Consider the following 57,671-nt stretch of genomic DNA (forward strand, 5'->3'; position numbering starts at 1 on the left):
GCGCCAAAAGTGTCGGATTCACGACACCACCTGCGCGACGCGCGGCGCGACGCGCCAAGAGTGTCGGATTCACGACACCACCTGCGCGACGCGCGGCGCGACGCGCGGCCGGGGTGGGTGGGCGTTCGAGGCTCGGGACGCCGCTCAGTCGAACGTGAGCGCTCGCACGCCGTCCTCCAGCGAGACCGTGGCACGCCAGCCGAGCTCGTCGGCGATTCGTTCACTCGAGGCGGTGACGTGCCGGACGTCACCGAGCCGGAACTGCCCGGTCACCACCGGCTCAGGCCCACCGCGGGCCCCCGACAGGGCCTGCGCCAGGTCTCCTACGGTGTGCACGACCCCGGATCCGACGTTGAAGGCCCGGTGCCCGCTGGTGTCGGCCTCCGTGGCCACGGCGAACGCCGCCCCGATGTCGGTCACATGCACGAAGTCGCGCCGTTGGCCGCCGTCCTCGAACACCCGGGGCGCCTCGCCACGGTCGAGCGCCGACGCGAAGATCGCCGCGACGCCCGCATAAGGCGTGTTCTTCGGCATGTTCGGCCCGTAGACGTTGTGCAGCCGCAGCGACACGGCCGACGCACCGGTCTCACGAGACCACACCGATGCCAGCTGCTCCTGGGCGACCTTGGTGACGGCGTAGGTGTTGCGCGGGTCGAGCAGGGCGTGCTCGCTGACGAGCCCGGCGGTGAGCGGCTCGGCACACACGGGGCAGGGGGGGTCGAAACGGCCCTGCTCGAGCCAGTCGCGGGTGCGCGGGGCCGGAGGCACGACCCCGTGGTCATCACAGGTGTAGTGCCCCTCGCCGTAGACGACCATCGAGCTCGCCTGCACGAAGCGGGTGATGCCTGCGCGGGCCGCGGCCCGCAGCACCGTCGCCGTGCCGAGGTCGTTGCTCGAGACGTAGTCGTCGATGTCGTCGATGTCGAGCCCCAGGCCGACCTTGGCGGCCAGGTGTACGACCACGTCGACATCTCCGCACAGTCGTGTGACCACGCCGAGGTCACGGGCATCGCCCACCGCCAAATTGACAGCTCGGTCTGGGGCAGGGCTCCGGGCGGCGATCTCGTGCAACCGGGCGCGGGCCGCCTCACCGCCGTCGGTGTGCACGTCAGGGCGCAGCGAGTCGAGCACGGTCGTGGTGTGACCCCGCGCGACGAGCTCGCTGACCACGTTCGTACCGATGAACCCGGCGCCCCCGGTGACCAGCACCCTCAGGCTCTTCGTCACCGGATGCCGCATCCGACGGTGAGCTTAGCCAGTGGCCACATGGTGCAGAACCTACCCGCAGGCACCGGTTCAGTTGAGGTTCATCGGGCGGTCGGGTGGCGGCGCCACCGCCCCCAGGGCTTCGGCGAGCGCGCGTTCACGGCGCACCAGTCGCAGGGCCAGTCGTAGCCGCGCCTCGGTGTCGTCGCTGGCGAGCAGCTGCTGGCGCTCACCCAGGTCGAGGTTGACGACGTTCGGTAGCCAGTACGACAGCTCGCGGTTGTCATCGGGGGGTGCTTCGTCGTCGTCTGCCGAGGTGGCGCGGCGGAAGGCGGCGATCTCGCGGCGGAGTCTGGCCGACAGCTCGTCGAGCACAGCCCGGTCGCCGTCGACCTCTTCGATCCAGCTGACCTCACCGGTGAAGTAGTCGGTGCCGGCGTTCTCGATTCCCTCGAGCTTGAAGCGCTCGGTGCCCTCACAGACGATGAGGAAGCGTTCGTCACCCAGCGAGGCCGCCTGGGTCAGCAGCGCGGCGCAGCCGACGGGATGCAGGGCGCGCACACCGTCGTCGCCCACCTCGAACCCTTCGCGGATGGCCAGCACCCCGAACATGGGGAGCCGCTCGGCCTGCCCGTCCACGATGTCGCGAAGCATCGAGACGTAGCGCGGCTCGAAGATCTGCAGGGGAAGCCGAGCGCCCGGCAGCAGTACGGTGCCGAGCGGAAAAAGCGGCAGGGAGGCCATGGCTCCAGCGTAGGTCGGATCGCGTCAGTGCGTCGGCGCCTTGGGCTCGACCACGACGACAACCAGGATTACGCCGGGACCACGCCACGATCACGACCGAACCCACCCAGCGTCCAAGGGACAGTTCGTGTCGTACGCCACGCAGGGACCATGCAGCGACACCGTCCTGCTGGGGCGCCGCCATGCCGGGACGCCAAGGTCGTGAGACGCCGAGACCCCCGGGTCGGCGGTGGCCGGCCCGGGGGTCTCGCCTGCTTCGGTCAGGCAGTGCCGATCAGCGGCTCATGGCGTCGAAGAACGCCAGACCGTTGGGCGACCCGACACCGGTCACGTCGTCGTAGCCCTTGCCGACGTGGATCGACGCGGTCTGGTTGATCGTGCGCAACGAGGTGAGCAGACCGTCCTTCTTGTTGACCCCGTTCGCGTAGTCGACGCGAACCACGGCGTCAGTGACCGTGCGGGAGTGGTTGACGTCACGGAAGGCGTCGGTGCCGGCCAGCCGGTAGATGCGCGGGTTCAGGAACCCGAGCGACGAGCCTCGGGTCTGGTTGGCCACGGCCACGACGCCCGCGAAGAGCGGGCTGGAGAGCGACGTGCCACCGATGCGGTACTCGGAGTAGCGCGCCGAGCCGTTCGGGAAGGTCTGCGTCTGGCCGACGAGGAAGCCGGTCTGCGGGTCACCGACCATGCCCACGTCGGGAACGGCCCGGTGTGCACCCTGCCCGAAGTAGTTCGCGATACGGGCCGGAACGACGCCCTTCTGGTACTTGGGCTGTCCGAAGAGCTGGCTCGTGCCGCCGCCGCCGCCGTAGACGTACGCCGGCGGGTTCGGAGCCCACACACCGTTGGTCAGCAACGACTTGCCGGTGCCCCAGCCCTGCTCCCAGCTGTAGCCGTTCTCAGACGTGACGGCGAGCGAGGTGCCACCGACTGCGGTGACGAACGGGTCGGAGGCCTCGTAGTCGACCTGGCGAGAACCGGTCGCCAGCACGTCGTCACCGGAGTCTCCCGACGAGAAGAGCAGCGAGACCCCCTGCGCCGCGGCCTGCAGGGCCGACTGGTGCTCAGCCTGCACGTCGGCCACCGACGAGGGCTCGCCGACGCTGCCGTAGGAGTTCGAGATGACCTGGGCGAGGTCGTTGTCGAGCACCGTGTTCACGGCGGCGACGAGGTCGGCGTCTTGGCACGACTGCGCGCCGACGTAGAGGATGTTCGCGGCCGGGGCCGTGGCGTGCACCGCTTCGACGTCGAGCGTCTCCTCGCCGTACCAACCATCCGCCCCGCACTCAACCGTGTCCGTGTAGGTGGCCGGGGTCGACTGGCTGAACTGGTAGCTGCGCAGCGGGTGACGGGCGTCGTTCCTGGCCGCATACGTCGAGGCATCGGCGAAGATGGTCGGGGAGGCATACGCATCGACGATGGCCACTGTGGCACCGCGGCCGTCATGTCCCTGCGCAAGGGCGGAGTCGATGCCGTAGGCGCCGCGCACCTGGGCCGGCTTGTAGCCGCAGACGGCGTACGGCTGCGGGTTCTTGACCAGCTGCGGCAAGGACGAGGCAATCTTCTGGCCGTAGAAAGTGGAACAGGGAGCCGCGTTGCGGAAGACGGCAGTTGGTGGCGGAAGGGTGTCGTTCGGTTTGGTGCTGCCCTGCCGCGCCGACAGCGAGAACGACTGAGCCGTGGCCGAGGCCGCCAGCTCGTCTCCCGCACCGATGTGGGTGGGTTTCGACAGCGCTGTGCTGTCGAGACCCGAGACCCCGGCGACCAGCCCGGCGATGGCGGTCGGCAGCGAAACGGCGGCGCTGGGCGCGGTCGCGGTTCCGGTCTTCGTGCTGAAGGTCGACAGCTGGGCTCCGAAGGCCGCGTTCGCCTGGGCGGCCGTGCCGTCGAAGCTGATGAAGCGGTGGTTCTTCGGAGTACCGGTAACCGTGAAGCCCTGCGACCTGAGCCATGTCGACACGGTGGCGGCGTCGGCGTCCGTCGGGGCAAAGCGTGAACGCCACTGCGCCGCAGTGAGGTACTTGCCGTAGCGGGCGCTGGTCGGGTCTGAGACGGTGGTCGCGAAGCTCTCGGCTCCAGCGGCGTCGCGCAGGTTGAGCACCACTGACATGTGCAGGCGGGTCGCACCGCTCTGAGCGCCGGTGCGCTTGGCGTGCGCGGTCCAGGTGGGGGCCTGGTTGACGACCCTGCGGCCCCCTGATGTCGCACTGGTCGCACCCGCCGTGGTGGCGGTTGCGATGCCGACTGACGTCACAGCAAGTCCGAGGCAGGCGATCGAGCCGATCGCCGCCTTTCCGAAAACACGCTTCACATGCATCTCCTTGATTGATCAGCAACGGCCTGACAGCCGCAATCGGGGAGTAGATATTTGCCCCGGCGCCGTGAATCTACGCCGATTCTGTGCGTTATCAATGGGGTGGCAGAAAGTATTATTGGCAGGTTTCATTGTTGCTTTTATCAGGCATTTTTCAGGTTGGTGGAAGTGCACCATTCCGCAACCGGTTGAGGGCGTGGCCTGATCGACGAAGCGGACAGCCCAAGGAGGTAGCCGCCCGCCGCGAGCGCGACCTACTCCTGTTCTGCGGGGCACCAGAAGGTGGTGCGGCCGCCCACCGTGGCACGGTGCACCTCGGCGCCGCAGCGGGGGCAGTGCCCGGCCCGGGTGCGATGCGCGATGAAGACTCCGGTGTGCACGCCGCCGTTGGTGATCGCCTCCCTGGTGGCTCGGCGCAGCGCCCTGCGGAGTCGGGCCAGCTCGTCGTCGTCGAGCTCGTCAGCCGGTCGCTGAGGCGAGATCCGGGCCTGCCAGAGGGTCTCGTCGGCGAGGAGGTTTCCCACCCCGGCGACGACCGACTGGTCGAGCAACCGGGCCTTGACGGCCGAGGAGCCGCGACCGAGTCGGTCGCGAAACTGGGCCAGGGTGATCTGCTGGGCATCCGGGCCGAGCGCTGACCGGTCGGGGTCGAGACGAACCCGACCCAGACGCCGCTTGTCGAACAGTCGCAGCTCGCCACCGTCGGCGAAAACCAAAGTGAACCGGTTCCAGGCCGGGTTGCGCGGGTGCAACACCCCTTTGGGGTCGGCGGTGCCCAGGTAGTCCCCGCCCTGGGTCTGCGTTGCGGGGCCGCCGCCGGGGCCATCGGGGCCGGTGATCACGAGGCGACCGCTCATGCCCAGGTGGATCGCCAGCTCTGGCCCCGCCGTTCGGGACCGGCCGATACCGGAGGTCTCGCACCACATGAACTTGCCCTGCCGCTGGGCCGAGACCAGGCTGCGACCAACGAGCGCCTCACGGATCTCACCCGGCGCGTGCGGGCGGCACTCGTAGGTGTCACTGTCATCGACGTCGGCGATCTTGCGCCCCAGTGCTGCTCGTTCGATCGCCGCACGGGCGCTCTCGACTTCGGGCAGCTCGGGCACCCGATCAGTCTCGCATTTCGCGGCCGTCGGCGCCGAGGTGGCAGCTCGACCCGCTCTTCCAGCGCCCCCGACGAGTGCCCCGTACCGCTAGCTTCGGTGCCGGACGCGTTCATTCTCGAAGAGCCGACGGACGTCGGCCGGGTCGTTCTCTCGGGTGAGAAAGCTGGTCCAGGTCATGAACCAGGCCCACTGCGGCTGCCGCTGCAGGGTCTCGGGAGTCGGCAGCACCCCCACCTCGCCCAAGGCGATCGGCCGACCGTCGGCGAGCGCCTCCAGTTCGTCGTGGTGCGACTGCCGGTAGTCGTTCGCGTAGACGTCGGCGGCCAGCACGTCGACGACGTCGTGACCGGGGTAGAAGCCGGCGTAGGCAGCGGCATCCTCGCGGGGTGCGTTGGCGTTCCACACCCAGACCAGGTTGTCGAGGTGGTGCACGATCGTGAGGCGCTCGTAGAGCTGCCGGTAGAGCGCGCTGTATCCCGCATCGCCCTGGCGCCCGCCCCACCAGAACCAGCCGCCGTTCATCTCGTGGTACGGGCGCCAGAGCACCGGTACGGCCGCGTCACGGAGTTGGGTGAGGAAGCCGGCGATCGTGTCGACCTGCGCAGCCCAGCGCGTGTGGATGTCGCTGCCCTCTGTGAGCAGCCCGTCCCACTCGGCCTGTGGCAGCGGGCCGGCGCAGATGCTGCCGTCGAAGGTGACCGGCTCGTTCTCGGTGGGCCGCACGGCGTGCCACATGAGCGTCACGATCGAACCCGCCCGGTGCTGGTCGATCGCCTCGTCGATGACGGCCTGCCGAAAGTTCACGCCGTCCATGTCGCCGTCGGCGGCGAAGCCGAAGTCCTGCCCCCACACGGCCGGATAGTGCCCGGTCAGCTCGGCCGCCTGGTCGCTGTACTGCGACAGCTCGCGCGGGGTGTTGTGCTGTCCCGACAGCACGTGGGTGCCGGCCGTTGCCTGGATGAGGGCCAGCAGCTCGCGTGCCTCTGTCGTGGCGGCCGGGTTGGCAGGGTCACGAAGGGTGGCCACGGTTGTCTCCCAAAGATCCTCGTCGGATGCCGACCTGCGGCTCACTGTCTTCAGCCCAACCTAGGTGCACCGTGCGGCCCAACCAAGAGTCGCAGAGGTAGATCAGTGCTCTCGACCACGGCCCACTCAACCTGACCATGACCACCTCCGCGAAAACACAACGACATGAGACAAGTTCGGCCAGACTGAGTTGGACTGCACCGGATGCCTATCAGCGAACGTCATCAACGAGAGGTCGGTCCTTCATGGGCAGAATCAAGCGCACTGTGCTCGGCGTGACGGCGGCGGGTGCCCTGGTGCTGGCCGGGCTGGGCGGCCCTGCTTCGGCCGCCACCGCGGTGCGTGACATCGCGCCGCCGCAGCTGCGGATCAAAGACGTCGGCGATCCGCTGGGCTACGGGCAGGCGATCTTGACCCTGTCGGTACGGTGCTTCGGCGGCGCCCTCGTCGAGAAGCTCCCCGTGACCATCACTCAAGGTCAGCTGGCCGGAGCAGATGACGTCGCTCCCGGCAACATCGTCTGTGACGGCGTTCGACGCGACGTTCTCGTCGCGCCGGGCAGCGACGATGGGGAGCCTTTCAGCGTCGGGCCGGCAGTGGTCACGGCCCGGCTGACGGTGCTTGATCCGCACACGATGAAGCCGCTTCCTGAGGTGGTGTCGAAGCAGAGCGTCTATCTGCGCCCTTACGTCGTCGTCAAGATTGCGACCGGCCCGGTTCGGCTCAACAGCGACGGCAGCGCCATCGTCACAGCCTCCATCAAGTGTCTGGCTCCCTATCGAGTCTCGAGCTTCTTCGTGACGGCCTCTCAGAACGGCGGGCGGATCACCGGCAACGGCAACGGCGACCCCGAGAACCCGCCCTGCGACTCAACCTTCCACTCGTACACGTTCACCGTGCACCCCTCCAAACCGTTCGTGGCCGGCGGAATCCGGGTCTCAGCGCTGGGTTACGTCTTCGATGCCGAGACTGGCGATCCGGTGGACTGGGGTACGGCCGACAGCAATCGGCAAGCCGTTCCGTGGGGTCAGTGACACTGGCGCGCTCTCACACCAAATCGTCTCGTCGTACGACGAGCCAGGCCCGTCCCAGGTAGCCGGCCAGGTTCCGCTCACATGTATCCGCTGTCGCAGGGCCTTTGACCATGCGCCGATCGACCTTCGGCCGGTGGCCGCGGTCGGCGTCGGCGTCGGGCGAGTGCACGTACAAGTCCAACGGCAATGTGGTCGTGGTGCCTGTCGTCACGTGCCCGGGGCCGTGGGTGAGCCAGTACATCGGCGTTGTCGGTGTCACACAACCGCGATCGCAGCATCGGCGCCACCTCGGTGAAGGAGCTGCCCTGCAACGGCACCCTCAGTGCGCACCTGTTCACCGTCGTGCCCGACCAGCCAGGTTGACGCCATTCAGCCGACCGACGTGCGAAAGCGGACTCCTCGATCCGCCAAGGCAAAACTCCCGGCCAGAATACTGAGACCGGGAGTTTCGCCTTGTGTAACCGTGGTGCGCGAGGGGGGATTTGAACCCCCACGCCCTTTCGGACACTGGCACCTGAAGCCAGCGCGTCTGCCATTCCGCCACTCGCGCAGTGACAAGCAGACAGTGTGCTGCATGACCCTCTACAACGCCAAACCGGGCGGGTCGACAGGCTCGACACGGGGCCGAGGATCAGGGCACAGCGGTGGCGTCGGCCCCGGCGACGAGGGTGGCTTCCGCCCCGGGTTCGTGTCGACCGCGTCGTTTGCCCTTCCGCTCGCCCAGCGACAGCGACGCGAGCAGTCCGAGCACGAGGAAGCCGGATGCCGTGAACGCCGCGGCCCGGGTCGCGTCGGAGAACGCCTGCTCGGCGATCGGTGCCACCGCTGCCGTGGCCGGGTTCTTGGCCAGGCCGGGGATCGCGCCGCCGGCGCTCTCGACGACGGCGTCGACGATCTGGGTCTGCGCTGTCGATGGGAGGCCCGAGTCGGCGAGCTTGTTCTGCAGCTGGGAGCCGGTGATCGTGAAGAGCACGGTGCCGAGGATGGCGATGCCGAGGGCCGAGCCGACCTGGCGGGCCGTGCTCTGCAGCCCCGACCCCTCTCCGCTGCGCTCGACCGGCACGTCGACGAGCACGACACCGGTCAGCTGGGCCGTCGCGAGACCGACGCCGAGGCCGTAGACGAACAGGAACGGCACGATGGCCAGCCACGACGTCGAGGGGCTGATGACGAGCCCGAGACCGGCCACGCCGATGATCTCGGCACCGATGCCGACCCGCACGATGGCAGGCGGTTCCATGCGGTTCGCGAGCACCGAGGCCGAGAGCCCGCTCGCGGCGAACGACCCGATGGCGAGCGCCAACAGCACCAGGCCGGTCTGGAAGGCGGTGTAACCGAGCACGTTCTGGAGCCAGAGCGGCAGCGACAGCACGATGCCGAACTCGCCGAGGCTCACGATCATGGCGGCGAAGTTGCCGTTACGGAACGAGGTGATGCTGAAGAGGTCGAACTTGAACAGCGTCGGCTTTCCGGCCCGGGTGCGGCGCAGGGTGCGCCAGACGAAGACCGCCCCGGCCACGAGGGTGACCGCGAAGGCGACGGGGACCGGTGAGATCGACAGGGACCAGTCGATGCCGCCGAGGTCGAAGGGTTTGCGCAGCGACCACCAGCCGTAGGTGCGCCCCTCGATGAGCCCGAACGCCAGCGTGGCGAAGGTGACGGCCGAGAGGGCGGCGCCGAGCAGGTCGATGCGTTCGCGCCGTTTCGAGCTCGACTCGTCGACGAAGAGCAGCACGCCGGCGACGATGAGCAGGCCGAGGGGCAGGTTGATGCCGAAGGCGTAGCGCCAGGAGAAGGAGGTCGTGAGCCAGCCCCCGAGCAGAGGCCCGACGGCGACCATGCCCCCGATCGTGGAGCCCCAGATGGCGAAGGCGACGCCCCGGTCACGACCGGTGAAGCCGGCGTTGATGAGCGAAAGCGTCGTCGGCAGGATCATCGCTCCCCCGAAACCCTGCACGATGCGCGCGCCGATGAGGGCGCCTCCGGAGTCGGAGATGGCGGCGAGCCCGGAGGCGAGCACGAACACGACGACGCCGATGAGCAGCATCCGACGTCGCCCGATGCGGTCGGCCACGCTGCCCCAGATCAGCAGGGTCGCGGCGAAGACGAGCGTGTAGCTCTCCTGCACCCACTGCACCTGCGAGCTGGTGAGGTCGAGGTCATCGACGATGTTCGGGATCGCGACGTTGACGATCGTCGAGTCGACGATGATCAAGGCCACCGCGATGCTGATCGCGACGAGGCCGAACCACCGACGGCGGTCACCCCCACGTGCGGTCGCCGTGCTGTGCTGCGTCATGGGAGCCTCCCAAAGTGTTTCGATGGTCTAAACATATGACAGCAGTATGATCGACACATGGCAAGTCGTCGCACGCCCGGCCCCCGCGGTCAGCACGAACCCGAGACGGTCGCGCTGCGCGCGCTCGGGTCTGCGAGCACCGACGCGGCGGGCGCTCTCGCCCGCCGGATGGTCATGCACCCGACCGACCTCGCCGCCATGAGCCACATCGCGTATGCCGCCGAGCCACTGGGGCCACGCGAGCTGAGTGCCCGCCTCGGCATCACCCCGGGTGCCATGACCGACGTCGTCGACCGACTCGAGTCGGCCGGGCACCTGCTGCGACGCCGCGACACCGCCGACCGGCGCCGCGTGCAGCTCGTGCCGACCGAGGCGGCCAACGCAGAGGTACGCACCCAGCTGGCCGAGCTGCTCGACGCGCTCGACGCGATTACCGCCGACTTCACCGCCGACGAGCGTGCCGCCATCCGGCGTTACCTCGACCGCGCCCGCGAGTCCTACCAGGGCTTCGCCGACAGCACGTGACCTCGCCCGTCACCGTCACACTCAGGAAGGCAGCAGCCGGGATGCCGCCACGCTGACGATGCGGGCCAGCTCGGTGTCGCTCAGCTGGGTCGTGCCATCGAGCAGGAGCCAGGCTGCGGCATCCTGGCTCGTCAGCAGCACGACGTCGGCCGGGCCTTGGCGAAACTGGGAGGTGACCGTGCCCACCAGGGCACGACGGCCGCCCACACTCAGAGGGATCGCGCTGTCGCACTGCCGCACAACACGTTCGAGGTAGGCCAGCACCCGCCCCGGGTCGCCCCGCTTCAGGTTCAGCACGCCGTAGCCGATCGACTGCAGGTCGTTGACCCCGTCGGCGGCCGCACTCTGAGAGGGCGGCGGTTTGCTGACCAGCGACCAGGTCACGACGCCCTCCACCCGGCGGGTGGCCCGCGAAGCCGTGAAGAAGCGCTCGTCACCAGGCCGGCTCCACGGGCTCGGCTCGTCACATCCCGCAGCCGGCAGCGCCCCCGGGCAGGCGGCGGCATCGGCCCCCGGCACCGTCTCGACCGGCCCCTCGGTTGCGGCTCCGACCGCTTCGGCGGGCTTCACCGAGTCGGGCGGCAGCCCGCCCCGGTCGGTCGTGATCGTGCGCTGCACGACACAACGCAGGGTGTCGAGCGGAGTCAGCACGGGCGCGGGCCTTGACGTCGGTGCAGTCGCCGCGCTCGGCCTGGTGCTCGCCGGCGCCGGCCCACCCGCTGACGAGGTGCACGCCGCCGCCCCGGCGACCGTCAGGCCGGCCGCCACCATCAGCCGCACCATTGACCGCACTGTCAGCCGCCCTATCAACAGGGCCGCGTGTGGCAAGGAGCGGGCGCGAGCGCGGGGCGGGACCGACACGAAGTGCCCTCTCGACGGTGGGTTCGGTCAGGTGCGAGGGGCTCGGCTCACAGTCCGTCGACCACGGAAGCAGCCAGTTCGAGACAGGCCTCGTGGGTTCGCTTGCCGATCTTCGTCGGGTCGAGGCGCAGCCCCGGCGCCAGTCGCGGGTCGTAGGGAATGTCGACCACGGTGCGAACCCACTTCTCGAAGTGTTCGCGGGTGTGCACCCCGGCCCCGAGGTCGGTGCCGCGCAGCGAGGTGTGCGAGATGACGCACACCGCGTTCTGCACGAGGTCCTGGCGCCCCATCGCGACGAGGGCGTCGAGGTTCTTCGCGGCCACGACGGAGGTGTCGTCTTTAAGGGAGGTCGCGAACACGAGCAGGTCGGCGCGGGCGGCAGCGGCCAGCCAGTTCGGCGAGAGCCGGTTGTTGCCGGTGTCGACGACGATCATCCGGTAGAAGCGCGACAGCTGGGTGTGCAGACTCTCGAACTCGTCTTCGCCGATGATGCGCATCGCCTCGTCGTCGTCGGCCGACGCCAGCACGTCGAAGCCGATGCCACGCTGCTCACGCACCCAGTGCGCCAGCTCTGAGGTGCCGGCGCCCGGGTCGTCGGCGATCTGCGGGAGGGCCCCGAGCAGGTCGACAACCGTGCGGTGGTGCGGCTGCGACGGCGCGCGCATGCCCAAGGTGCCCTCGGTCTCGTTGTTGTCCCACGCAAGCACCGAACCGGACCGGTGACGACCGAGGTAGGTGGCCAGCATGAGCGTGACGAGGGTCTTGCCGCCGCCGCCCTTGGTGTTGATGACCATGACCGTCTTGCGGCCGTGCAGGGGGCGACCGATGCGCTCGAGCCGGTCGCGCTCGGTGAGCTCCTTGCTGCCTGGGCCGAGACCGAGGGCCTTGCGGATGCCGGTGGTCGCCTTCAGCTTCTGGCGCTCACCCCTTGACCTGGCCGTCATGAGGTCGTCGGCCGACGGGCGGTCGACCGGGCGGGCGGGCGCGGTGGGCTCGCTCTGCTCTGGCGTTCCTGTCGGCCCCGGCGCCCCGCCCGGCCCGGTCGGGCGGGGCCCGTTCCCGTTCTGGCCCCGCGACCGCCTCGCCGCGCGCGACGAGCTGTCGCCGCCGGCCGGGGTCCAGCCGCTCCACACCTCGTCGGCGTCGCCCGACGTGCCGACCTGGAGCGCCTCGCCTGCGCCGACCGCGCCGCCAGCCGGGGCCACCTCGGCAGCCTTCTCAGCCTCAGCGCCGCGAGGGGTCTGCCACGTCGTGTCGTCCCACGTCGACGACCACGGGTCGGCGGCGACCTGGTCAGCGTGCTCGTCGACCGGCTCGTCACCCGGCTCGTCGACCAGATCGTCATCAACGTCGGTTGGCACGGGCCCGAGAACCCCCCTCGGCAGCGGCAGCACGAAGCCGCCGGGCACGGTGGTGTTGGAGGGGTAGCCGGGGATGCCGGCCGGGCTCGGCGTGCGGGGCGTGCTGTCGTGCTCGTGCCCGGTGCCACCGGTGTCGTCGTTGCTCATGGAGCGCTCCTTGCCGAACTGCGTGCGGGCCCGGGTCTGGCCCTCGCGATCGTCCCATGTCGTCACTCAGGCGCAAACCCGAGGACACAGACCTGTGCCGAAGCGCGGTCACCGGGCGCACACCGGGCGCACACCGTCCACCCACAGGGGCAGACACAACACCGTCATCTCCGCCCGTCGGATGGGATCTGGGAGCCTCGACCTGGTTACGATGAAGCGCCCGAGCAGCACGAACACCGGGTGAACACCGACCACCAGGAGCCGACGAGCAGCGGGAGGAGCCAGGCGTGGGCATCATCAACCGGGTCGAGAATGGTCTGGCCAAGGCGGTTCACGGCGCGTTCGCGAAGGCGTTCAAGTCGGAGGTGCAGCCGGTCGAGATCGCCTCGGCGATCAGGCGTGCGATGGACGACCGGGCGGCTCTGCTCGGTCACGGTCGGGCGATGGTGCCGAACCTCTACACCATCGAGCTGAGTGAGACCGACTACGACCGGCTCGGCGACTACGAAGACGAGCTCTCGGGCGACCTGGTGGCCGCGGCCCAGGAACATGCCGACTCGCAGGGCTACCAGCCCGGCGGCCCCCTCGAGGTCAACCTGGTCGAGGGAGAGGGTCTCGAGACCGGTGTGTTCCGGGTGCGCCCCGCCACGGCGAAGCGTCCGGAGGGCGACTCGCCCCGTTCCCAACCCACCGGCCAGCCCGCCAACCAGCCCGCGAGCCGAGCAGCCAGACCACCCGCCGGCCCGCAGACGACCGACCGTCCCCGGCCACGCCGAGACGTTCCGCAGCCCACCGCGCAGGAGCGTGCGGTTCCTCGGGCTGCACCGCGCACCAACCCGTCGGCCCGGCCATGGCTCGACATCGCCGGCGACCGGTACCCCCTGGTGGGCAGCCTCACCACCCTGGGCCGCGACAACTCGGCCGACATCGTGGTGGACGACCCAGGCGTCTCCCGTCGGCACAGCGAGGTCAGGGTCACCACCGACGGGCCCCACCTGGTCAGCTCGATCCGCGACCTGAACTCGACCAACGGCACCTTCGTCAACGGCGACCGCATCACCAGCCAGCGCCTCCACGACGGCGACCGGGTCACGATCGGACGCACCTCGGCGATCTTCCGCGCCGGTCGCCGGTGAGCCCCACGAGGGCCCACGAGAGGGCCGGTCAGCGGGCAGGTCGAACGGCTGGCCACTCAGACGGTCGAAGAGCCGATGAGCGGTCGGGCCGGGCCGGGCCGGCGATGCTGGTGCTGCATGAGTGAGCTGACCCTGACTCTGCTGCGGCTGGGCCTTCTCGTGCTGCTGTGGATCTTCATCTTCAGTGTCGTGGGCGTGCTGCGCGCCGACATCTACGGCACCACGATCTCTCGCCGCAGCCAGCGCAAGGCGCTCAAACGTCAGGAGAAGCAGCAGAGTCGCGCGGCGCGGGTGACGGTTCCGGCCGCGAGGTCTGCAGCGGCTGAGGCCGCCACCGACCTGCCCGCGTCGGCCGCACCGGGCAGCAGCGGCGCCGCCTCCGGCATGACGAGCCCGATCGAGAACAACCCTCCGCGCCGTCGCGGTCGCCACGCCCCCACCACCCTGACGGTCACCGAAGGCCCGCTGACCGGCACGTCACTGCCGTTGCGCGGCAACGGCATCCTCATCGGTCGCAACCCGGAGTGCGCGCTCGTGCTCGACGACGACTACGCCTCGGGCCGACACTGCCGGCTCTTCCCGGGCAGCGACGGCTGGCTCGTGGAAGACCTCAGCTCGACCAACGGCACCTTCATCGGCCGTGACCGCCTGACCTCGCCCCGCCCCGTCGAGATCGGAACGACCCTGCGGATCGGCAAGACCGTTCTCGAGCTGCGGGGCTGACCGGTGGCCATCGCCCTGCGCTACGCCGCGCGCTCCAACCTCGGGCTGGGCCCCAAGTCTCGCAACGAGGACTCCGGCTACGCCGGCCCCAACCTGCTCGTGCTCGCCGACGGGATGGGCGGCCACGCGGCGGGCGACGTCGCGAGCTCGATGATCGTCGGCGAGCTCGCCCCGCTCGACGACGAGGACGTCGGGGCCGACCAGGCGATCCCGCTGCTCGAGAGCGGCCTGCGCACCGCCAACGCGCACCTCACGGCCGCCATGCGCGAGAACCCGAAGCTGGCCGGCATGGGCAGCACGACCATCGCCGTGCTGCGCACGGGCACGAAGCTGGCCATGGCCCACATCGGCGACTCGCGAGCCTTCCTGCTGCGCGGCGACACCTTCACCCAGATCACCAAGGACCACTCGTTCGTTCAGCAGCTCGTCGACGAGGGCCGGATCACCCGGGAAGAGGCCGGCAGCCACCCCCAACGCTCGGTGGTGACCCGGGTCATGACCGGCCAGCCCGACGATGAGCCGGACACCTCACTGCGCGAGGCCAAGATCGGCGACCGCTTGCTGTTGTGCTCCGACGGGCTCTCCGACTTTGTCGGCGCCCAGGTCATCGAGGAGATCCTGCGCGAGGCGGCCGGCCCCGACGAGGCCGCCGACCGCTGCATCGAGGTGGCCCTCAAGGCCAGCACCCGCGACAACGTCACGGTCATCGTCGCCGACGTCGTCGACGCTGACGGCAACGACCTGCCCTCGACGGTTCCCGAGGTCGTCGGCGCGGCCGCCAAGCGCCTGCGGGGTCGAACCCGAGCCATCCCCACCAGCCCCGCCGAGAAGGCCGCTGCGCTCACTCGCGAGACCCGTCGCAAGCCCCCCGGTGGGGGGCGTGACGATCTCGGCGACGCTGTCGACACCGACGACGAGCATGATCGTCATGATGCCGACGGCGCCGGGGTCGAGCTCGCCGAGGAGACGCGCCGTGGCGCCGCGGCCCGCATCGCCCGCCGCACCATCGGCGGTCTCGTGGTGCTCGCCGTGCTGGGCGTCGGGGCCTACGCCGCCTGGACCTGGTCTCAGCGGCAGTTCTTCGTCGGTGTCGACAGCGGCCGGGTGGCGATCTTTCGCGGTGTCTCGCAGAGCCTCGGCCCGATCTCGCTGTCCCACGTCGAGACCCCCACGAGCGTGCTCGTCACCGACCTTCCCAGCGACCTGCAGACCTCGGTGCAGAACACCATCGCGGCCACCGACCTCGCCGACGCCCACTCCAAGGTCGACCGGCTGTGGGTCGAAGCCTTCCGCTGCCGGGTGCTCGCCGCCACCGGCACCGCCTGCGGCACGACTCCCGGGGCGCTCGTGACGCCCGTGCCCACGGTGCCGGCCAGCCCGACCACCAGCCCCACCCCCAGCACCACCTCACCCCGCAGCCTGCCGAGCACGCCGTCGACCCCGCCCGCGCGGGCTCGGGCCGGCTCCGTCAGCGGCATCCACAACCCTGCAGGTCTCGTGCAGGCGGTGGGAGCCCGGTGACGACCACCGTCGAACCGCTGAACCCCCCGACCCGGCGCGGGCTCGAGCTGGTGCTGCTCATCGTCGCGGTCGCGATCGTGCTGCTCGCCTGGGTCACGGTCGACCTCAACCGCAACGACACCGTGCCGGCCAACATCGTGCCCGTGGCCGGCGGTTTCGCCGCGCTGGCCGTGGTGATGCACCTGGTCGTGCGCTGGCGGGCCGCCTATGCCGACCCAGTGCTGCTGCCCATCGTCGTGGTGCTCAACGGGCTCGGTCTGGTGATGATCCACCGGCTCGACCTGGCCCGGGGCGAGCTGGGCGTCGACGGCGACGCCTACCGTCAGCTGATCTGGACCACCCTCGGCGTGGTGCTCGCGCTCGTGGTGATCATCGGCCTGCGCGACCACCGTCTGCTGCGGCGCTACACGTTCATCTCGTTGGCCGCCGGAATCGTGCTGTTGTTGCTGCCCCTCGTTCCGGGGCTCGGCCGAACGGTCAACGGCTCACGCATCTGGATCTCCCTCGGCCCGCTGAGCTTCCAGCCGGGCGAGTTCGCCAAGGTGGCCCTGACGATCTTCTTCGCCGGCTACCTCGTGCAGACACGCGACGTGCTCTCCCTGGCGGGCAAGAAGGTGCTCGGGTTCACCTTTCCGCGAGGACGCGACCTCGGGCCGATCCTGGTGGCCTGGGTGCTGGCCCTGCTGATCCTCGTGTTCCAGAAGGACCTCGGCTCGGCCCTGCTCTTCTTCGGCCTCTTCGTCGCCATGCTCTACGTCGCCACCGAGCGGGTCTCGTGGATCGTCATCGGTCTGCTGCTCTTCGCGGTGGCCGTCGCGTTCGCCCTCTCGGCCTTCTCGCACTTCCAGCGCCGGGTCGACCTGTGGCTCGACCCGTTCTCGGCCGACAGCCTGGCCATGTCTGACCAGCTCGCCAAGGGCCTGTGGGGCATGGCCGCCGGCGGTCTGACGGGTTCTGGACTCGGGGCCGGTCGACCCTGGCTGACGCCGTTCGCCGAGAGCGACTTCATCTTCCCGAGCCTGGCCGAGGAGATGGGCCTCATCGGCGGGGTCGGCATCATCCTGCTCTACCTGATCTTCTGCCAGCGGGGGGTCCGTACCGCCCTCGGGGTGCGTGACGGCTTCGGCAAGCTGCTGGCGATCGGGCTGTCCTTCTCGGTCGCCTTCCAGGTGTTCATCGTCATCGGCGGGGTGACCCGCGTCATCCCGCTGACCGGCCTCACGACGCCGTTCATGTCGCTCGGCGGCTCGTCGCTGCTCGCCAACTGGATGATCCTGGCCCTGCTGCTGCGCATCTCGGACCAGGCCCGCCGGCCTCTGCCCGCCGCCTCCGACAACCCCCTCGAGGATGCTGCTCCGGCCGACGTCACCCAGGTGGTGAAGCTGCGGTGAACACCCCTGTCCGGCGCCTGTCCGTGCTCATCGCCGCCCTGTTCGCCGCGCTGCTCGTGGCCTCGACCATGGTGCAGTTCGTGCAGTCGAAGAGCCTCGACGACATGGCGGCCAACAAGCGCACCCTGCTCGACAACTACTCGCGCGAGCGCGGCGCCATCGTCGTGGCCGACCAGAACATCGCCGCGTCGGTGAAGGTCGACGACCAGTACAAATGGCTGCGCACCTACCCTCAGGGCAAGCTCTACTCGCAGATCACCGGCTTCTACTCCTACGCCGTGGGCAACCCGTACGGCCTCGAGCACACCTCCGACGACCTGCTCTCGGGCGGTTCCGACAGCCTCTTCGTGCGACGGGTCACCGATCTGCTGACCGGACGGCAGACCGCGGGTGCCACGCTCGATCTGACCATCGACCCCAAGGCCCAGGCGGCGGCCGACAAGGCGCTCGGAAACAACCGCGGCGCGGTCGTGGCCCTCGACCCGCAGACGGGCGCCGTGCTCGCCATGGTGAGCCACCCGCAGTACGACCCCAACCCCATCTCCAGCCACGACCTGAAGAAGGCCGGTGCCGCCTGGAACACGCTGCGCACCGACCCCGACAAGGCCTTCCTCAACCGCAGCATCAGCGAGCTCTACCCACCCGGCTCGACCTTCAAGGTCGTCACCGCCGCCGCGGCGCTCGAGAACGGCATCGTGACCGACGAGAACAGCGTCGTGCCCGGGCCCGCCACCCTCGACCTGCCGCTCACCGACACGAACCTGCCCAACGAGACCGGCCAGCCCTGCGGGCCGAACAACCAGACCACGTTGATCCACGCCATGGAGATCTCGTGCAACACGGCGTTCGGCTCCCTCGGTCTCGACCTCGGCGGCGAGAAGCTGCGGGCCCAGGCCGCCAAGTTCGGCTTCGGCGACAGCCTGCAGGTTCCGCTGCGGGTGACGCCCAGCTCGGTGCCGGCCGACCTCAACGCGCCGCAGGCAGCGCAGTCGGCCATCGGCCAGTACGACGTGCGCACCACCCCGCTCCAGATGGCGATGGTGGCGGCCGGGATCGCCAACGGTGGCCGGGTCATGACGCCCTACCTGATCCAGTCGGTGCGCACCGCGGGCCTCGACGTGATCGAGACCGGCAAGCCGAGCGAGCTGTCGCAGGCGGTGTCATCACGAACAGCGCAGATCATCACCAAGATGATGGTGGCGGTCGTCGACAACGGCAGCGGGGCGCGCGCCCAGATCAGCGGGGTCGCGGTGGCGGGCAAGACGGGCACCGCCCAGCACGACCCGGGCAAGCCGCCGCACGCCTGGTTCATCAGTTTCGCGCCGGCGAGCGACCCCAAGGTGGCCGTGGCGGTCGTGGTCGAGGACGGCGGCGTCACCGGGAGCGAGATCGGCGGTGGGCGGGTGGCGGCGCCGATCGCCCGAGCCGTCATGGAGGCGGTGCTGAGATGATCGACCTCGCCAACGGGCCCAGGCTTCGTACCTGGGCCGGCGCACCCGGCCCGTCTCACCCGCCCGACCTGTTCTACCCCATCGAGAACGCCCCGACCGAGCAGAGGCAGAGCACGTGAGCAGCAACACCCGAATTCTCGGCGGACGCTACGAGGTCGGCGCCCTCATCGGCCGAGGCGGCATGGCCGACGTGCACCTGGGCCACGACACCCGTCTCGGACGCCAGGTCGCCATCAAGATCCTGCGCTCCGACCTGGCCCGCGACCCGAACTTCCTGACACGCTTCCGGCGCGAGGCACAGTCGGCCGCCGGGCTCAACCACCCCTCGATCGTCGCCATCTTCGACTCCGGCGAGGACGCCTTCGACAGCGACGACCCACACGGCCAGCCGTCGACCGTGCCGTACATCGTCATGGAGTACGTCGACGGGCACACCCTGCGGGAGCAGCTGAACGAGCGTGGGCCGTTCGAGCCCCTCGAGGCGATCCGGGTCACCGAGGACATCCTCGACGCTCTCGACTACAGCCACCGGATGGGCATCGTCCACCGTGACATCAAGCCCGCCAACGTCATGATCACCGCGCGCGGCGTGGTGAAGGTGATGGACTACGGCATCGCCCGGGCCATCGCCGATACCGCGGCCACGATGACCCAGACCCAGTCGGTCGTCGGCACGGCGCAGTACCTCTCGCCCGAGCAGGCTCAGGGCCAGGTGGTCGACGCGCGCTCTGACCTCTACTCGACCGGCTGCCTGCTCTTCGAGCTGCTCGCCGGTCGCCCACCCTTCACCGGTGACTCGCCCGTGGCCATCGCCTACCAGCACGTCGGAGAGGCCCCGGCCCCGCCGAGCGTCTACAACGACTCCGTCGGGGGCGACCTCGACGCCGTCACCCTGCACGCTCTGACCAAAGACCGAGAGGCGCGCTACCAGACCGCCTCCGACTTCCGGCGCGACCTCGAGAACGTGCGCCTCGGCCGGCCCGTCAGTGACGCCGCGCTCGGCACCGCAGACGCGATCGGGGCCGAGCCCACCCAGACGATCCCGGCCCCCTACGCGACCCCGGGCACCCCCACGATGGTGCAGCCGGCTGTCGTTGCCTACGACGAGGAGAGTGCGCTCGGGGTCGGCACCGAGGTGGACGAGCCGCAGAAGAAGGGTCGCGGCGGCAAGATCGCGCTCATCACCATCGCCGTGCTGGCCGTGCTCGCCCTGGCCGGCTGGGGCGTCACCGCGCTGCTGACCAACCGCACGCCCCCTCCTGCGGCCCAGGTGACGGTTCCGCAGCTGGTCGGCAAGACCGACACGGCCGCCGACCGTCTGCTCACCGCGAACCAGCTCAAGGGCAACGCGACGAACGTGGCGAGCGCCTCCGTCGCAGTCGGCCTGGTGGTGCAGCAGGGCACCCCTGCCGGCGCCAAGGTCGATGAGCAGACGACCATCGAGTACACGGTGTCGTCGGGGCCCGACACCGTCGTCGTTCCCGATGTCTCGAACCAGACTCAGGCTCAGGCTCGCAAGGCCCTCGAGGATGCCGGCTTCAAGGTCGTCGAGATCGTGCAGGAGAACACCGCCGACTTCGACAAGGACAAGGTGGTCAAGACCGACCCGGCCGCCGGGACCACGGCCAACAAGGGCGCCGACATCAAGATCCACGTGGCCACCGGCAACGTGCAGGTGCCCGACGACCTCGTCGGCGGTGACTTCTCGGTGGCGGCGGTGCGTCTGACCGATCTGAAGTTGAAGCCCACCCGCGTCGACGTGGCGTCTGACAAGCCCTCGAACCAGGTGCTCGAGGTCGCCGGCGCCGGCAAGGTCGTCAAGATCGGCTCTGCGATCGAGGTCAAGGTCGCCGCCGCACCGACCACGCCGCCGAGCACCGTGACCACGACCCAGACGATCACCCAGGCGCCGCCGCCGCCGAGCAACACGGGCACGGCGACCACGCCGCCGGCCCCCTGAGGTGAGGTGAACGGCATCCCGGATGCCGTTCAGCTCACCCCGCAACAGCGCCGCGCGTCGGCGGCACGGCCCGGGTCAGACGGCGTCGGTGACCAGGGGGCTCAGGCCGACCGACCGGGTCACGGCCTGGGTGTCACCGCACAGGGCGAGGAAGTTCGCCAGCATCCGGTGACCGCCCTCGGTGAGCACGCTCTCGGGGTGGAACTGCACCCCGTGCAGCGGCAGCTCGCGATGGCGCACCGACATGATCAGGCCCGAGTCGGTGCGGCCGGTGGCGACCAGCTCGTCCGGCAGGGTGGCCGGGTCGATGGTCAGCGAGTGGTAGCGGGTCGCCGTGAAGGGGTCGGTCAACCCCGCGAGCACGCCCGTGCCGTCGTGGTGCACGAGGGAGGTCTTGCCGTGCAGCAGCTCGGGCGCGCGGCCGACCGTGGCGCCGAACACCACCCCGAGGGCCTGGTGCCCGAGGCACACGCCGAACATGGGCTTCGAGAGCCGCGCGCACTCGCGGATGATCTCCATCGAGACCCCCGCAGCCTCCGGGGTGCCGGGGCCGGGTGAGACGAGCACCCCGTCGTAGTCGCCGGCGGCCTCGGGCGCGACGGCGTCGTTGCGCACCACCTGACAGTCAGCGCCCAGCTGCTCGAGGTAGCCGACGATCGTGTAGACGAAGCTGTCGTAGTTGTCGACGACGAGCACACGGGTGGCGGCGGTGCGGGGCTGCGGCTGGCTGGTCATGACGTCTTTCGGATCGGAGGGCTCAGGGGCGTGGGTCTCGGGGCCGGTCAGCGGATCGGCTTGGCCTCTTCGAAGTCGACCGAGCCGGAGTAGGCCGGGAACTCGAGCGTGCCGGGCGTCGTGACGTCGTAGCCGAGACCGACGGCGTCGACGTACTGACGGTAGATGCTGATGGAGGGGTCGGCGTCGAGGCTCTGCTGCATTCGCCCGGTGTCACCGATCGCCTTGATGACGAACGGCGGGGAGTAGACCCGGCCCTGCAGGATCAACGTGTTGCCGACGCACCGCACGGCGCTCGTCGAGATCACCCGTTGGTCCTGGATCATCATCGCCTCGGCCCCGGCCTCCCACAGCGCGTTGACGACGGCCTGAACGTCCTGCTGATGCACGACGATGTCATCGCCCGTGAAGTTGTCGGGGAGGGAGTCGAGAGGGCGGTCGGAGTCGTTCAGCGACACCTCGATCGCCGGGCCCGACACCTTCGTGGCTGCCGCCGGGCCGGCGAGCGCCTGGGCGCGGGCGGTCAGCTCGCGAAGCCGGGTGTCGTTAGGCGAGTTCGCGCTCGAGAGGGCGGTGACCTCCTTCTGCAGGGCGTCGAGCCGGTCGGCTCGGGCGGCGACCAGGGCGTCCCCCGCCACGATCTGCTGGGGGAGGTCGCGGTCGGCGCGCAGGTCACTGCCCTGCGCGGCCTGGAAGCTCATCGCGAACATGATGCCGGCGCCGGCCGTCACGACCGGCACGAGCACGGTCCAGAAACCGCGGCGACGACCCCGTACGCCAGCAGCGGCCGGTGCTACCGGCGCGGGCGTGTCGTCGATCATGGGTGTCGTCCTGTGGGGTTCGTGGCCTGGGCGGGCGGGCCGGTTGCGGCACGGCGTCTGCCTTGTGCCTGACCTCGTCTGACCTCATTGTGCCGTGCGCCGCCACCGCACGAGAACGAGCGGCGTGGAGGCAGGCGGATCCGGGCGTTGCGGCGACGTGCGCCCAATGCTCAGCGGCCCCGCTGCTGCGGGCTACCCTTGCAGGCAACACCGAGCAAGGAGACCGCAGTGCCCGAGTCCAAAGGCCGCGACCGCAAGGCCGTTGCGTACACCCCGCCGCGCAAGAGCAAGGCGGCCGAGCCCAACCCCAGCTGGTGGGCTCCCACCTTCGTCACGCTGCTGGTGGTCGGTCTGTTGTGGATCGTCGTCTACTACGTCTCCGAGTACAAGTATCCGATCCCGTCGATCGGCGTGTGGAACCTCGCGGTCGGCTTCGTGCTGCTCATGGGCGGCTTCATCATGACGATGCGGTGGCGCTGACCGGGTCGCCCTCAGCTTCGCGGCCCCAGAACGTCCGGGACGCGCGATGGGGCGAAGCCGTGAGCGACGAAGAGATCGCCGCAGCCGAGCAGCAGCTGGGGTTGAGGCTGCCTCCGGACTGGCGCGACTTTCTGCAGGGCGGTCCGTGGCTGCGCGAGGGCTGGCTGGCGTCGGGGCAGTTCCTGCAGTGCTACGGCCCGACTGAAGCGAGCGAGCTCATCGCGGCATGGGATCCGGGCGCCGCGCGTCATCCCGGCATCTACCTGCTGGGCGGGGATGGCAGCCGCGACCTCTACTGCGTCGATCTGCGTGACGCGAAGCCGGCGGTGCAGCTCACCGACATCACGAGCAGCGGCTGGCACGACGCCGAGCCGTTGCTGCCGTCGGTCAGTCAGTTCGTCGACGCGATCCGCGACGGGTCGCTTCGGGCGTACCCGCAGCAGTGACGACGCGGCAGCTCCCCGAGGGCAGGGGGCTGGTTCAGCGGTAGTCGGCCCAGACCGTCTGGCTCTCGCCGTCGACGGTCACCTCCCCGCCGTAGGGCAGGATCCACTGCGGGCGAGTGTGGCCGAACGGCACGCCGACACACACGACGGCCTCGCTGTTGTACCGGCCGATGGCCTCGAAGGCCATGTCACGCTGTGCGGACCGGTGCGCAGCCCGCCCGGCGGCATCCGGACGCCGCTCGAAGTTCGAGGCGGGCGGACGGGCGACCAGCACGGCCGCGACCTGCTCGAGCAGCCCTCGCTCACCGAGCGAGCGCAGGATCCACCCGAACTCCTGGGCGGGGATCACGTCTTCGCTCGTCTCGAGCAGCAGGATCGCGCCGCCCAGTACCGACGGGTCGACGGGGAACCGGCCGGCCGTGAGGATCCACTGGATCACCTCGATGCAGCCACCCCAGGTCGGCCCCGCGACGGTCTTGCGCGGCCCTGACCAGACCCAGGGCTCGGTGGGCTCGCGGTCGCCGAACTCGGTGAGGGCCGCCGGGTTCTGCCAGTCTTTTCCGAAGTCCTCTGACTCGCCGGGTTCAGTGACCTGCAGGCGTTCGCCGGTCAGCAGGCTGGCCCGCAGCGCCGCCTCGTGGCAGGGGTCGAGACCCGGGCCGGGCCCGAGCTGAACCTGGGTGGAGCCGCCGTAGAAGCCCGCGACACCGTTGGCCCACAGCCACGACAAGATGTTGGTGTTGTCGCTGTAGCCGAGGAACGGCTTCGGGTCGGCACGCACGGCCTCGGCGTCGAGGTGGGGCACCACGGTGATCTGGTCTTCGCCACCGATCGTGGCCAGCACGGCGCGGATCTCGGGGTCACCGAACGCGTTGTTGAGGTCGGCCGCGCGATCGGTCGGCGTGGCACCCACACGCCGTGTCGTGGGGTACTCCACCGGGACCAGGCCGGTGACCTGGGTCAGACGGCGCAGCGCCTGCTCGTGCACCGCGGGAGCAGCGCCCGGAGCCGCAAACGACGGGGAGAGCACGGCGACCTTGTCACCGGGCCGCGCCTTCGGGCCGTGCAGCAGATCGGGAGCCATGAGCCATCCAAACACGGCTCAGATGGCCCCGAACACGAACGCCAGCAGATCATCAGTGCACCAAGGGCCGAGAGCAGCAGACCGGCCCAGACCCGGTTGTAGCGCGACCGACATGAGCACGAGCGAGTTATGCACAGCACTGTCCACAGCTGGGGATGAATGACAGCGCTGTAACTACGTCCACAGCATTGTCCACAGGCGGTGGACAACTTTCGGTGCGGCCCGGTCAACAAGCTCAGCCGGTCGAGGGCTGGGGCAGTCCGAGCTGCTCGACGATGAGCTCGGCGGTGCGCCCTGGGACGTCGTGAGCGTTGCCGAGGCGCAGATGCCGGTACTGCGGCAACGGCCAGTCAGCGGCATCCGACGGGTCGGTGCGCAACCGCGCGGCCGACTCGAGCTCAACCACGTGCGCCTTGGCCCACTCGACGTCGCGCTTGCTGCGCTTGTGGTCGATCCGGAGCGATCAGCCGCTCGACCTCGTGGGCGTCAGCGAGGTTGTCGAAGTCCCAGGCATACACGAGTCCGGCCAGGTCGGCGACAACGGCCTCGGTCCGGCATCTTGCCGACGGCGAGCAGACCCATGATGCAGACGAGGTGCACGAGAGCCCTGGCCCCGAACCGTCAGGAGAAACTGCTCGAGTCGATGAGGCGCACGGCCTCAGGCAGGCTGAGGTACTTCGCCAACGCCACGACGACCAGCAGCGCGAGCACGCCGCCGAGGGCGGCCCAGACCAGGTGGCGCACCCCTTGGCGGCGGAAGAACACGATCGCGGCAGCACAGCCGATGCCGGTGACGAAGCCGCCCAGGTGGGCCTGCCACGAGATGCCGGGGTAGAGAAAGCCGAACGCGGCGTTGATGGCGAGCGTGAGGTACAGCGCCGACGACGACCGGCCCAGGTGGCGGTTGAGCACGAGCAGGGCGCCGAACACCCCGAAGATCGCCCCGGAGGCGCCGACGACAGCGGTCAACCACCCTTGGTCGAGGCCCTCGTTGAGGCTGGCGATGCTCGGCGAGCCGGCCAGCAGCGCCACCGACACCTGCCCGCCGACCCCACTGATCAGGTAGAGCGCCGCGAACCGGGCCTTGCCGAGCAGGGGCTCGAGGTAGGTACCGAGCGACCACAACGCGAACATGTTGATGAGCACGTGGAAGTAGGTCGACGGCGAGTGCAGGAACGCCGCGGTGATGAACCGCCACGGCTCGGTCCAGCCCAGCGCGGGCAGGAACGCGAACCGGTCGGTGATGCTCGGGTCGACCCGCTGCAGGAGGTACACCGCCACGCAGATGCCGATGATCGTGTACGTGACGATCGGGCGACCGTCGGTGACACGTCCACCGAAGATCGTTCTCGCCGTGGGGTGAGCGCGCGCCGACTCGTTGACGCAGTCGACGCACTGGATGCCGACAGCAGCCGGCCGTTGGCACTCCGGGCAGGTCGGCCGACCGCACCGCTGACACTTCACATACGCCTCGCGGTCGGGGTGCCGCGGGCACACCGAGGGCCCAGCAGGCGGCTGGTCAGCCCACGACTTCATTGGGGGCTGACCGCCGGTTCCGTTGCCAGACAAGTGAGTTCCTCGGCGACCAGTTCTGAGAGGGCGGGTAGGTCAGTCTTCGATCGTGACCGAGTTGATGACGACGTCATCGGCCGGCTTGTCGTTGGCGCCGGTCTTGACGGCGCCGATCTTGTCGACGACCTCGCGCGACGGGCCGTCGGCCACCTCGCCGAAGATCGTGTGCTTGCCCTGCAGCCACGTGGTGGCGGCGGTGGTGATGAAGAACTGCGAGCCGTTGGTGCCCTTGCCCATCCGCTTGCCGGAGTTGGCCATGGCGAGCATGTAGGGCTTGTTGAAGTCTTTGTCGGGGCTGATCTCGTCGTCGAACGAGAAGCCGGGGCCACCGAAGCCCTGGCCGATCGGGCAGCCGCCCTGGATCATGAAGTTGGGGATGATGCGGTGGAAGATCAGGCCGTCGAAGAAGGGCGTCGGGTTCGTCCGACCCGCGTCGTCCTTGTACTCCTTCTCGCCCTTGGCGAGGCCGACGAAGTTCTCGACCGTCTTCGGCGCGTGGTTCGGGAACAGTTCGACGACGACGTCGCCGTGGTTGGTGTGCAGGGTTGCCTTCATGCCCTCAATCCTCGCACGGCCGAGCCCATGGACGTGTCGCACCCGCCTGTGGCGAGGCTGTGGAGGGCCGGATGCCGCAGCAGGTGCCGGAGGGCGCTCGGCCGGGCATCGCGGCGCGCCGGCCGGCACGGTCGCGCCGTGGAACGACGAGGCTGGACCTCGCGTTGGAGCAGGAGAAGGATCAGGCCCGACGCCCGTCAGGGCGGGCTGCACGCCGCGCACTGACGCCGACAGAGACGGAGAAGTGGATGTCATTCCTGGACAAAATGAAGAAGAAGGCCGAGGAGCTCGACCTGGAGAACAAGGCCAAGCACCTGCAGGAGGCCGCGACCCACGCCGCGCACCAGGCCCGGGACAAGGCCGGCGAGCTCGCCACCGACAACCGCGACAAGATCGACAGCGCCCTCGGCAAGGCGAGCACCGCCATCGACCAGCGCACCGAGGGCAAGTACAGCGACAAGATCGCCAAGGCGAGGGACCAGATCAACAAGGGTGTCGACAAGGTGGCCGAGGGCGACCCGGCGGCCTCCGAGGGTGCTGACGGGGGGCCGGGCGAGACGGCATCCGGTAGCGGCGGGACGATGGCTGAGCCGGTGACCAGTGCCGACTCACCGACCCAGTCGGGTGTCACCCCGAGCTCGGTGAACCCGCCGGAGGTGTCGCAGCCGCAGTCGGGCCACCCGATGCCGGGCGCCGTGCCCGGAGCGGTGCCCGGCCCGCCCCCGAGCGCCCCGAAGACGCCCGAGCAGACCCAGCCGTAGGTGCAGCCGGCGCGCATCGGCGTTCTGTGTGCAGACCCCCGGTGCGCTCCGTTGCCGAACTTGACAGGATGGGTACGGACGACAGGACCTAGGAGGATTTATGTTCGGTACGAAGCAGTCCCGCACCGAAGCTGCGGCTGATCAGGTGCGCAGCACGGCGGCAGACCTGGGCGCACAGGCCAGTGATGGCCTCGACACGCTCAAGGCCTCGGCTTCAGCCGAGTCGGCACACGCCGCCGACCGGGCCAGAGAGGGCTACGAGGCGGCCCGCGAAGCCGCCGTGGCCCGTGCGAAGGACGGCTACGAAGCGGCCCGCGACGCGGCCAGCCCGAAGCTGCACGACGCCGCCGAGCAGGCTCGTGAGCGATATGCCGCGGCGCGCGAGGCCGCCGGGCCGCTCGCCCACGATGCGGCCGAGGTGGCGCGTGAGCGTTATGCCGCCGCGCGCGAGGCCGCTGGCCCGATCGCCCACGACGCAGCCGAGGTGGCCCGTGAGCGTTTACTCGCTGCACGCGCCGTGGCGAGCGAGGCGGCGCACGACGCCGCCGACCGGGTGGCGCCCAAGGTCGAAGCCGCTCAGGCCAACCTGCGCGAGAACCTGCTTCCCCGCGTCGGTGCGGCCATGACCGCTGCCGCCACCGCGTTCGCAGCCGGTGCAGAGCAGGCCAAGGAGTCGGCCGGCCCTCGGGTTGAGCAGGCCCAGAAGGTTGCTCATCTCAGCGGCGACCGTGCGAAGGACGCCTACAGCGTGCTCAAGGGTGAGGCCGTGGCCAAGCCCAAGGGTGGGGGCAAGACCAAGTGGCTGATCGGCATCGGGTTGGCCGCGGCCGCGGTCGCCGCCGTCGCCGCCTGGCGCAAGCAGCAGAGTGCCGACGACCCGTGGGCCACGCCGCTCAACGACGGCACGGCGAACCGGGTCGGTGCCACCAGCCCCTCCTCGTCGTTCAAGGACAAGGCGAGCGAGCAGGTCGACCACGCCAAGGAGGCCATCGGCGATGCCACCGACAAGGCCAAGGACAAGGCGAACGGACTCGCCGCCAAGGGCCAGTCGGCTCTGGCCGACGCCAAGGACCGATCGGGAGATCTGATGGACGACGCAACGAACAAGACCGACGACCTGATCGCCGACGCCAAGGCAAAGGCGGAAGACGCCAAGAACGATGCCGGCGAGGAAGCCGCCGGTGAGGTGACCGAGGTCGACGCCACGATGGGCACCGACGCCGGAGACGGCGACGCCGCGCCCAAGCGGGTCGGCGGCGAGTTCGGCGATCAGCAGACCAGCTGAGCCCCCGTCGACGCGGTCGCTCGCGTCGACAACCTGAGAGGGCCCGGATGCCGTATGGCATCCGGGCCCTCTCAGCGCATGAGCTGGCTCGCCCTGACAGGGGAGCAGGCCGAGCCAGCACATGCAGAAGGGCTGGGCGCGGTTCGTGCGGGCCCAACCCTTCGCTTCTTCAACTATACGCCTTCTGGGGACGCAGCGCGATACCCGGAGGGCGGACACGCGCGAGAAAATGGCTCTCGCGGTCCAAAAATCCGTACAATCTCTGCAAAATGCCCTGGATTCGAGGGTGATTCTGTCGAGATTCCCGGCGGAGCATCAGTGTTACACGAACCTCGACGGTTCAGAAGCGCGACGAAGGTCGGGTTTGGTATGGATTCGGCAAAGCCCGCCCGCGACCCGAGTCAGCACCTGACCGTCGCGCTGGCAGTCGAGGGTGGCGTCAAAGGTGGTGTCGAAGGTGACGTCGGAGGTGGTGTCGAGCGTGACGTCGTGGTCTCCCCCGACCCGGCTCAACGGCATCCGGGAAGTTTGTGAGGTGAGCTGCTTAACAGCGGGCTCGTCGCGGTGCTAGGTTTCGCCTGCTCGGCAGGGGCCGCGCCAGCAAGAGTCGAGTCAGGGGAGCTACACATGCAGGCACACGTGAGACGAATCGGACTGGCGCTGGCGGGGTTGGGGCTGGTGGGCATCGGCACGGTGTCGCCGGCGCAGGCTGCCCGGCCGACCGTCGATGCACCCACATCGGGCGCGACGGCGGCCACCTCAGCCGACGGAACCGTGACTGGCAGGGTCGTGCGCGACGGCGCGTCCACGCCGATCCGCGGCGTCTGCGTCAGCCTGATCGACGCCGCCATCCGCGATCCCTTCACCGCCTCAGGGTCGGCGTGCACCGACCAGAACGGTCGCTTCTCGGTGGTCATCTCGCCCGGTCGGTACGTTGCCGAGTTCTCTGATGCGACAGGCCGCTTCGCCACCGAATACAACGGCAACCGCACCGACGTCTCCAAAGCACCCGTGCTCGTCGTGCGCCGCAACGCCGTCACCCGAGTCGGCGCCTCGTTGGCCGTCGGTGGACAGCTCAGTGGCCGGGCGGTGGACGCCACCACCGGGATGTCGTTGGCTTCTGCCTGCGCGTACGCCTACTTCGGGCGCACCGATCGTTACGTTCGCGCGGTGAGCACCTGCTCGGACGCGTCGGGCCGGTGGTCGATCAAGGGGCTGCCCGCTGGGACCTTCACGGTGGGCGTCTTCGGCCCGGGGAGCATGCAGCCCACGTGGGCGTACGGCGCGGCGAGCCAACAGCAGGCGCACCTGTTCCCACTGTCGGGTGGTGCCAAACGGTCGATCGGCCCGGTGCGGATCGCGTCGCTGGGGAGCGTGACCGGGGTGGTGACCGACGCGAACGGTGGCCCGGTGGCGAACGCCTGGATCAACCTCGACGGGCGTTTCCCCGGTCGTGCCGGGCCGGGTGAGGGGCCGCTGTCGGCCCACACCGACGCTGCGGGCCGCTACACCGTCTCGAACGTGTCGCCCGGAAGCTACCGCCCGATCGTCTACGCCGACGACTACACCTCGTTCGCGCCCGAGTGGGCCGGCGACTCCGACACCCTCGCCGGCGCCACCCCCGTCACCGTGACGAGTGGTAGCAGCGCCGTGCTCGACCTGCAGGTGGCCGCCGGTGCTCGCCTCGCGATCAACATCGTGAACGCCGATGGCACGCCGGCCGGCCGCAACCTGGACGGCTTCATCACCCTCACCACCGGTGAGTACATCGGAGACTTCGACTACTACAACGGCTCGTCCTCCGGTTCGAACGCGCTGCCGGGCGGCAGCTTCATCCTGCGCCTCAGCGACGGCGAGACCGGTGACACCTACTGGTACGACGGAGCCACCAGCGCGGATGCCGCCGACCCGGTGACCCTCGCCCGCGGCGAGACGAAGGCCATCACCTTCCACCTGCCCAACTGATCAAGCCGGGCCAAGTTGCCCGCCGTTCCACGTCCCCCCGACTGGCGCGTCGTGGCCCGCGCAGCCGGGCACTAGTCATTTGATACAAGCTGACCGGCTCCAATCGACGTAGGTTGGGGATGTGGAAGGCAAGTGGGTGAGCACTGACCGGGGCGCTCACCTCACCGGACGGCGGAAGGCCAACACCGCGCCCGAAGTGACGCTGCGAAAGGCAGTGCACGCCGCCGGCGGCAGGTTCCGCCTCCATCGCAAGGTTGCCAAGGGCTGCACGCCCGACTTCGTGATCCCCAGCCGAGGCGTCGCGGTGTTCGTCGATGGGTGCTTCTGGCACGGCTGCCCGGAACACGGCCGCACGAAGCCGTGGACCGGGCCCAACGCGGAACTCTGGGCAGAGAAGATGCGGCGCAACTCAGATCGCGACCAGCGCTCCACGAGCCTCGCCCAGGAGCACGGATGGACGGTCGTGCGCGTCTGGGAGTGCAGCATCCGCGACGATGCCTCAGCGGTCGCCGTGGGCCTCCTCCGGCCGCGGGCGGATACAGCCCTCCGACACGCTTGACCCACGGCTGTCGGTGCCATCTGGTGCAATGCGCAGATCGACGTGACACTCGTCGAAGGTACGTGGGGGCGGACGTGCGCGTTGCCAACCAACCAGAGGACCCACGTGCAAAACGACGCCCTACCGCTTCACTTCAACCAGTCGGCGCGGGAGCTTGACGTAGCTGTCGCTTCAGCTAAGCTTGCTGGCATGGCGAAGGACTCTGCAGCGTTCAAGTACGCAGATCTCTTTGCTGGTATTGGCGGCTTCCACGCCATGCTCGACCATGCCGGCGGAAGGTGTGTCTACGTCTCTGAGATCGACCGCGAGGCGCGCCAGACCTATCTCCGCAACTGGGTAGAGCCGCTGCATCCCTCACAGCACCCGGTCGTCAACACTGACATCACGATGGCCACGCCCGAGGACGGCCCGGTCGACGTGCCGCCTCACGACGTGCTGGCGGCGGGTTTTCCCTGCCAGCCCTTTTCGAAGTCCGGCCATCAGCGAGGTATGGATGAGGCTCGGGGAACGCTCTTCTGGAACATCGCACGGATCCTTGAGGAGCGCACGCCAGCGGTCGTCCTGTTAGAGAACGTCCGGAACATCGCGGGCCCGCGCCACACACACGAGTGGGACGTCATCATCGAGACGTTGCGTGAGATCGGCTACCGGGTTTCGTCGACACCCTCGGTCTTCTCGCCGCACTTCCTGCCCCCCTCGCTGGGGGGGACGCCGCAGGTGCGCGACCGGGTCTTCATCCTGGGCACCTATGTGGGTCGAGAGCGTGCGATGAGCGAGACCGACGTTCCTCCGACCGTGGTCCGTGGCCCTGTCGATGGCTGGAACGTACACGACTGGGATGCCGATTGGATCCTTGACGACGACTCAGCTATCGCTGACTTGTCGCAGTACCGCCTGACGGCGGACGAGACGGCCTGGGTCAACGTCTGGGACGACCTGGTTCAACGGATGTGGTCTGCTCGAGGCGTCCGCCTCCCAGGCTTCCCGCTCTGGGCGGACGCTTGGATCCCCGAACGTGGCCTCGACCCGTTTGAGCTCGAAGCCCTCCCGAGATGGAAGTCGCAGATCCTCATCAAGAATGCGCGCTTCTACGATGATCACCGAGACGTCATCCGGGACTGGAAGCGCGCACATCCCAACTTCGCCTCCTTTCCCGAGTCACGTCGCAAGCTCGAATGGCAGGCGCAGGACTCTGCCTCGCTGTGGGAGACAGTGATGCACTTCCGACCCTCTGGGATCCGAGCGAAGGCGCCTACCTACCTCCCCGCTCTTGTGGCTATCACGCAGACCTCGGTTATCGGCAGCCGGCGTCGCCGTCTAACCCCACATGAGGCCGCCCGCCTGCAAGGCCTGCCACGCCACTTTTCGTTCGGCAACCAGTTGGACTCCGCTTCATACAAGCAGATCGGTAACGGGGTTGCGGTCGGAGCCGCCTGGTACGTGTTCCGCACTCACGTCGCCCAGAATTGCAACGACCTTCCGCAATCCCTGGTCCGAAGCGTGCTGCGGGCTTCCGATGGCCCCTCGGCCGACTCGGTGTCACTCGACGCGCTGGCGACGGAGTTTGCGGTCTCAAACCTGCCTGCCCTGCATATGCCCCAGACGGCTTAAACTTTGGACACCGGTGACCCGGGGCGAGTGGCGCTGCCCTCGTTTCGCAACACTGAACACGAAATCGCAGTTCCCGCAGCACACCTTGCTACTGTGCCCGAAGTGCCCGGTTCGCGATGCGAGCGATACCTACGACGAGGCAAGACGCCGGAGGGTTTAAGTCTAGATGGTCTACGATATCGCAACGTCCAAGGCTGAAGCAGTTGCGCGCATGTACGCACTCGCCCAACAGCCAGCACAACCACTCGGGCCAGGCAGCAAGGAGAAGAAGTCAGCCCTTGAAGCCATTGGCAGTGTGGTCGGCCTTGACCTCACCGAGACACCTGGGAAAGTGGAGTGTGCCAGACGCATAGCTGAGCGGGTGAAGACCACCTGGGATGAGGATTGCTACTCGCAGGGCGACTCGATCACCCTCATTGGCCTGAACAGGCTGCTCGACGGCGCCTTGAAGTTTCGCGGCGAACGAGTGACCAATGATCTGCTCGCCAACGCGCACAACCAAAGTGGTGATGACTTGAACCAAGTTGAAGGCAATGGCACGGAGCAGGGTCGGGTACGGGATGACCTCAGCGAGATCCGGCAGAATATCTCAGAGGGCATAGCAAGGCTGTCCTTATCGGGGCCGACGCCCACTGAGTTCGAGCCGACTACAGAGATCGTGCCGGAGGCGGCATCGTTCTCTAGCGGTGCTTGGCGATCGTGCCTTTTCCAGGTTCAAGGATGGCTTCGTCTCGAGAACAACCTGGACGAAACCGCCCCCGAGGCGTTCCTGACCAGCCTCGCGACAGGTCTAGGAGAGCCCCCCACCGCCGACGAGTCACTCGTTCTGCCGAGGTTGGCAGGAAGGATCGAGCGCGCCCTGGAACTCCGACAGCACTTCGAGGAGATCCTTGAGTCTGAGGCCGAAGGTGGAGCCACCAGGGCAAGCGCGACGCAGGCTTGGCTCGCCGCATGGGGTGAGGTCGACGAGGAGCAGGACAACGAGAGCAGCGGCCCGATCAAGGCAGTGGCCAACACCTGGCCGGTGTCGGAGTTCGTCGGCTACGCGGAGGACGGAGAACTGAGCCTCAGCCCGTCCTACCAGCGGGCGGACGTCTGGCCCACCACGACCGCTCAGCAGCTCATTGAGTCCATCCTTCGAGGCATCCCGCTGCCTTCGGTGATCCTCCTGCAGCGCACCCTTTCTCAGCGGGTCATGTACGAGACGGTTGACGGCAAGCAGCGCTTGACCTCGATCCTTCGCTTCGTCGGCCGTCATCCTCGCGCCCTCGATCTAGTGCGAGCCAAGGAGGAGGCCTGGGGGCACGCCGGCCTTGTCGAGGTCTTCCATAATGACTACCCGCAGTTCAAGAAGCTGTGGCGCGCAAATGAGTCTCAGACCCTCACGGCAGGCGTGGCAAGGGAGTACTACTTCCCGTTTCCGCTCAGGACCGGTGACGTCAAGCCGCTGTCTGGTCTCGACCACCTCAAGGGTCGCTACTTCTGCGAGATCCGTGACAAAACGATTGACGTCGTGGGCGAGCCCCGTCCCGTGAGTTCGCTCTTCGAGAAGCCCAACTCCAAGTACCGCGTCCCTGTGATCGTCTACGAGACCGTCACAAGCGACCAGATTCACGAAGTCTTCAGCCTCTATAACAAGCAGGGCAAGCATCTGAACGCCGAGGAGATCCGCAACGCCCTCTACCACAATCTCGACTTCATGCGAGCCCTCCTCGTGACCGCCGGAGACTCCGACGAAGTCGATGCAGTCGCTCCGTTCCTCTCCGAGATCTGGGATGAGCTCGCCTCAACACCCGAGGTACTGGACAGCTACGGCTTCGGCAAGGCGGGCTACAAGCGCACGAAGCTGCTCTCTTGGGTCGCGGCAGCCCTCCTCTTCAGCGACGGCAAAGCACCCACCCGTTCCACCGCAGCACAGGTCAACGCCCTCTTGAAGCGGATCGACGACGATGCGTCGGATCCGCTACGCAACTCGGACCGCGTTCGAGACGCCATGCGCCTGTTGGACCGCGCGCTCGATGCCCACGCGGTTATCCCCGACGACATCTGGTCACCAGTGTTCAAGAACGCCCAGAGCAAGTCGAAGTGGCAGGAGCTGCAGCTGGTGGCCACGCTCATCGCCTTCAGCGCCGCCGCAGTCGTGCTGGAGGAGAAGTTCGAACAACGTCTTGAGGAGTCTCTCGGAGCCATCAGCGAAAGGTCTGCGGACTGGAGACGCCCCGCCAAGACGCAAACGCGAGAGCAGTGGAAGTTCATCGCCGAGGTGGTGACAGAGCTGCTCGACATTCTCGAGGTGGCCCCCGATGAGGCCGATGGCGGCATCGCCAGTCGCTACGGTTCTTCAGGCCTCCAAGCGCTCATGGGACTGGCACCTACGGCAGATGAGCACCAGTAGCTCACCATTCGGCGTCACACATTTGGTCACGCCGATCGGTGAGGACTCAGTTGGCTGGTGGTCCAGCTACTCCAAACAACTGACGGCTCACGGGATCTCACCCACGAGCCTCAAGGTGATCGACGACGATGCGCAGTTCATCATCGACGAGGGCGTGTTCGGGGCGGGCTCACCTAGCAGTGGCTCGTGGCCCGCTTCACGCGAGCGCAGCGGTGTGGTCATGGGAGCGGTTCAGTCTGGCAAGACCGCGTCGATGCTCGCCGTGATCGCCAAGGCTCTCGACGCGAAGGTTGACGCCGTTGTGGTTCTTGCCGGAACGCGAACGGCCCTTTGGCAGCAAACGTTCGAGCGCTTGGTGTCTCAACTCGACACGTTCGATCAACCGTGGTCAAGACGGGTGTTCGTGCCTAACCGGGCCGTCCTGAGCCGTGGCCAGCAGGCTCCGGACCTCGCCACCCTCTACTCCCTGACCGGTCCACTCGGCAGAAAGGCAGTGTCGGGGCGGGTACCAATCGTCGCGGTGGTCATGAAGAACGTGTTCCACCTGGAGCGCATGGCCGCGACCCTGCGCAAGTCCGTCTTTCCCGCAGCCGAACAGCGGGGGGACCCTTTCCACATTCTCGTGATCGACGATGAGGCAGACGACTCCTCCATCCTGGACGCTGTGACCGAGGCCCGAACCGGCGTGTCCCTGACAGACACCAAACAAGTTCCCCGACGGATCGCAGACCTTTGGGAGGCACGTACTTCCCCCGGCGAAACCAGCCAGACGAACCTCTACGCCACATACATCGCCTATACCGCCACCCCTCAAGCCAACTTCCTTCAAGACGCCTCGAACCCTCTAGCGCCACGTGACTTCGCGATCAGCCTGCGTACCCCGGGACCCCGCGGAGACCTAGAGCCGCGGTCACCGTCGTACACCGATGCGGCCGGGCTCAAGTCCTGGTACACGGGGGGCGACATGTTCTACAGGTCTCTCAGTTCGGTGCCCCTTTGCCGCACAGAGGACCCGCCGGAGGAGGTGTTCAGCAACGCGATACGGGCCTTCCTCGTCGGCTCCGCCGTGCGCCTCTGGCGCGCCCCTGAGCGAATCGGTCCCCACTCCGCACGAGGGGATCGATTTGGCACCAAGGCTGAAGCACTGTCCTCCTTCGCCGCACCGGGGTCAATGCTGATCCACCCCTCTTCGACGAAGGACGACCACTTCGACGTCGCCGCACAGGTTCTCGCGTGGTCGGACGGATCGGATCGCCGGGAAGCGCGCGCCCGTATCGACCTCGGTGAACGCGAGCTGTCAGTGGAGGGCATTCAGGCTCAGATCGAAGATGAGCCTGAGAAGTGGCAGAGCTGGATGCGGGAGTTCGCAGACGCTGCACACCGCTGCTACACGGCACTCTCCCTCCCTGAGAAGGCCCGTGTTCCGGGAATCGACGACTGGGACGAGATCTGCCGGCTCCTCCTCGAAGAGGTGGTGCCCGGCACTCAGTTGGCGGTCATCAACAGCGACGAGACCGCGGACGATAGACCGGATTTCGAGCCGAGCCTGGTCGGCGATACCTGGGGGCCGCCCCCCAACCACTCGACGATCTTCGTCTCTGGAAACGTGATGGCCCGGGGGCTCACGCTCGAAGGTCTTACAACCACGCTGTTCACCCGACACAGCGATACGCCCCTCGCGGACACCCAGATGCAGATGCAACGTTGGTTCGGCTATCGAGGCAGCTTCATCGAGCTCTGCAGAGTCTTCCTCACGCCTGGGCAGATGGGGCTGTTCAACGCCTACCACGAGGCCGACGAGGCGTTGCGGCGAGACATCATGGCCGCCATGAACCAGCCAGGTGGGCCCTCCACCGCCGTGAGTGTCCTGCAGGGCTACAACTTCGCTGCAACAGGCAAGATCGCCAACGTCACCCCTGTGGCCATTTGGCCGGAGGCGACCCCGTTCGTTCGACACATGAACACTCCCGAGTCTGACTCCCGCAACGCTGAGGTCGTCGCTGACCTTCTACTGCGGGGGTACGAGGTGGTGTCGACGAAGGATGGCCGGGTCCTTGGGCTCATCCTGCGCGAGGACCTAGATCTCCTTGGAACCGCGGAGCTCATAGACAGACTCGCCTACCGGGACCACGGGCCCGGAACCTCCGGACGTGACTCAAAGCGCTGGCAGTCGCTCGCCAACCATCTTGGGCTGACCGCACAAGACTCCGAGTACCCGCTCTACCGGGCCCCGTTTGTGCCCGATGGGATCGACCTTGGCAGCAACTCCCCATACGCGATAGCCGCTTACCTGCGCGCCTGGTCGGCCGCGCTGTCCAGGCGCGCCCCAGGTCTCGTTACGACAGACCCGCCATTCGGTCCCTGGAGCCTTGTGGATCTCCAGCAGAGGGCGGCCGCTCGACCCTCCTTCCGGGTCGCTCTCCGCTTTGGGCGGGGCCCGCAGGTCGCCAGCGGCCCACTGGCGAACCTTGGCCACCCTGTGAGGACAATGGAGCGGGAGGTCACCGCCACCGGTGCCCTCCGCGACACCTGGGGCTCTCGAGGGTCGGCAGGCAAGCGTGTATCGGACGCTGAGGCGTCTGAGCGGTATCCCGGCGACGAGTACATCGACTACTTCGCCCGAGGGGAACCCGTGCCGATCCGGGCATCCTGGGGCTCCGCACGTCCCCCGGGTGAGCCTGGGCTCGTGCTCTTCCATCCGATCGCTCGCGAAAACGAGGAAGTTTCGTTGGCCGTCGGACTGTCCCTACCCCTCGGCGGGCCAGACCAAGTCTCCGCCGTCTCGACAGAGGACGTCCCGTGACCAAAGGGCACTCAAGAGACGCGATCTACGAGGAACTTCGGGAGCGAGTAGCGGCAAGCGTTCCCGCATCAGCTGCGGATTCCCGGGATGTGGAGTGGACTTCTGCGAGCCGCGCTCTCGGGTTCGCCCGGTCCTCAAGTGGGGCCATAGAAGTGTTCCTGGTGGGTGAACCCCTGCAAGCCTCACGGCCGGGCGTCGCGAAGCATCTTGAGCACCACGAGTGGGCCACGGTTGATGGCGAGGGCCTGAGCGCCAATCGGCTGCTGTTGCCGAACGAGCCACACTTCGATCGCGTGGCCGCGTTCATCTGCGCGGAACTACAGCTGAACAACGTTGATGACAGCGTGCCGGGTGCCTTCAGTCGGAGCGAGGAGATCATCGACCTCGCACTCACCGGTGCGTCTGTTGACGCTGATGCACTCCTAGGTCTGTGCGGTGAGCTGCTCTTCTTAGATGCCCTAACCCGCGCGGATCCTGAAGGCGCATCGCAGATACTGATGCAGTCCTGGGCCGGACACCGGCGGTCGAGTAGGGACCTCCAGCTCGGCTCGATAGGTGTTGAAGTCAAGACGACCACCAGGGCCGCGTCCGTACATCACATTCAAGGCCCTTACCAGGTCGAACTCGGGAACCCCGTGGGGGGAGTCCAGGAGACCGGTCTCTTCCTGCTCAGCGTCGGGTTGGTCTGGCTGCCCAACGATCAACCGATGGGGTTCACACTTCACAAGATTGTCTCGAATCTCATCAGCACCCTGAGTGCCGGTGACCGCGAAGAGTTTCTCAGCCGCGTCAGTGGATATGCGGGATCAACCGGGCGTCGATACGAGCATGACTCCCCGGAGATCGCGCCTGAGTTCCGAAGACCTTTCACGACGTCGTTCGTGCGGCTGTACGACATGACCGACTCGCGAATCCGTGTCCCACGCAGCGACGTCCTGGCAGGCATGGACCTGGTCCCTGAGTCCGTGAACTACCAAATTCGTCTCCCCCTGCAGGTGAACGGCTCCCTGAACCCCATCACAGGGCTAGCAGAGGCGGCCGGTCACTCGCTATCCATGTGGGCCTAGCGGATCGGGATCGGCGCCATGCGGACACAAGCATCCCCCGTTCTCTTGGTGGAGCCAAGGGGACTCGAACCCCTAACCCCCTGCTTGCAAAGCAGGTGCGCTACCAATTGCGCCATGGCCCCCGGTGGGGCCGCCGGGCCCCGTGAAGCTGCGGCCGGAGCCGCTCAGATCTGGTTGGCCGGTGCGTCGTCCGGGCTGAAAGAAGTGTCAGCCGGCGCAGGCGCCTGCACGTCGTCGGTGGCCTGGGTCCAGAGGTCTTGCTCGGCCTGCTGCTGCTTGGCCTTCTTGCGCACCAGCACGACGGCGGCGATCGAGCCGGCGACCAGGGCGAGACGCTTGAACATTCCGGGCTCCTCTTCGGTGGTGCGGTGATGGTGGGCCTAGGAGGACTTGAACCTCCGACCTCGTCCTTATCAGGGACGCGCTCTAACCGTCTGAGCTATAGGCCCATCGTCACCCTTCGACGACCAGGCCCGAGAACCTGACGCGAGGGCTCACGTTACCTGATCGCGTGCACCTCACACAAAACGAGAGGATGCCGCCGAGCCCGGTGAGGCTCAGCGGCATCCGTACGCTGTGGCGGGGTGGGCTCAGTCGTCGGTGAGGGTCAGCTGAAGACCCCCGACGAGGGCAGAGCAGATGTTGTAGAGGAAGGCCATCACGGTGGCGATGGCGGTCATCAGGATGATGTCGATGACACCGATCACGATGGAGAGGGACACGACGCGGCCGAAGCCCACGTAGTCCTTGATGCTGAACGGGTCGGAGGTGGCGGTCTGCAGCGAGGCCAGCACACCCTCGACGTCGCTGAACACGTTCATGGTCGACAGGATCATCCAGAGCACTGCGGTGAGGATGACGCCGGCGATGCCGAGGGCGACCGAGATGAGAAAGCTCATCTTCATGACCGACCACGGGTCGATGCGAGCCACGGCCAGTCGCACCCGGCGCGGCCCCTTGCGCCGAGCCGCCGGGCGAGCAGCACTCTTGGCGGCGCTCGCCGCCCTGACGGCAGGGTCGCGTGTGGGCTCCGGGCCCTGCGGTTTCGCCTGCGGCTGGGGTGCGGTGCGGTTGGTGATGGCGCCTCGCGAGAGAGCGGTGCCGCCCTCTTCTGTGCCGCTCGCACCGTAGCCGTAACCGGTCGTGTCGACCGAGCCTTCAGAACTCGTCGTGCTCACTCGTCACCTCCGTCTTCGCTGGCGGGCCCCTCGGCCCCGTCGGATGCAGTCCCATCCGACGGTACGGCATCCGAGCCCGGAACCGTAGCCGACGCACTCGGGGTAGACGTCACCCCGACTGCGGGGTCGTCGCTCGACTCGGCGTCTTCAACGTCGTCGTCCAGGCCCAGCTCGCTCTCGGCGTTGCGGGCCACCGCGACGATCGAGTCGCCCTTGTCGGGCGTCGCGAAGATGACGCCCTGCGTCGACCGGCCCGTGTGACGCACCTCGTCGACCCGCGATCGCACGATCTTGCCGCGCTCCATCACGACCATGACCTCGTCGGTCTCGCTGACGATGAGCGCACCCACGAGGTCGCCGCCCTTGTCAGAGATCTTCGCGACCTGGATGCCGAGACCGCCGCGGCCCTGCAGGCGGTACTCCGACACGGGGGTGCGCTTGGCCAGACCGTTCTCGAAGACGACGAACACGTCTGGGCTCTCGCCCTCCTCGACGACGGCCATCGCGAGCAGGTGGTCGCCGTCGCGGAACTTCATCCCCGTGACACCCGAGGTCGAACGGCCCATCGGCCGCAGCGCCGTGTCGGTCGCCGTGAAGCGCACCGACTGGCCCTTGAGCGACACGAGCAGCAGGTCGTCGCGGTTGCTGGCGAGGCGGGCGCCGACGAGCTCGTCGCCCTCGCGCAGGTTGATGGCGATCAGGCCACCCGAGCGCGGGGAGTCGTAGTCGCTCAGCAGCGTCTTCTTGACCAGCCCGGCCCGGGTCGCGAGCACGAGGTAGTCGGCCTGGGCGTAGTCGTGGATCGCCAGCACCTGAGCGATCTGCTCACCGGGCTGAAAGGCCATCAAGTTGGCGACGTGCTGGCCCTTGCTGTCGCGGCTGCCCTCGGGAAGCTCGTAGCCCTTGGCCCGGTAGACCCGACCGAGGTTGGTGAAGAAGAGCAGCCAGCGGTGGGTCGTGGTGGTGAAGAAGTGCTCGACCACGTCTTCGCCGCGCAGGCTCGCGCCCCGCACGCCCTTGCCGCCGCGCTTCTGCGAACGGTACTGGTCGACGCGGGTGCGCTTGGCGTAGCCGCCGCGGGTGATCGTGACGACGACGTCCTCTTCGGGAATGAGGTCTTCCATCGACATGTCGCCGTCGAAGGGGAAGATCTCGGTGCGCCGCTCGTCGCCGTACTTCTCGACGATGCCGGCCAGCTCCTCCGACACGATGTCGCGCTGGCGCTGCGGTGAGGCGATGATCGCCTCGTACTCCTCGATCATCGCCTGCAGCTCGTCGTGGTCCTGCTGGATCTTCTCGCGCTCGAGGGCGGCCAGGCGGCGCAGCTGCATGTTGAGGATGGCGTTGGCCTGGTCCTCGTCGATGTCGAGCAGCTCGATCAGCCCGGTGCGCGCGACCTCGACGGTGCGCGAGGCGCGGATCAGGGCGATCACCGCGTCGAGCTGGTCGAGGGCCTTGAGGTAGCCGCGCAGCAGGTGGATGTTCTCTTCGGCCTTGCGCAGCCGGTACTGCGTGCGGCGCAGGATAACCTCGATCTGGTGGTCGACCCAGTGCCGGATGAACCCGTCGAGCGGCAGGGTGCGTGGCACCTCGTCGACGAGCGCGAGCATGTTCGCGCCGAACGTGGTCTGCAGCTGCGTGTGCTTGTAGAGGTTGTTGAGCACGACCTTGGCCACCGCGTCGCGCTTGAGCACGATGACCAACCGCTGACCGGTGCGACCCGACGTGTGGTCCTGGATGTCGGAGATGCCGGCGATCTTGCCGTCCTTGACCAGGTCGGCGATCTTCAGGGCGAGCATGTCGGGGTTGACCTGGTAGGGCAGCTCGGTGACGACGAGGGCCTGGCGGTTGCCGAACTCCTCGACGTTGACGATCGCCCGCATGATGATCGAGCCGCGGCCGGTGCGGTAGGCATCCTCGATGCCCCGCTTGCCCATGATGAGCGCGCCGGTCGGGAAGTCGGGGCCCTGGATGATGGTCAGCAGGTGCTCGAGCAGCTCTTCCCGCCCGATCTCGGGGTGCTTGAGATAGAACTCCGCGCCGGCCGCGACCTCGCGCAGGTTGTGCGGCGGGATCTGGGTGGCCATACCCACGGCGATGCCGGCCGAGCCGTTGACGAGCAGGTTCGGGAAGCGGCTCGGCAGCACCGACGGCTGCATCGTCTTGCCGTCGTAGTTGGGAATGAAGTCGACGGTGTCCTCGCCGATGTCGCGCACCATCTCCATGGCGATCGAGGCCATCCGGCACTCGGTGTAGCGGGGGGCCGCGGCCCCGTCGTTGCCGCGCGAGCCGAAGTTGCCCTGGCCGTCGACGAGCGGGTAGCGCAGCGACCAGTCCTGCACCAGGCGCACCAGGGCGTCGTAGATCGCCGTGTCGCCGTGCGGGTGGTAGTGACCCATGACGTCACCGACGACGCGAGCGCACTTGTTGTAGCCCCGGTCAGGCCGGTAGCCGCCGTCGTACATCGCGTAGACGATGCGCCGGTGCACGGGCTTGAGGCCGTCGCGCACGTCGGGCAGGGCGCGGCTGACGATGACCGACATGGCGTACTCGATGTAGCTGCGCTGCATCTCGGTGTTGAGGTCGACCGCCTCGACGCGGTCGGTGAGGCCAGCGGTGTCGATCGGCGCAGTGCCCTGGTCGTCGGTCGTGTCGGGCACATCGGGCAGGTCGGACGCGGAAATGTCGTCGCCGCTGTCGCTGTCGCTGCCGTCGATGGGTGGGAGGTCGTCGCTCACGTCAGTTCCCTTGTCGTTGTGTGCTGTTCGTCAAAGTCATTTCGGATGCCGCTGGGCTGGGTCGTCGGGCTAGATGTCGAGGAAGCGCGCGTCGCGGGCGTTCTTCTGGATGAAGCTGCGACGGCTCTCGACGTCTTCACCCATCAGCACGGCGAACACCTCGTCGCTCTTCGCGGCATCCTCGAGGGTCACCTGCAACAGGGTGCGGCTGTCGACGTCCATCGTGGTCTCGCCGAGCTCCTGGTAGTTCATCTCGCCGAGACCCTTGTAGCGCTGCACCGGGTTGTCCTTGGGCAGGCGCCAGCCCTTCGCCTTGCCGATCTGCTCGAACCCGTCGCGCTCGCGGTCGCTGTAGGCGAACTGGTGGTCGGCGTTGCTCCAGCGCAACCGGTAGAGCGGCGGCTGCGCGAGGTAGACGTAGCCGGCCTCGATGAGGGGGCGCATGAAGCGGAACAACAGGGTCAGCAGCAGCGTGCGGATGTGCATGCCGTCGACGTCGGCGTCGGCCATCAGCACGATCTTGTGGTAGCGCGCCTTGGCGATGTCGAAGTCTTCGCCGATGCCGGTACCGAACGCCGAGATCAGCGCTTGCACCTCGTTGTTGGCCAGGATCTTGTCGATGCGGGCCTTCTCGACGTTGAGGATCTTGCCGCGGATCGGCAGGATCGCCTGCCGGTGCGGGTCACGCGCCTGGGTGGCCGAGCCGCCGGCGCTGTCACCCTCGACGATGAAGACTTCCGAGATGCTGGGGTCTTTGCTCTGACAGTCCTTGAGCTTGCCCGGCAGGCCGCCCGACTCGAGCAGGCCCTTGCGTCGGGTCGCCTCGCGGGCCTTGCGCGCAGCCATGCGTGCGGCGGCGGCCTGCACCGACTTGCGCACGATGTCCTTGCCCTCGTTGGGGTGGGCGCCGAGCCAGTGCCCGAACTCGTCGGTCATGGCCCGCTGCACGAACCCCTTCACCTCGGAGTTGCCGAGCTTGGTCTTGGTCTGGCCCTCGAACTGCGGCTCACCGAGCTTGACCGAGATGACGGCCGTGAGCCCCTCGCGCACGTCGTCACCGGTGAGGTTCTCGTCCTTCTCCTTGAGCAGGTTCTGGCGCCGCGCGAAGTCGTTGATCAGCTTGGTCATCGCCGCCCGGAAGCCCTCCTCGTGGGTGCCGCCCTCGTGGGTGTTGATCGTGTTGGCGTAGGTGTGCACCGACTCGCTGTAGGCGCTGGTCCACTGCATGGCCAGCTCGAGGCTCATGGCGCGCGCCTTGTCTTCGACCTCGATCGAGATGACCTCGGGGTGCACCGGCTCGCTGCGCTTGCTGCCGTTGATGTGGTTGACGTAGTCGACGAGCCCGTTCTGGTAGCAGTAGCTGACCTTCTTGGCGGTGACCGTCTTCACCTGCTCGGAGCCGGACTGCTCGCCCTCGTCGTCTTCGGCCTCGACCTCTTCAAGCTCGTCGTCGAGGTCATCGAGGTCGACCTCGTCGCTGTCGGTCTTGACCTGCTCGACCCGCTCGTCGACGAGGTTGATGGTCAGGCCCTTGTTGAGAAAGGCCATCTGCTGCATGCGGGCCCGGATGGTCTCGAAGTCGTAGTGGACGGTCTCGAAGATGTCGGCGTTGGGCCAGAAGGTGATCGTGGTGCCGGTCTCGTCGGTGGCCTCCTGCTGCTCGAGCGGGCTGTCGGGCACCCCGTGGGAGAAGCTCATGCGAAAGACGTGGCCCTTCTGGCGCACCCCGACCTTGAGCTTGCTCGACAGCGCGTTGACCACCGAGCTGCCGACGCCGTGCAGGCCACCTGAGACCTTGTAGCCGCCGCCACCGAACTTGCCGCCGGCGTGCAGCTGGGTGAGCACCAGCTCGACCGCGCTGATCTTCTCGATCGGGTGGATGTCGGTGGGGATGCCGCGACCGTTGTCTTTGACCCGCACCCCGCCGTCGGCGAGCAGGGTGACGTCGATCGTGTCGGCGTAGCCGGCCAGCGACTCGTCGACCGCGTTGTCGACGATCTCGTAGACGAGGTGGTGCAGGCCACGCGGGCCGGTGGTGCCGATGTACATGCCGGGGCGCTTGCGCACGGCCTCGAGACCCTCGAGCACCGTGATGGCGCTCGCGTCGTAGTCGACGCCGTTGGGGCGGGCGTCCACAGGGACCCCTACGGGTGGCGCGGGAGAGGGCGAGACGGGTGGGGCCGGGGAGTCACTCGAACTGGGGATGCTGCTGTTGGCGCTGGTGTTGGTCGGCTCGTCGGCGTCAGACACGTCTCTCCTCGGTGATGACCTCATGCGGGCGGCCCGGCGTGATGCCGAGCCGCAACCTCTTCATCTTACCGGGTCGCGAGGGTCGAACTGTGCCCTCAGGGGCCTGAAACGGCCATTTTCCCGGCCGCACACCCCATCTTCTAAGGGGGGAGTCACGCCCTAACCCTTGAGCGGGCCTGTGACGCCTTCTCGCGCTTCGGGCCATCGAGCCCGGACTGGCTCCATCGGCCCGCCCATTGTGACCCTTCACCCAGTTCGTTGGCGCGGCATCCTGGCGCCTGAACGGCGTGGTGGCCATGTCTGGAGGCGGCGAAGTCGCGACACTTCGGTGACAACCTCCCGGGCCTGGCGGGGGTTGGGAGTGGTACCGGCAGTTGCGGGACCAGACGACAGGGGATCGACACCGATGGACGAAGCCGAGCGCCGAGCCGACTTCACGGCGTACGTCGAGGCCCGCCAACACGCCCTCGCCCGCCTCGCCTACCTCCTCAGCGGCGACCGCGACACGGCCGAGGACCTCCTTCAGAACGCGCTGGCCAAGGTCTACCGGCACTGGGAACGGATCCAGGCCGTCGAGCTGCCGGACGCCTACGTCCGCCGAATCATGGTCAACGAGAACAACTCGAGGTGGCGCCGGATGACACGGCGCCGGGAGTCGCCGGCCAGCCACGTCATCGAGGTGCTCGACCCACCCACCGCCGCGCACCTCGACCCGGCGGAGTCGATCGACCTGTGGCAACACGTGCAGACACTGCCGACGCAGCAGCGGGCCGCGATCGTGCTGCGCTACTACGAGGACCTCACCGAAGCCCAGACGGCAGAGACGCTCGGGTGCTCCGTCGGCACCGTCAAGAGCCACACCAGCCGCGCGATCTCCGCGCTGCGCACGAGGATGAGCGAGGCCACCGCATGAGCGACATCGACCCCGAGCTCAAGGCGGTGCTCGCCGAACGAGGCGAGGGTGTGCGCGTCGGCGCGGGCCTCGCCGACCGGGCCATCGCCCGCGACCGCTCCAACCGTCACCGCGAGCTCGGGGTCGCGGCCCTGGGCGCCGGGCTCGTGCTGGCGGTCGCCGTGCCCCTCACCTGGTCGGCCGTGACCCCCACCGGGAGCCGTCCGTTCCCGGTGGGCCCGTCGCAGTCGACCAGCCCGCCGACGACCCTGCCGAGCCCATCACCCTCGACCCCGCCCTCGACCCTGCCCTCGACATCGGGCCGTACGCCGACCACCCCCACCAACCCGACGACGATCCCGACCCTGCGCTCGACCGGGTCACCGAGCGCTGCTGTGCTGCGGCCGAGTACCGGCCCCGCCACCGGCATCACCGACGTAGGCTTCGTCGTCGACGGGATCTACCGCGAGGGCCAACGGCAGACGAAGCTCAGCGCGCCCTTCCAGCGCCCCGACCTGGTGGCCGCCCTCGGTGACGGTCTGCTGATCACCGTGGGCGACCGGGCCGTCGTCGTGGATGCCGCCGGCCGGACGTTGCGCGACCTACCGACGCTGCGGGGGCCCGTCGCTGTCACGGCCGACCGCTCTCACGGTCTGGTCACCGACGAGGCCGGCAACCTGCTCTACCTCGACAGCCGCGGCAAGCAGGTCGCCCGGTTGGCCGCCACCAAGGGGGGCGCTGCTGGTTGGCAGGTGGCCGGGCTGGTCGGCAACACCGCCTACGCCGTGAACACCGACCAGACCTCGAGCGTCTCTTGGGACGTGCTCTCGACCCGGACCACGACGATCAAGGGCGCGGTCGGCCCCATCGACGCCGCCGGCCGACGCGCCATCGTCACCCCTGGGCTCTCTCCGGGGCAGCCCGGCTACGGGTGTCAGCGGCTCGTCGACCTCACCTCCGGACGCACGATCTGGAACCTGTGCGGCCCCCTCTGGTTCACCTCGTTCTCACCCGACGGCTCTCACCTGCTGGGGCAGGGCTTCTCCGACGGGCAACCACCCGAGCTCTCCGTCGGGCCCACCGGCAAGCTGCTCTACCAGCAGTTCGTGGTGGCCCAGGCCGACAACGGGCGGGTCGTGCTGCAGGGAGGCGGCGACGGATCGCGGTCGACCGGTTCGGTGACCTCGGCCCGCTTCGGCGCCGACGGGTCGGTCACGGCCCAGATCACCGCCGCCGGCCAGCAGAGAGACCTGCAGCGGTGCACCATCGAAGGTCAGTGCGCCGTGGTGGGTGCGGCCGGTCCCTCGTGGCAGCCCGACATCCCGGAGGCGGCCGGGCCGTACCTGTTGGCGCAGAACTGAGCCGGACCCCGTTGACGGCACTGCGCCGTAGGGGTGGCCGTCAGCAACCCATCTCACTCGAGGTCGAGGGTGCGCTCGAACAACCGGTGGATCGACTCGGGCAGGTGCGGCTCGGCCACCTTGATGTCGAGGTTGACGGGCTCACAGAAGACTGAGTAGCAGTAGGCATCGGGCAGGGCCCGGTCGGCCGTCGCGGCGATGCGCTGAAGGGTCGGCGTGCCGAGCAGGTTCTGCCAGTCACGCGTCATCGACTCGGGCAGGTCGCCGAGCGCCAGATGGCGCTCGCGCACCCGGCCGGCGAACCCGCCGGTGCGACGCAGCAGCACCTGGGTGTCGGCGCCGGGAACCTCTCCGTGAGCCTCGCCGCTCGGTGTCTCGGTCGTCGGGTCGGCCGGGGTCGCACCATCCGAGCCACCGGCACCGTCTGCGCTGAGCACCCCAACGGTCGTCCACGCCGCACGAACAGCCGTGTGCTGGGCCGAGCCGTCACCGTGCGCCGCGGCTGCAGCCGCCACGGTGAGGTCGGCGAACGTGGCGAAGTCGCAGTCGGCCTTGATGCCGTCACCGGTCAGCACGGCGTACCAGATCGCCCCGGCGTCGCCCCAGGCGTTGCCTCCGATGGCCACCGCTGCGAGCGCGAAGGCCCGGTTCGGGATGCCGGAGTTGATGTGCACACCGCCGTTGTCGTCGGTCGTCTGCACGTAGTGGGCCAGGTCGGCCGGCTGCGGGTCTTTGCCGAGGCGCGAGTCGTCGTAGGCCGTGCCCGGGTGCAGCATGTCGCGCAGGGCCCGGCCCGAGACGCTGGGGTTGAGCAGCTCTGCACCGATCAACCAGTCGGCGTCGGCCGCCGACTGCCCCAGGTGGTACTGCTTGACGAGCGAGCCGAACACGTCGGAGATCGACTCGTTGAGCGCCCCCGACTGCCCCTGGTAGAGCAGGCCCGCCGTGTGCTCGGTGACGCCGTGGGCCAGCTCGTGGCCGATGACGTCGAGGCTCTTGGTAAAGCGCTCGAAGATCACCCCGTCACCGTCGCCGAACACCATCTGGCTACCGTCCCAGAAGGCGTTGTCGTAGTTGCTGCCGTAGTGCACCGTGGCGAGCAGCGGCATCCCCTTGCCGTCGAGCGAGTCTCGGTCGTAGGCGGCCGACCAGAGCGTCCACGTGGCGCCGAGGCCGTCGTAGGCCTCGTCGGCGGCCGGGTCGCGGGTCGGGGCGCCACCCTCAGCACGCACCTTCGTGCCGGGCGTGGTCTGCGAGCCCTTGGCATCGCTGATGGTGCGCTTCGGCCCCGATACGGCCGCTGGAGCGTCGCTGCCCGGGCGGGTGGGCCCTGTCTGGCCAGGCTGTTCCGGCAGAGGTCGCCGGCGGGCCCGGGTGGGGGCACGACGCAGCGCACGCAGGTCACGGTCGGCGGCCAGAGAGGCGCGGGCGTGCTCGGCCGCTCGGGGCTCGTCGCTGGAGGCCAGCGCCTCGAGCAGGTAGGGCGGGATGATGGTGCAGAGCGCGACCGCTGGGCTGCTCGGGTTCGGTGTCGACGGCATACCTCCACCATCCTCCTCACCGCTGACAGATGGGCGTTTTGCGACAGATCGAAAGGCGGCGCCAACGGTGGCTCACTCACCGGCAGAGACGATCAGCGCACAGGGTGCTGTTCGTCGGCGTTCCGCTGCCGCGCTCGCAAAGAGGGGGCAGGCTTGCCCGGAACGCGAAGCCGACCGAGACTGGCACCACGACGAAGGGAGCGACGACGTGACCACGACGTCCACGAGGAGCACGGGCAGCACGAACACCCCGACGAACGGCCCGACGACCACCACGGCCGAGCAGATCGAGCTGGCTGAGCGGGTTTCGGCCCACAACTACCATCCGCTGGCCGTCGTGGCGCGGGAGGCCGAGGGAGCGTGGGTCACCGACGTCGACGGCAAGCGCTACCTCGACGCGCTGGCGGCCTACTCAGCGCTCAACTTCGGGCACCGGCATCCGGTCATCATGGCGGCGGCCGCCCACCAGCTGGAGCGGCTGACCCTGACGAGCCGAGCCTTCCACAACGATCAGCTCGGGCCCTTCTGTGCCGGCCTGGCGACCCTCGCCGGCAAAGACCGGGTGCTGCCGATGAACACCGGCGCCGAAGCCGTCGAGACCGCTCTGAAGCTCGCGCGGCGCTGGGGGTACGACGTCAAGGGCGTGCCCGAGAACGAGGCCCGCATCGTGGTGATGTCCGGCAACTTCCACGGGCGCACGACCACCATCATCAGCTTCTCCGACGATCCGGTCGCCCGACGCGGCTTCGGCCCGTTCACCCCGGGTTTCGACACCGTTCCCTACGGTGACGCGGCGGCCCTCGAGGCGGCGATCACCCCGAACACCGTGGCCGTGCTCGTCGAACCGGTGCAGGGGGAGGCGGGCATCATCATCCCGCCGGCCGGCTACCTCGAGGCTGTTCGGCGGCTCTGCACCGAGCACGAGGTGCTCTTCCTCGCCGACGAGATCCAGTCGGGCCTCGGGCGTTGTGGGGCCACCTTCGCCTGCGACGTGGAAGAAGTGCGTCCCGACGTGTACATCCTGGGCAAGGCCCTCGGTGGCGGGGTCGTGCCGGTGTCAGCCGTCGTGGCCGACGACGACATCATGAGCGTCATCACCCCGGGCAGCCACGGCTCGACCTTCGGGGGCAACCCCCTCGCGGCCGCCGTGGGGCTCGCCGTGGTCGGCCTGCTCGAGACCGGTGAGTACCAGGAGCGCGCCCGGGTGCTCGGCGAGCAGCTGCGAGAGCGCCTCGAGCCGCTCATCGGGCACGGCCTCACTGCCGTGCGCACCCGCGGCCTGTGGGCCGGGGTCGACCTCGACCCATCGTTGATGTCGGGCCGGCAGGCCGCCGAAGGTCTCGCCGAGCGTGGGGTGCTGTGCAAGGAGACCCACGACCAGACGTTGCGCTTCGCCCCACCGCTGGTCATCGAGGCCAGCGACCTCGACCTTATGGTCGACCGGTTCGCCGAGGTGCTCCGCGCCTGACCTGCCCTACCGCAACACACCGAGTAATCCTCAACTCACCGGGAAGTTACTCGGTGAGTTGAGGATTACTCGGTGTGTTCCCGGGAGTCGCTGTGCTCGGGAGGGCGCGGGCGGTCAGCCGTAGGTGTCGCGGGGGCCGCGGCTGTCGGGCGAGCGTCTGCTGCCCTTGCGCCACGACGGCGCACTCGGGCCGAGCACTCTCAGCTCGGTCACCGAGCCGACGCCGATCTCCTCCTCGACCCGGGCCAGCACCGACGAGGTGAGCAGCCGCATCTGCGTGGCCCACGCCGTCGAGTCGGCGCGCAGAGTGAGCACGCCGTCGACGAAGGTCTGCGGCTCGACATGGCCTGCGATGTCGGGCCCGACGATCTGCGCCCAACGCCCCATCAGCGAACCGACCGCCACGTCGAGCTTCCATCCCCGGTCGACGAGCAGCCGGTCGAGCTGGTCGCCGAGCAGCGCCGGGTCACGACCGTCCCTGGCCGTGCCCGACAGCATCGGCTCGGCCCCCGCTGCTCGCCGCCGCCTCTTGGGCCGCATGCCCGGCCGGAAACCCTTCTCGGTGGCGGCGACCCGCGCCCGCGCGAGAGCCGAGGCAGCGGCATCCGCGATGCGCGTGTCGTCGGCGCTCGACGCGGGCACCTCCGGCGGGTCGTCACTCATCGTCGACCTCGTCCTCCGCCCCCTCGAGCGCCCCCTCCTGCGAACTGAACGAAGTGTTCGTCGTCGAACTCACTGTTGTCACAGCGCTTTCGAGAACCAACGCTGCGTTCGGTTGGCCGACGGGGTGCACCTGGCCCAGATCCACCTGATAGAGGTGGCCCTGCTCGCGCAGCACCGCCGGCACGTCGGCGCCAACGGCCGCCGTGATCAGCACCTGCTCACAGTCGGCGATGAGGGCCGCCAGTCGGTCACGGCGCCCGGTGTCGAGCTCGGCGAACACGTCGTCGAGCACGAGCACCGGGTCGTCACCGAGGTCGCGACGCAGCAACCGGTACGCGGCCAGCCTCAGTGCGAGCGCAAAGCTCCACGACTCACCGTGGCTCGCATAACCCTTGGCCGGCAGCTCACCGAGCGTCAGCACCACGTCGTCACGATGCGGGCCCACGAGACACACCCCCCGCTCGATCTCACTGCCACGCACGTTCTCGAGCGTATCGAGGATGCCGGTGCGCAGCTCGTCGGCCTCGGGCACCTCACCTTCTGCGATCCGCCCCGCCAGGTCGTCGTGCAGCGAGCTCTTATAGGTGGCGCGAGCGTTGGAGGCCGCCGCACTGACCGCGTCGTAGCACTCGGCGATGTCGGGCACGAGGTCGCGCAGCAGCCGGAGGCGTGCGTAGACCAGCTGCGAGCCGACGGTCGCCAGGTGGTCGTCCCAGATGTCGAGGGTGTGCAGGGCCGCGTCGCGCGCTTCGTCGGTGCCCGGCTCGCCGTCACGCACCACGCGCAGACCCCGACGAGCGCCCTTGCGCAGCACCGGCGCCGCCGACTTCAGCAGGGCCCCGCGCTGGCGAAGGATCTTGTCGTAGTCGCCCTGCACACCGCTCCACCGGGGCTGACGCTGCACGAGGAGGTCGTCGAGAAAGCGCCGACGCTGCGAAGGGTCACCCTTGACGAGAGCGAGATCCTCCGGTGCGAACAGCACCGTGCGCACGGCGCCGAGCACGTCGCGGGGCCGAGCGACCGGCGAGCGACCCAGCCGCGCGCGGTTGGCACGGCCGGGCGTGATCTCGAGCTCGACCATGGTCTCGCGGCCCTCGCGCACGATCGCGCCGCGCACGATCGCCTGTTCGGTCCCGAAGCGCACGAGGGGCTGGTCGGTGGCCACCCGGTGACTGCCGAGGGTCGCGAGATAGCCGACGGCCTCGACGAGGTTGGTCTTGCCCTGTCCGTTGAGGCCCACCAGCGTCGTGACGCCCGGCGTCAGCGCGAGCTCGGCACTGGGATAGCTGCGGAAGTCCTTCAGGGTGAGGTGACGAACATGCAACGGGAGGGTTCTCGCTCACGCCTTCTTCGCAGCGCGCTTGCCGACGCTCTTGCGGGCCGGCGCGGCCTTCGCGGCCCGGGCCTGGCCACGAGCGGTGTCGGCCATGTCGGTGGCCTGCGTGGCGGGTGCCTTCTTGGAGGTGGCCGCCTTGCGCGCCGCACCGACGTTGGCCTGGGAGGCCACCGCTGCCGACTGGGAGCTCGCCTTCTTTGCGGAAGCGCGCTTCTTGGCCTGCGTCGGCGCCGACTCCTTCTTCGTCGACCGGGTGGGCACGGCGCCTTCGCGCAGCTTGTCTCCCTCCGCGATGGTCATCACCTGGTGCCCACCGAAGCCACCGCGCAGGGCAGCCACGGCCTGCATCGTCGGGCTGCTCTGCTGCCGCGAGGCGAACCGGGCGAAGAGGGAGGCCGAGATCACCGGCATCGGCACCGACATGGCGATGGCCTCCTCGACGGTCCAGCGGCCCTCACCGGAGTCGTTGGTGTAGTCGGAGACGTCGTCGAGGTGCGGGTTCGCCTCGAGGGCGTCGACCATCAGGTCGAGCAACCAGGAGCGAACGACCGTGCCACGGCTCCAGGCCTTGAAGGCCCCGGGCACGTCGGTCACGATGTCTTTCTTCTCGAGCAGCTCGAAGCCTTCGGCGTAGGCAGCCATCAGGCCGTACTCGATGCCGTTGTGCACCATCTTCGTGTAGTGCCCGGCGCCGACCTTGCCGGCGTGCACGAAACCCTCGTCACGCGGACCCTCGGGTCGCAGCGCGTCGAAGATCGGCATGGCCTTGGTGACCCACTTCTTGTCACCGCCGCACATCAGGCCGTAACCGTTGTCGAGGCCCCAGATGCCGCCGCTCACGCCACAGTCGACGTAGCCGATCTTCTGCGCGGCGAGCATCTTGGCGTTCTCGAAGTCATCGGTGAACCGCGAGTTGCCGCCGTCGATGACGAGGTCGCCCGGCTCGAGCAGCTCGGCGAGCTTGGCGATCGTCTCGCGGGTCGGGTCACCGGAGGGCACCATCACCCAGACGACCCGGGGAGCCTCGAGCTTCTTGACCATGGCGGCCATCGTTCGCACGTCGGCGACGTCGGGGTTGCGGTCGTAGCCGACCACCTCGTGGCCGGCGCGGCGCAACCGCTCGCGCATGTTGCCGCCCATCTTGCCAAGACCGATCAGACCGAGCTGCATGTCGGGTGCCTTCCTGCGGGGGACGAGCGGACGAGTTCGAGGCTAGCCCAGCCCGGCCGCTGCGCGTGCGACCCGCCGGATCGGAGCTGACGACAGACGAGCACAGACGGGGAGAGGACCAGCCCTAGCTGGCGAAACGGACGGGCATGAGCACGTACCGGTAGGAGCTGTCGGCCTCGGAGTCGACCTCGGCCTGACCCGTCAACACGGCGGGGCGACTCGGCTGCGTGAAGGAGAGCCGGCTGTAGGCCGTACCCACGGCGTGCAGGCCATCGAGCAGGAACTGGGGGTTGAACGCGATCTGGATCTCTGGCCCGGTCAACGTCGACTCGAGCGCCTCCGAGGCCTGGGCGTCGTCGCCGGTACCGGCCTCGATGAAGACCTGACCGTCGGTGAACTTCAGCAGCACCGGCGTGTTCCGCTCGGCAACGAGGGCGACCCGCTTGACGGCCTCCTCGAGGGCGGCCGTCTCGATGACAGCCTCGGTGTCGACCGAGCTGGGAAAGATCGAGGTGACCTTCGGGTACTCGCCGTCGAGCAGGCGGGTGGTGGTGCGTCGTCGGCCCGCCTCGAAGCCGACGAGGCCGTCGCTCCCGTTGCCCAACGCCAGCTCGACCGAGCCGGCCGCGCCGAGCGCCTTGGCCGTGTCGGAGAGCTGACGCGCCGGGATGAGCGCGACGTGGCTGGCGTCGGTTGCCGACGGGTTCCAGGTCAGCTCGCGCATCGCCAGGCGGTACCGGTCGGTGGCGAGCAGGGTGACCTTCTCGCCGTCGATCTCCATGCGAACCCCGGTGAGGATCGGCAACGTGTCGCCGCGGTCGGCCGCGATCGCCACCTGGGCCACGGCCTGGGTGAAGACGTCACCGGCGATGGTGCCGCTGAGGTCGGGGGCCACGGGCAGGGTCGGGTATTCGGCCACCGGCATCTCGCGCAGGCTGAACCGCGAGCTGCCACAGGTGACGTTCACCTTCGTGCCGTCGGCCTCGACGTCGATCGGCCGGTTCGGCAGGTTTCGGGAGATGTCAGCAAGCAGCCGTCCGAGCACGAGCACCGTGCCCGCCTCGGCGACGTCGGCTGGGATCGTGACCTTTGCCGAGACCTCGTAGTCGAACGCCGACAGTGTGAGCGAGCCTTCTTCGTCGGCTTGGATCAGCACACCGGCGAGCACCGGAACCGGGGGCCGCGCGGGCAGACCACGTGCCACCCAGGTCACGGCCTCAGCCAGGACGTCACGCTCTACCCGAAACTTCACGGTGGACTCACTTCACGACGGACGGCGGTAAGGACAGGTGGGGATCAGACCCTATCCGTTGCCAGGGATGCGCACCACCAGGGTCTTCGCCGCGCGGTGGGGCCGTTGAGGAGGTCTTGTGTGCCGGTTTGGGTATCGGCGAACCGCTGCCAGCTGGTGTCACCCGGTTTCGTTGTCGGGGCTCGCCATCATCTATGGAGTCTCGTAGTCGTCATCGGTGGTGTGGACACTGGGGAGAACTGCCATCGCCGCAGGTGGGCAGGCGAGTCGCTTGATGCTTCGGCTGTGGACAACTCGAGGAGCTCGGGCCGCGTCGGTGGATGCCGTTCTAGCCGTCCCGCGTCGTCCACAGCGGGAACCCGTCTTGTGCACGTTTGCAAGGCCGTTGTGCACCGTCGTCCACAGCTGTTGTGGATAACTGTGCGCCGTGCTTGGCGGCCGAGGGACGGTGTCGGCTATGGACGAAACCGTTGATTAGGCGCTAAACGACCAAGTTATCCACAGCGAGCGTCAACAGGTCGTGGACGGATCGGTTGAATCTCAGCAAGACTCCCGTTCGGTCACGGACTGGTCACGCTGTGAACACAGCTGTGGACAAACCTGTGGACGGCTGTGCAGGTAGAAGAATCAACGACCCAGCCACGTCGAGCTGCAGCCCGAAGAGTGCGGCGGCATCCGGCACCGGCCCCAGCTGCAGGAAGACCTCGCTCGTCACCGCCCCGAGCAGCAGGGTCCAGGCCGAGAGGCTCCGGGCCAGCATCGTCGCCCCGATCGTCACCTCGGCGAAGAAGGGGTCGTCGAGCATCGCGCCCACGGCCCGGGCCGCCTCGGGTGAGGGGGCGAGCAGCACGAGGCGGTGCTGGTCGGCGGCGTCTTGCACCAGCCTCAGCAGCAGCGCCAGCACCTGCGTGCCGGCCTCGACGGTGCTTTCGTCCGGGGCCTCGTAGTCGGGCACGGGGGAGCCGTAGATCAGGGCGAAGTCGTGGGGTCGATCCAGCGCCCAGCGGCGCAGGGCGAGCCCGATAGCGACCCATCGCCCGTCAAGATCGGTCGGGTCGACGGCGTCGTGCGCGGCCTGCACCGCCGCTGCCAGGGAGCGGTAGGAGTCGACGATGAGCCGTGTCAGCAGGTCGTCACGGCTGTCCACGTAGCGGTAGAGGCCGGAGCTGACCATGCCGAGGTCGCGCGCGATGGCCCGCAGGCTGAGGGCCGCGGCTCCCTCGATGGCCAGGTGCTCACGGGCGACGCGAAGGATCTCCGCTTCGGTCTGCGCCCTCTGTCGGGCCCGCTTGCCGAGGGGCTGGTCGGTGATGGCCATGCACTCGAGCCTGTCACACGATGCGCACGTCCGGGCTCAAGAGTGAGCACCGCTCTTGATTCTTCTGCGTCGTCGTGTCACTCTTCTAATGTGAGCGATGCTCACTTTCCTACTCAAGGAGATCACCATGAGCCATCACCTCGTTCTCGGCGCAGGCGGTATCGGCCGCGCCACCACCTCTGCGCTCGTCGAGCGCGGACACACGGTCACGCTCGCCTCGCGCTCCGGGCGGGTCACCGACCGACCCTGGGAGGCCACCTCGCCCGGTGCCGTGACGGTCGTTGCTGCCGATGCCACGCACGCCGACCGGTTGACCGAGCTCGCCACTGGCGCGGCGACCATCGTCAACGCCGTCAACCCACCGAGCTACACCGCGTGGGACGCCGACTGGCCGCCGATCGCGGCCGCCATCCTCACGGCGGCCGAGCGCAGCGGCGCCGGCCTGGTCATCATCGGCAACCTCTACGGCTACGGAGAGGTAGACGCCCCGATGACCGAGCAGACACCGCTCGGTGCCACCGAACACAAGGGCCGGCTACGGAACGCGATGTGGACCGACGCACTCGCGCTGCACCGGCTGGGCCGCATCCGGGTGACCGAACTGCGCTCGAGCGACTACTTCGGCCCCGGGGCCACCCCGATGACGAGCGTGCTCGGCGAGGTCGTCATCGACCGGGTCGGGGCCGGGCGGCTCGCGGTCATGCCGGTCGGGCGCACCGACGTGCCGCACTCCTTCACCTACATTCCCGACGTCGGTGACTTCGCCGCTCGGGTGGCCATCGCTGGTGAGACGGATGCCGGTGAGACGGATGCCGGAACGGGCGGAGAGAGCGTGTGGGGCCGACCCTGGCATGTGCCCACCGCCCCGGCCCGGTCCATCGCTGCTGCGGCCGACGACGTAGCCCGCCTCACGGGCCGCCGTCGCAGTCGGGTGGTGGCGCTCCCCCGCCCGATCGGCAGTGCGCTCGGCGCCGTCGTGCCCTTCCTGCGAGAGATGCGCGAGACACGGCACCAGTTCGAGCGGCCGTTCGTGCTCGACTCCAGCCAGGCCGAACGCGCCTTCGCAGTGACGCCCACCCCGTGGGAGGGGGCACTCACGGCGACCATTGTCGACCGGTGCGGGTCAACGAGCCGCGCACCGAAAGCAGGAGGGGTCAGTGCGACTGCTGGCGGATCCGGTTGGTGAGCTCGGTGACCTGGTTGTAGATGGCCCGCTTCTCGCTCATCAGCTCACGGATCTTCTTGTTCGCGTGCATGACGGTGGTGTGGTCACGCCCTCCGAACAGCTGGCCGATCTTGGGCAGTGAGAGGTCGGTCATCTCACGGCAGAGGTACATCGCGATCTGGCGGGCGGTGACGAGCTGGCGTGAACGCGACGAACCGCAGAGGTCGTCCATGGTCACGGAGTAGTAGCCCGCTGTGACGGCCATGATCGTCGCCGCCGTCACCTGGTTGGGCGTCTCGTTCGGGAGCACGTCCTTGAGCACGATCTCGGCGAGCGGCAGGTCGATCGGCTGCCGGTTGAGGTTGCTGAACGCCGTCACCCGGATCAGCGCACCT

Annotated in this window: 49 protein-coding genes and 3 tRNA genes (1 of these 52 running past the window's edge); 23 read left to right on the top strand and 29 right to left on the bottom strand. The window is 68.5% G+C overall.

Features of this window, described 5'->3' with window-relative positions; translation table 11 throughout:
• Nucleotides 1–144: 144 nt before the first annotated feature.
• The 5 genes from BA895_RS22120 to BA895_RS22140 all read right to left on the bottom strand — a co-directional run bounded on the left by BA895_RS22120 (nucleotide 145) and on the right by BA895_RS22140 (nucleotide 6,396).
• On the bottom strand, nucleotides 145–1,227 hold the full coding sequence (locus BA895_RS22120; protein WP_254666613.1) for an NAD(P)-dependent oxidoreductase: 1,083 nt from the start codon (nucleotides 1,225–1,227) through the stop codon (nucleotides 145–147).
• A gap of 69 nt (nucleotides 1,228–1,296) precedes the next feature.
• The gene (locus BA895_RS22125) at nucleotides 1,297–1,950 is read right to left on the bottom strand and encodes an LON peptidase substrate-binding domain-containing protein (protein WP_070194065.1); all 654 of its coding nucleotides are present in this window, start codon (nucleotides 1,948–1,950) and stop codon (nucleotides 1,297–1,299) included.
• Between the two features lie 274 nt (nucleotides 1,951–2,224).
• Nucleotides 2,225–4,261: a protease pro-enzyme activation domain-containing protein gene (locus BA895_RS22130; RefSeq protein WP_217493973.1), complete on the bottom strand. Its 2,037-nt coding sequence runs from the start codon at nucleotides 4,259–4,261 to the stop codon at nucleotides 2,225–2,227.
• A 257-nt stretch (nucleotides 4,262–4,518) separates the two neighbouring features.
• Complete coding sequence (locus BA895_RS22135; protein ID WP_070194067.1) at nucleotides 4,519–5,370, bottom strand: Fpg/Nei family DNA glycosylase; 852 nt, start codon at nucleotides 5,368–5,370, stop codon at nucleotides 4,519–4,521.
• An 87-nt stretch (nucleotides 5,371–5,457) separates the two neighbouring features.
• Complete coding sequence (locus BA895_RS22140) at nucleotides 5,458–6,396, bottom strand: glycoside hydrolase family 26 protein (protein ID WP_070194068.1); 939 nt, start codon at nucleotides 6,394–6,396, stop codon at nucleotides 5,458–5,460.
• A 245-nt stretch (nucleotides 6,397–6,641) separates the two neighbouring features.
• On the opposite strand from BA895_RS22140, the gene BA895_RS22145 reads away from it, so the two are divergent.
• Entirely contained in the window at nucleotides 6,642–7,430 is a 789-nt protein-coding gene (locus BA895_RS22145) for a hypothetical protein (protein ID WP_070194069.1), read from the top strand.
• Between the two features lie 464 nt (nucleotides 7,431–7,894).
• Here the strand turns inward: BA895_RS22145 and BA895_RS22155 are convergent.
• Together BA895_RS22155 and BA895_RS22160 are read right to left on the bottom strand one after the other, a co-directional pair.
• A tRNA-Leu gene (locus BA895_RS22155) sits at nucleotides 7,895–7,980 on the bottom strand.
• Between the two features lie 81 nt (nucleotides 7,981–8,061).
• Complete coding sequence (locus BA895_RS22160) at nucleotides 8,062–9,729, bottom strand: DHA2 family efflux MFS transporter permease subunit (RefSeq protein WP_070194071.1); 1,668 nt, start codon at nucleotides 9,727–9,729, stop codon at nucleotides 8,062–8,064.
• A gap of 57 nt (nucleotides 9,730–9,786) precedes the next feature.
• Here BA895_RS22160 and BA895_RS22165 point away from each other — a divergent pair, with 57 nt between their 5' ends.
• A complete protein-coding gene (locus BA895_RS22165; protein WP_083283676.1) occupies nucleotides 9,787–10,254 on the top strand; it encodes a MarR family winged helix-turn-helix transcriptional regulator in 468 nt (155 codons plus the stop codon).
• Nucleotides 10,255–10,275: 21 nt separating this feature from the next.
• Here the strand turns inward: BA895_RS22165 and BA895_RS22170 are convergent, their stop codons facing one another.
• Together BA895_RS22170 and BA895_RS22175 are read right to left on the bottom strand one after the other, a co-directional pair.
• Nucleotides 10,276–11,037 (bottom strand): hypothetical protein, encoded by a 762-nt coding sequence (locus tag BA895_RS22170; RefSeq protein ID WP_139142837.1) that lies wholly within the window; start codon nucleotides 11,035–11,037, stop codon nucleotides 10,276–10,278.
• Between the two features lie 125 nt (nucleotides 11,038–11,162).
• On the bottom strand, nucleotides 11,163–12,623 hold the full coding sequence (locus BA895_RS22175) for a hypothetical protein (RefSeq protein ID WP_139142838.1): 1,461 nt from the start codon (nucleotides 12,621–12,623) through the stop codon (nucleotides 11,163–11,165).
• Between the two features lie 287 nt (nucleotides 12,624–12,910).
• On the opposite strand from BA895_RS22175, the gene BA895_RS22180 reads away from it, so the two are divergent.
• From BA895_RS22180 to pknB, 7 genes are all read left to right on the top strand, one after another.
• Nucleotides 12,911–13,759, top strand: coding sequence for a DUF3662 and FHA domain-containing protein (locus tag BA895_RS22180; RefSeq protein WP_070194074.1), 849 nt, complete (start codon nucleotides 12,911–12,913; stop codon nucleotides 13,757–13,759).
• Nucleotides 13,760–13,876: 117 nt separating this feature from the next.
• Complete coding sequence (locus BA895_RS22185) at nucleotides 13,877–14,482, top strand: FHA domain-containing protein (protein WP_070194075.1); 606 nt, start codon at nucleotides 13,877–13,879, stop codon at nucleotides 14,480–14,482.
• A 3-nt stretch (nucleotides 14,483–14,485) separates the two neighbouring features.
• On the top strand, nucleotides 14,486–16,003 hold the full coding sequence (locus BA895_RS22190) for a PP2C family serine/threonine-protein phosphatase (protein WP_070194076.1): 1,518 nt from the start codon (nucleotides 14,486–14,488) through the stop codon (nucleotides 16,001–16,003).
• Complete coding sequence (locus tag BA895_RS22195) at nucleotides 16,000–17,394, top strand: FtsW/RodA/SpoVE family cell cycle protein (protein ID WP_070194077.1); 1,395 nt, start codon at nucleotides 16,000–16,002, stop codon at nucleotides 17,392–17,394. The genes BA895_RS22190 and BA895_RS22195 overlap by 4 nt, the downstream gene beginning before the upstream one ends.
• Nucleotides 17,391–18,845 carry a penicillin-binding protein 2 gene (locus BA895_RS22200; RefSeq protein WP_070194078.1) on the top strand — a complete coding sequence of 485 codons (1,455 nt, stop codon included), beginning with the start codon at nucleotides 17,391–17,393 and terminating at the stop codon, nucleotides 18,843–18,845. The genes BA895_RS22195 and BA895_RS22200 overlap by 4 nt, the downstream gene beginning before the upstream one ends.
• Nucleotides 18,842–18,964 (top strand): hypothetical protein, encoded by a 123-nt coding sequence (locus BA895_RS24760; protein ID WP_256388470.1) that lies wholly within the window; start codon nucleotides 18,842–18,844, stop codon nucleotides 18,962–18,964. Before BA895_RS22200 ends, BA895_RS24760 begins: the two co-directional genes overlap by 4 nt.
• Nucleotides 18,961–20,805 (top strand): Stk1 family PASTA domain-containing Ser/Thr kinase, encoded by a 1,845-nt coding sequence (gene pknB, locus BA895_RS22205; protein ID WP_070194079.1) that lies wholly within the window; start codon nucleotides 18,961–18,963, stop codon nucleotides 20,803–20,805. Before BA895_RS24760 ends, pknB begins: the two co-directional genes overlap by 4 nt.
• A gap of 75 nt (nucleotides 20,806–20,880) precedes the next feature.
• On the opposite strand, the gene BA895_RS22210 is transcribed toward pknB, so the two are convergent.
• Together BA895_RS22210 and BA895_RS22215 are read right to left on the bottom strand one after the other, a co-directional pair.
• Nucleotides 20,881–21,540 (bottom strand): aminodeoxychorismate/anthranilate synthase component II, encoded by a 660-nt coding sequence (locus BA895_RS22210; protein ID WP_070194080.1) that lies wholly within the window; start codon nucleotides 21,538–21,540, stop codon nucleotides 20,881–20,883.
• A gap of 47 nt (nucleotides 21,541–21,587) precedes the next feature.
• Nucleotides 21,588–22,361: a DUF881 domain-containing protein gene (locus tag BA895_RS22215; protein WP_070194081.1), complete on the bottom strand. Its 774-nt coding sequence runs from the start codon at nucleotides 22,359–22,361 to the stop codon at nucleotides 21,588–21,590.
• A 228-nt stretch (nucleotides 22,362–22,589) separates the two neighbouring features.
• On the opposite strand from BA895_RS22215, the gene BA895_RS22220 reads away from it, so the two are divergent.
• Both BA895_RS22220 and BA895_RS22225 read left to right on the top strand, forming a co-directional pair.
• The gene (locus tag BA895_RS22220; RefSeq protein ID WP_070194082.1) at nucleotides 22,590–22,841 is read left to right on the top strand and encodes a cell division protein CrgA; all 252 of its coding nucleotides are present in this window, start codon (nucleotides 22,590–22,592) and stop codon (nucleotides 22,839–22,841) included.
• 59 nt (nucleotides 22,842–22,900) lie between these two features.
• Complete coding sequence (locus tag BA895_RS22225) at nucleotides 22,901–23,287, top strand: SMI1/KNR4 family protein (protein WP_175442418.1); 387 nt, start codon at nucleotides 22,901–22,903, stop codon at nucleotides 23,285–23,287.
• Nucleotides 23,288–23,321: 34 nt separating this feature from the next.
• On the opposite strand, the gene BA895_RS22230 is transcribed toward BA895_RS22225, so the two are convergent.
• The 4 genes from BA895_RS22230 to BA895_RS22240 all read right to left on the bottom strand — a co-directional run bounded on the left by BA895_RS22230 (nucleotide 23,322) and on the right by BA895_RS22240 (nucleotide 26,498).
• Entirely contained in the window at nucleotides 23,322–24,371 is a 1,050-nt protein-coding gene (locus BA895_RS22230) for a S66 peptidase family protein (protein ID WP_070194084.1), read from the bottom strand.
• A gap of 235 nt (nucleotides 24,372–24,606) precedes the next feature.
• Nucleotides 24,607–24,777, bottom strand: coding sequence for a hypothetical protein (locus BA895_RS24090; protein ID WP_175442419.1), 171 nt, complete (start codon nucleotides 24,775–24,777; stop codon nucleotides 24,607–24,609).
• A 215-nt stretch (nucleotides 24,778–24,992) separates the two neighbouring features.
• Entirely contained in the window at nucleotides 24,993–25,940 is a 948-nt protein-coding gene (locus BA895_RS22235; protein ID WP_254666614.1) for a rhomboid family intramembrane serine protease, read from the bottom strand.
• A gap of 39 nt (nucleotides 25,941–25,979) precedes the next feature.
• Nucleotides 25,980–26,498, bottom strand: coding sequence for a peptidylprolyl isomerase (locus tag BA895_RS22240; protein ID WP_070194086.1), 519 nt, complete (start codon nucleotides 26,496–26,498; stop codon nucleotides 25,980–25,982).
• Between the two features lie 248 nt (nucleotides 26,499–26,746).
• On the opposite strand from BA895_RS22240, the gene BA895_RS22245 reads away from it, so the two are divergent.
• Together BA895_RS22245 and BA895_RS22250 are read left to right on the top strand one after the other, a co-directional pair.
• Nucleotides 26,747–27,259: an antitoxin gene (locus BA895_RS22245; RefSeq protein ID WP_175442420.1), complete on the top strand. Its 513-nt coding sequence runs from the start codon at nucleotides 26,747–26,749 to the stop codon at nucleotides 27,257–27,259.
• 100 nt (nucleotides 27,260–27,359) lie between these two features.
• Nucleotides 27,360–28,544, top strand: a complete 1,185-nt coding sequence (locus BA895_RS22250) for a hypothetical protein (protein ID WP_070194088.1) — start codon at nucleotides 27,360–27,362, stop codon at nucleotides 28,542–28,544.
• A 321-nt stretch (nucleotides 28,545–28,865) separates the two neighbouring features.
• Here BA895_RS22250 and BA895_RS22255 read toward each other — a convergent pair whose 3' ends face one another.
• Complete coding sequence (locus BA895_RS22255) at nucleotides 28,866–29,063, bottom strand: hypothetical protein (protein WP_070194089.1); 198 nt, start codon at nucleotides 29,061–29,063, stop codon at nucleotides 28,866–28,868.
• A 108-nt stretch (nucleotides 29,064–29,171) separates the two neighbouring features.
• Here BA895_RS22255 and BA895_RS22260 point away from each other — a divergent pair, with 108 nt between their 5' ends.
• From BA895_RS22260 to BA895_RS22285, 6 genes are all read left to right on the top strand, one after another.
• Nucleotides 29,172–30,509 carry a carboxypeptidase-like regulatory domain-containing protein gene (locus BA895_RS22260; protein ID WP_070194090.1) on the top strand — a complete coding sequence of 446 codons (1,338 nt, stop codon included), beginning with the start codon at nucleotides 29,172–29,174 and terminating at the stop codon, nucleotides 30,507–30,509.
• Between the two features lie 136 nt (nucleotides 30,510–30,645).
• Entirely contained in the window at nucleotides 30,646–31,068 is a 423-nt protein-coding gene (locus BA895_RS22265; protein ID WP_217493974.1) for a very short patch repair endonuclease, read from the top strand.
• 189 nt (nucleotides 31,069–31,257) lie between these two features.
• Entirely contained in the window at nucleotides 31,258–32,679 is a 1,422-nt protein-coding gene (locus BA895_RS22270; RefSeq protein ID WP_070194092.1) for a DNA cytosine methyltransferase, read from the top strand.
• A 166-nt stretch (nucleotides 32,680–32,845) separates the two neighbouring features.
• Nucleotides 32,846–35,074 carry a DUF262 domain-containing protein gene (locus tag BA895_RS22275; protein ID WP_083283678.1) on the top strand — a complete coding sequence of 743 codons (2,229 nt, stop codon included), beginning with the start codon at nucleotides 32,846–32,848 and terminating at the stop codon, nucleotides 35,072–35,074.
• Between the two features lie 115 nt (nucleotides 35,075–35,189).
• Nucleotides 35,190–37,877 carry a Z1 domain-containing protein gene (locus BA895_RS22280; protein WP_070194094.1) on the top strand — a complete coding sequence of 896 codons (2,688 nt, stop codon included), beginning with the start codon at nucleotides 35,190–35,192 and terminating at the stop codon, nucleotides 37,875–37,877.
• Nucleotides 37,874–38,944, top strand: a complete 1,071-nt coding sequence (locus BA895_RS22285) for a PD-(D/E)XK motif protein (RefSeq protein WP_083283680.1) — start codon at nucleotides 37,874–37,876, stop codon at nucleotides 38,942–38,944. Before BA895_RS22280 ends, BA895_RS22285 begins: the two co-directional genes overlap by 4 nt.
• Nucleotides 38,945–38,990: 46 nt before the next feature.
• On the opposite strand, the gene BA895_RS22290 is transcribed toward BA895_RS22285, so the two are convergent.
• The 6 genes from BA895_RS22290 to gyrB form a co-directional block, all read right to left on the bottom strand.
• A tRNA-Ala gene (locus BA895_RS22290) sits at nucleotides 38,991–39,066 on the bottom strand.
• Between the two features lie 42 nt (nucleotides 39,067–39,108).
• Nucleotides 39,109–39,288 carry a DLW-39 family protein gene (locus BA895_RS22295; protein WP_070194096.1) on the bottom strand — a complete coding sequence of 60 codons (180 nt, stop codon included), beginning with the start codon at nucleotides 39,286–39,288 and terminating at the stop codon, nucleotides 39,109–39,111.
• A gap of 28 nt (nucleotides 39,289–39,316) precedes the next feature.
• Nucleotides 39,317–39,393: transfer RNA gene (locus BA895_RS22300), tRNA-Ile, on the bottom strand.
• Between the two features lie 141 nt (nucleotides 39,394–39,534).
• The gene (locus BA895_RS22305; protein WP_070194097.1) at nucleotides 39,535–40,122 is read right to left on the bottom strand and encodes a DUF3566 domain-containing protein; all 588 of its coding nucleotides are present in this window, start codon (nucleotides 40,120–40,122) and stop codon (nucleotides 39,535–39,537) included.
• Nucleotides 40,119–42,860: a DNA gyrase subunit A gene (gyrA, locus tag BA895_RS22310; RefSeq protein WP_070194098.1), complete on the bottom strand. Its 2,742-nt coding sequence runs from the start codon at nucleotides 42,858–42,860 to the stop codon at nucleotides 40,119–40,121. The genes BA895_RS22305 and gyrA overlap by 4 nt, the downstream gene beginning before the upstream one ends.
• A 69-nt stretch (nucleotides 42,861–42,929) precedes the next feature.
• Nucleotides 42,930–45,110: a DNA topoisomerase (ATP-hydrolyzing) subunit B gene (gene gyrB / locus BA895_RS22315; protein WP_371327746.1), complete on the bottom strand. Its 2,181-nt coding sequence runs from the start codon at nucleotides 45,108–45,110 to the stop codon at nucleotides 42,930–42,932.
• Nucleotides 45,111–45,516: 406 nt separating this feature from the next.
• Here gyrB and BA895_RS22320 point away from each other — a divergent pair, with 406 nt between their 5' ends.
• Together BA895_RS22320 and BA895_RS22325 are read left to right on the top strand one after the other, a co-directional pair.
• Nucleotides 45,517–46,023 carry a SigE family RNA polymerase sigma factor gene (locus BA895_RS22320; protein ID WP_070194100.1) on the top strand — a complete coding sequence of 169 codons (507 nt, stop codon included), beginning with the start codon at nucleotides 45,517–45,519 and terminating at the stop codon, nucleotides 46,021–46,023.
• Nucleotides 46,020–47,363 carry a hypothetical protein gene (locus BA895_RS22325; RefSeq protein WP_070194101.1) on the top strand — a complete coding sequence of 448 codons (1,344 nt, stop codon included), beginning with the start codon at nucleotides 46,020–46,022 and terminating at the stop codon, nucleotides 47,361–47,363. Before BA895_RS22320 ends, BA895_RS22325 begins: the two co-directional genes overlap by 4 nt.
• A gap of 53 nt (nucleotides 47,364–47,416) precedes the next feature.
• On the opposite strand, the gene BA895_RS22330 is transcribed toward BA895_RS22325, so the two are convergent.
• Entirely contained in the window at nucleotides 47,417–48,904 is a 1,488-nt protein-coding gene (locus BA895_RS22330) for a protealysin inhibitor emfourin (RefSeq protein WP_070194102.1), read from the bottom strand.
• 286 nt (nucleotides 48,905–49,190) lie between these two features.
• Here BA895_RS22330 and rocD point away from each other — a divergent pair, with 286 nt between their 5' ends.
• Nucleotides 49,191–50,372 carry an ornithine--oxo-acid transaminase gene (rocD, locus tag BA895_RS22335; protein WP_070194197.1) on the top strand — a complete coding sequence of 394 codons (1,182 nt, stop codon included), beginning with the start codon at nucleotides 49,191–49,193 and terminating at the stop codon, nucleotides 50,370–50,372.
• Nucleotides 50,373–50,486: 114 nt separating this feature from the next.
• Here the strand turns inward: rocD and BA895_RS22340 are convergent, their stop codons facing one another.
• The 5 genes from BA895_RS22340 to BA895_RS22360 all read right to left on the bottom strand — a co-directional run bounded on the left by BA895_RS22340 (nucleotide 50,487) and on the right by BA895_RS22360 (nucleotide 56,111).
• Nucleotides 50,487–51,035 (bottom strand): DUF721 domain-containing protein, encoded by a 549-nt coding sequence (locus BA895_RS22340; RefSeq protein WP_070194103.1) that lies wholly within the window; start codon nucleotides 51,033–51,035, stop codon nucleotides 50,487–50,489.
• On the bottom strand, nucleotides 51,028–52,359 hold the full coding sequence (gene recF, locus BA895_RS22345) for a DNA replication/repair protein RecF (protein WP_083283683.1): 1,332 nt from the start codon (nucleotides 52,357–52,359) through the stop codon (nucleotides 51,028–51,030). The genes BA895_RS22340 and recF overlap by 8 nt, the downstream gene beginning before the upstream one ends.
• A gap of 15 nt (nucleotides 52,360–52,374) precedes the next feature.
• Complete coding sequence (gene gnd / locus BA895_RS22350; protein WP_070194104.1) at nucleotides 52,375–53,541, bottom strand: phosphogluconate dehydrogenase (NAD(+)-dependent, decarboxylating); 1,167 nt, start codon at nucleotides 53,539–53,541, stop codon at nucleotides 52,375–52,377.
• A gap of 124 nt (nucleotides 53,542–53,665) precedes the next feature.
• Entirely contained in the window at nucleotides 53,666–54,793 is a 1,128-nt protein-coding gene (gene dnaN, locus BA895_RS22355; RefSeq protein WP_070194105.1) for a DNA polymerase III subunit beta, read from the bottom strand.
• A 571-nt stretch (nucleotides 54,794–55,364) separates the two neighbouring features.
• Entirely contained in the window at nucleotides 55,365–56,111 is a 747-nt protein-coding gene (locus tag BA895_RS22360) for a TetR/AcrR family transcriptional regulator (RefSeq protein WP_070194106.1), read from the bottom strand.
• Between the two features lie 127 nt (nucleotides 56,112–56,238).
• Between BA895_RS22360 and BA895_RS22365 the strand changes: the two genes are divergently transcribed.
• Complete coding sequence (locus tag BA895_RS22365) at nucleotides 56,239–57,297, top strand: NAD-dependent epimerase/dehydratase family protein (RefSeq protein ID WP_070194198.1); 1,059 nt, start codon at nucleotides 56,239–56,241, stop codon at nucleotides 57,295–57,297.
• On the opposite strand, the gene dnaA is transcribed toward BA895_RS22365, so the two are convergent.
• Nucleotides 57,266–57,671, bottom strand: partial view of a chromosomal replication initiator protein DnaA gene (dnaA, locus tag BA895_RS22370; RefSeq protein WP_070194107.1) — the end only. 1,166 nt of this gene lie beyond the right edge of the window; only the last 406 of its 1,572 coding nucleotides appear in the window; its start codon lies off the right edge, out of view — the gene reads right to left on this strand; its stop codon occupies nucleotides 57,266–57,268. The two genes, BA895_RS22365 and dnaA, sit on opposite strands and share 32 nt — an antisense overlap.

This window comes from Humibacillus sp. DSM 29435 (genome assembly GCF_001758225.1).
Taxonomy (GTDB): domain Bacteria; phylum Actinomycetota; class Actinomycetes; order Actinomycetales; family Dermatophilaceae; genus DSM-29435.

Coding starts and splice junctions, on each gene's coding strand:
- BA895_RS22175 (WP_139142838.1), bottom strand. CDS start 12,623: ATGAGCAACGACGACACCGGTGGCACCGGGCACGAGCACGACAGCACG.
- BA895_RS22250 (WP_070194088.1), top strand. CDS start 27,360: ATGTTCGGTACGAAGCAGTCCCGCACCGAAGCTGCGGCTGATCAGGTG.
- BA895_RS22255 (WP_070194089.1), bottom strand. CDS start 29,063: ATGCCGTTGAGCCGGGTCGGGGGAGACCACGACGTCACGCTCGACACC.
- BA895_RS22295 (WP_070194096.1), bottom strand. CDS start 39,288: ATGTTCAAGCGTCTCGCCCTGGTCGCCGGCTCGATCGCCGCCGTCGTG.
- BA895_RS22170 (WP_139142837.1), bottom strand. CDS start 11,037: ATGGTGCGGCTGATGGTGGCGGCCGGCCTGACGGTCGCCGGGGCGGCG.
- BA895_RS22270 (WP_070194092.1), top strand. CDS start 31,258: ATGGCGAAGGACTCTGCAGCGTTCAAGTACGCAGATCTCTTTGCTGGT.
- BA895_RS22210 (WP_070194080.1), bottom strand. CDS start 21,540: ATGACCAGCCAGCCGCAGCCCCGCACCGCCGCCACCCGTGTGCTCGTC.
- BA895_RS24760 (WP_256388470.1), top strand. CDS start 18,842: ATGATCGACCTCGCCAACGGGCCCAGGCTTCGTACCTGGGCCGGCGCA.
- BA895_RS22185 (WP_070194075.1), top strand. CDS start 13,877: ATGAGTGAGCTGACCCTGACTCTGCTGCGGCTGGGCCTTCTCGTGCTG.
- BA895_RS22125 (WP_070194065.1), bottom strand. CDS start 1,950: ATGGCCTCCCTGCCGCTTTTTCCGCTCGGCACCGTACTGCTGCCGGGC.
- BA895_RS22330 (WP_070194102.1), bottom strand. CDS start 48,904: ATGCCGTCGACACCGAACCCGAGCAGCCCAGCGGTCGCGCTCTGCACC.
- BA895_RS22215 (WP_070194081.1), bottom strand. CDS start 22,361: ATGATCGACGACACGCCCGCGCCGGTAGCACCGGCCGCTGCTGGCGTA.
- BA895_RS22160 (WP_070194071.1), bottom strand. CDS start 9,729: ATGACGCAGCACAGCACGGCGACCGCACGTGGGGGTGACCGCCGTCGG.
- BA895_RS22245 (WP_175442420.1), top strand. CDS start 26,747: ATGTCATTCCTGGACAAAATGAAGAAGAAGGCCGAGGAGCTCGACCTG.
- BA895_RS22320 (WP_070194100.1), top strand. CDS start 45,517: ATGGACGAAGCCGAGCGCCGAGCCGACTTCACGGCGTACGTCGAGGCC.
- BA895_RS22325 (WP_070194101.1), top strand. CDS start 46,020: ATGAGCGACATCGACCCCGAGCTCAAGGCGGTGCTCGCCGAACGAGGC.
- BA895_RS22275 (WP_083283678.1), top strand. CDS start 32,846: ATGGTCTACGATATCGCAACGTCCAAGGCTGAAGCAGTTGCGCGCATG.
- BA895_RS22240 (WP_070194086.1), bottom strand. CDS start 26,498: ATGAAGGCAACCCTGCACACCAACCACGGCGACGTCGTCGTCGAACTG.
- BA895_RS22230 (WP_070194084.1), bottom strand. CDS start 24,371: ATGGCTCCCGATCTGCTGCACGGCCCGAAGGCGCGGCCCGGTGACAAG.
- BA895_RS22365 (WP_070194198.1), top strand. CDS start 56,239: ATGAGCCATCACCTCGTTCTCGGCGCAGGCGGTATCGGCCGCGCCACC.
- BA895_RS22340 (WP_070194103.1), bottom strand. CDS start 51,035: ATGAGTGACGACCCGCCGGAGGTGCCCGCGTCGAGCGCCGACGACACG.
- BA895_RS22165 (WP_083283676.1), top strand. CDS start 9,787: ATGGCAAGTCGTCGCACGCCCGGCCCCCGCGGTCAGCACGAACCCGAG.
- BA895_RS22260 (WP_070194090.1), top strand. CDS start 29,172: ATGCAGGCACACGTGAGACGAATCGGACTGGCGCTGGCGGGGTTGGGG.
- gnd (WP_070194104.1), bottom strand. CDS start 53,541: ATGCAGCTCGGTCTGATCGGTCTTGGCAAGATGGGCGGCAACATGCGC.
- BA895_RS22145 (WP_070194069.1), top strand. CDS start 6,642: ATGGGCAGAATCAAGCGCACTGTGCTCGGCGTGACGGCGGCGGGTGCC.
- BA895_RS22360 (WP_070194106.1), bottom strand. CDS start 56,111: ATGGCCATCACCGACCAGCCCCTCGGCAAGCGGGCCCGACAGAGGGCG.